The 54,511-nt window shown below is 52.8% G+C and carries 48 protein-coding genes (1 of these 48 running past the window's edge); 16 read left to right on the top strand and 32 right to left on the bottom strand.

The genetic code is table 11. The annotated features are described in order from the left end of the window. From OGW16_RS01350 to OGW16_RS01340, 3 genes are all read right to left on the bottom strand, one after another. Positions 1–431 (bottom strand): T6SS immunity protein Tli3 family protein (locus OGW16_RS01350; RefSeq protein WP_502873958.1); only part of this gene is annotated, 431 nt, incomplete at its 3' end. Positions 432–440: 9 nt separating this feature from the next. Beyond that, positions 441–2,537, bottom strand: coding sequence for a T6SS effector phospholipase Tle3 domain-containing protein (locus OGW16_RS01345; RefSeq protein ID WP_172862571.1), 2,097 nt, complete (start codon positions 2,535–2,537; stop codon positions 441–443). Continuing rightward, complete coding sequence (locus OGW16_RS01340; protein WP_286517602.1) at positions 2,530–5,070, bottom strand: type VI secretion system Vgr family protein; 2,541 nt, start codon at positions 5,068–5,070, stop codon at positions 2,530–2,532. The genes OGW16_RS01345 and OGW16_RS01340 overlap by 8 nt, the downstream gene beginning before the upstream one ends. 550 nt (positions 5,071–5,620) lie before the next feature. On the opposite strand from OGW16_RS01340, the gene OGW16_RS01335 reads away from it, so the two are divergent. Genes OGW16_RS01335 through OGW16_RS01325 form a run of 3 tightly spaced genes read left to right on the top strand, consistent with a single transcriptional unit; the run spans position 5,621 to position 8,180 of the window. After that, entirely contained in the window at positions 5,621–6,304 is a 684-nt protein-coding gene (locus OGW16_RS01335) for a D-lyxose/D-mannose isomerase (protein ID WP_043018105.1), read from the top strand. A 14-nt stretch (positions 6,305–6,318) separates the two neighbouring features. After that, a complete protein-coding gene (locus tag OGW16_RS01330; protein ID WP_075145344.1) occupies positions 6,319–7,179 on the top strand; it encodes a ketose 1,6-bisphosphate aldolase in 861 nt (286 codons plus the stop codon). Then, positions 7,176–8,180 (top strand): carbohydrate kinase family protein, encoded by a 1,005-nt coding sequence (locus OGW16_RS01325; RefSeq protein WP_087051810.1) that lies wholly within the window; start codon positions 7,176–7,178, stop codon positions 8,178–8,180. The genes OGW16_RS01330 and OGW16_RS01325 overlap by 4 nt, the downstream gene beginning before the upstream one ends. Before the next feature lie 59 nt (positions 8,181–8,239). On the opposite strand, the gene OGW16_RS01320 is transcribed toward OGW16_RS01325, so the two are convergent. After that, on the bottom strand, positions 8,240–8,971 hold the full coding sequence (locus OGW16_RS01320; RefSeq protein WP_043018102.1) for a response regulator: 732 nt from the start codon (positions 8,969–8,971) through the stop codon (positions 8,240–8,242). Positions 8,972–9,259: 288 nt separating this feature from the next. Here OGW16_RS01320 and fdhF point away from each other — a divergent pair, with 288 nt between their 5' ends. Together fdhF and yjcO are read left to right on the top strand one after the other, a co-directional pair. Next, positions 9,260–11,407, top strand: coding sequence for a formate dehydrogenase subunit alpha (gene fdhF, locus OGW16_RS01315; protein ID WP_080625853.1), 2,148 nt, complete (start codon positions 9,260–9,262; stop codon positions 11,405–11,407). Positions 11,408–11,510: 103 nt separating this feature from the next. Continuing rightward, on the top strand, positions 11,511–12,200 hold the full coding sequence (yjcO, locus tag OGW16_RS01310) for a Sel1 family TPR-like repeat protein YjcO (RefSeq protein WP_043018100.1): 690 nt from the start codon (positions 11,511–11,513) through the stop codon (positions 12,198–12,200). A 104-nt stretch (positions 12,201–12,304) separates the two neighbouring features. Here the strand turns inward: yjcO and gltP are convergent, their stop codons facing one another. From gltP to nrfA, 7 genes are all read right to left on the bottom strand, one after another. Beyond that, positions 12,305–13,615, bottom strand: coding sequence for a glutamate/aspartate:proton symporter GltP (gltP, locus tag OGW16_RS01305; protein ID WP_043018099.1), 1,311 nt, complete (start codon positions 13,613–13,615; stop codon positions 12,305–12,307). A gap of 344 nt (positions 13,616–13,959) precedes the next feature. After that, positions 13,960–14,580, bottom strand: a complete 621-nt coding sequence (nrfG, locus tag OGW16_RS01300; RefSeq protein WP_199995166.1) for a heme lyase NrfEFG subunit NrfG — start codon at positions 14,578–14,580, stop codon at positions 13,960–13,962. After that, positions 14,577–16,790, bottom strand: a complete 2,214-nt coding sequence (nrfF, locus tag OGW16_RS01295; protein WP_087051808.1) for a heme lyase NrfEFG subunit NrfF — start codon at positions 16,788–16,790, stop codon at positions 14,577–14,579. The genes nrfG and nrfF overlap by 4 nt, the downstream gene beginning before the upstream one ends. Positions 16,791–16,798: 8 nt before the next feature. Continuing rightward, complete coding sequence (nrfD, locus tag OGW16_RS01290) at positions 16,799–17,755, bottom strand: cytochrome c nitrite reductase subunit NrfD (protein WP_047406963.1); 957 nt, start codon at positions 17,753–17,755, stop codon at positions 16,799–16,801. After that, positions 17,752–18,423: a cytochrome c nitrite reductase Fe-S protein gene (nrfC, locus tag OGW16_RS01285; RefSeq protein WP_043018096.1), complete on the bottom strand. Its 672-nt coding sequence runs from the start codon at positions 18,421–18,423 to the stop codon at positions 17,752–17,754. Before nrfC ends, nrfD begins: the two co-directional genes overlap by 4 nt. Then, positions 18,420–18,986, bottom strand: a complete 567-nt coding sequence (nrfB, locus tag OGW16_RS01280; protein ID WP_043018095.1) for a cytochrome c nitrite reductase pentaheme subunit — start codon at positions 18,984–18,986, stop codon at positions 18,420–18,422. The genes nrfC and nrfB overlap by 4 nt, the downstream gene beginning before the upstream one ends. Before the next feature lie 44 nt (positions 18,987–19,030). After that, positions 19,031–20,467, bottom strand: coding sequence for an ammonia-forming nitrite reductase cytochrome c552 subunit (gene nrfA, locus OGW16_RS01275; RefSeq protein ID WP_043018094.1), 1,437 nt, complete (start codon positions 20,465–20,467; stop codon positions 19,031–19,033). Positions 20,468–20,900: 433 nt separating this feature from the next. On the opposite strand from nrfA, the gene acs reads away from it, so the two are divergent. The 3 genes from acs (at position 20,901) to actP (ending at position 25,057) form a co-directional block, all read left to right on the top strand. Beyond that, positions 20,901–22,859, top strand: a complete 1,959-nt coding sequence (acs, locus tag OGW16_RS01270; protein ID WP_043018093.1) for an acetate--CoA ligase — start codon at positions 20,901–20,903, stop codon at positions 22,857–22,859. A gap of 237 nt (positions 22,860–23,096) precedes the next feature. Then, positions 23,097–23,411, top strand: a complete 315-nt coding sequence (locus tag OGW16_RS01265; RefSeq protein WP_006688274.1) for a DUF485 domain-containing protein — start codon at positions 23,097–23,099, stop codon at positions 23,409–23,411. Then, positions 23,408–25,057 carry a cation/acetate symporter ActP gene (gene actP, locus OGW16_RS01260; RefSeq protein WP_043018092.1) on the top strand — a complete coding sequence of 550 codons (1,650 nt, stop codon included), beginning with the start codon at positions 23,408–23,410 and terminating at the stop codon, positions 25,055–25,057. Before OGW16_RS01265 ends, actP begins: the two co-directional genes overlap by 4 nt. 212 nt (positions 25,058–25,269) lie before the next feature. Here actP and OGW16_RS01255 read toward each other — a convergent pair whose 3' ends face one another. Next, positions 25,270–26,217: a DUF4431 domain-containing protein gene (locus OGW16_RS01255; protein WP_286517599.1), complete on the bottom strand. Its 948-nt coding sequence runs from the start codon at positions 26,215–26,217 to the stop codon at positions 25,270–25,272. Positions 26,218–26,459: 242 nt separating this feature from the next. Between OGW16_RS01255 and OGW16_RS01250 the strand changes: the two genes are divergently transcribed. Continuing rightward, the gene (locus tag OGW16_RS01250) at positions 26,460–27,749 is read left to right on the top strand and encodes a Gfo/Idh/MocA family protein (protein WP_286517598.1); all 1,290 of its coding nucleotides are present in this window, start codon (positions 26,460–26,462) and stop codon (positions 27,747–27,749) included. Between the two features lie 14 nt (positions 27,750–27,763). Here the strand turns inward: OGW16_RS01250 and OGW16_RS01245 are convergent, their stop codons facing one another. Together OGW16_RS01245 and OGW16_RS01240 are read right to left on the bottom strand one after the other, a co-directional pair. Then, positions 27,764–28,453 carry an LrgB family protein gene (locus tag OGW16_RS01245; protein WP_286517596.1) on the bottom strand — a complete coding sequence of 230 codons (690 nt, stop codon included), beginning with the start codon at positions 28,451–28,453 and terminating at the stop codon, positions 27,764–27,766. Then, the gene (locus OGW16_RS01240; RefSeq protein ID WP_043018090.1) at positions 28,446–28,856 is read right to left on the bottom strand and encodes a CidA/LrgA family protein; all 411 of its coding nucleotides are present in this window, start codon (positions 28,854–28,856) and stop codon (positions 28,446–28,448) included. Before OGW16_RS01240 ends, OGW16_RS01245 begins: the two co-directional genes overlap by 8 nt. Positions 28,857–28,957: 101 nt before the next feature. Here OGW16_RS01240 and OGW16_RS01235 point away from each other — a divergent pair, with 101 nt between their 5' ends. Beyond that, entirely contained in the window at positions 28,958–29,848 is an 891-nt protein-coding gene (locus OGW16_RS01235) for a LysR family transcriptional regulator (protein ID WP_043018089.1), read from the top strand. A 76-nt stretch (positions 29,849–29,924) separates the two neighbouring features. Here the strand turns inward: OGW16_RS01235 and OGW16_RS01230 are convergent, their stop codons facing one another. The 4 genes from OGW16_RS01230 to soxR all read right to left on the bottom strand — a co-directional run bounded on the left by OGW16_RS01230 (position 29,925) and on the right by soxR (position 34,849). Beyond that, positions 29,925–30,416, bottom strand: a complete 492-nt coding sequence (locus tag OGW16_RS01230; protein WP_043018088.1) for an REP-associated tyrosine transposase — start codon at positions 30,414–30,416, stop codon at positions 29,925–29,927. 222 nt (positions 30,417–30,638) lie between these two features. Further along, positions 30,639–32,285 carry a Na+/H+ antiporter gene (locus OGW16_RS01225; RefSeq protein WP_043018087.1) on the bottom strand — a complete coding sequence of 549 codons (1,647 nt, stop codon included), beginning with the start codon at positions 32,283–32,285 and terminating at the stop codon, positions 30,639–30,641. Positions 32,286–32,441: 156 nt separating this feature from the next. Further along, positions 32,442–33,791, bottom strand: coding sequence for a guanine/hypoxanthine transporter GhxP (gene ghxP, locus OGW16_RS01220; protein WP_043018086.1), 1,350 nt, complete (start codon positions 33,789–33,791; stop codon positions 32,442–32,444). Between the two features lie 599 nt (positions 33,792–34,390). Then, a complete protein-coding gene (gene soxR / locus OGW16_RS01215; protein WP_043018085.1) occupies positions 34,391–34,849 on the bottom strand; it encodes a redox-sensitive transcriptional activator SoxR in 459 nt (152 codons plus the stop codon). An 86-nt stretch (positions 34,850–34,935) separates the two neighbouring features. Between soxR and soxS the strand changes: the two genes are divergently transcribed. Next, positions 34,936–35,259 (top strand): superoxide response transcriptional regulator SoxS, encoded by a 324-nt coding sequence (gene soxS, locus OGW16_RS01210; RefSeq protein WP_016155362.1) that lies wholly within the window; start codon positions 34,936–34,938, stop codon positions 35,257–35,259. Positions 35,260–35,261: 2 nt separating this feature from the next. Here soxS and pdeC read toward each other — a convergent pair whose 3' ends face one another. Beyond that, on the bottom strand, positions 35,262–36,848 hold the full coding sequence (pdeC, locus tag OGW16_RS01205; protein ID WP_043018084.1) for a cyclic di-3',5'-guanosine monophosphate phosphodiesterase PdeC: 1,587 nt from the start codon (positions 36,846–36,848) through the stop codon (positions 35,262–35,264). Positions 36,849–37,399: 551 nt separating this feature from the next. On the opposite strand from pdeC, the gene OGW16_RS01200 reads away from it, so the two are divergent. Continuing rightward, positions 37,400–37,681: a YjcB family protein gene (locus OGW16_RS01200; RefSeq protein WP_016155360.1), complete on the top strand. Its 282-nt coding sequence runs from the start codon at positions 37,400–37,402 to the stop codon at positions 37,679–37,681. 66 nt (positions 37,682–37,747) lie between these two features. Here the strand turns inward: OGW16_RS01200 and ssb1 are convergent, their stop codons facing one another. Then, on the bottom strand, positions 37,748–38,272 hold the full coding sequence (gene ssb1 / locus OGW16_RS01195; protein WP_003826621.1) for a single-stranded DNA-binding protein SSB1: 525 nt from the start codon (positions 38,270–38,272) through the stop codon (positions 37,748–37,750). Between the two features lie 251 nt (positions 38,273–38,523). Between ssb1 and uvrA the strand changes: the two genes are divergently transcribed. Beyond that, positions 38,524–41,346 (top strand): excinuclease ABC subunit UvrA, encoded by a 2,823-nt coding sequence (gene uvrA, locus OGW16_RS01190; RefSeq protein ID WP_016155358.1) that lies wholly within the window; start codon positions 38,524–38,526, stop codon positions 41,344–41,346. 85 nt (positions 41,347–41,431) lie between these two features. Here uvrA and OGW16_RS01185 read toward each other — a convergent pair whose 3' ends face one another. The 5 genes from OGW16_RS01185 to dnaB form a co-directional block, all read right to left on the bottom strand. Further along, positions 41,432–41,788 (bottom strand): MmcQ/YjbR family DNA-binding protein, encoded by a 357-nt coding sequence (locus OGW16_RS01185; RefSeq protein ID WP_006688292.1) that lies wholly within the window; start codon positions 41,786–41,788, stop codon positions 41,432–41,434. 120 nt (positions 41,789–41,908) lie between these two features. Continuing rightward, positions 41,909–42,622, bottom strand: coding sequence for an acid phosphatase AphA (gene aphA, locus OGW16_RS01180; RefSeq protein WP_043018082.1), 714 nt, complete (start codon positions 42,620–42,622; stop codon positions 41,909–41,911). Between the two features lie 247 nt (positions 42,623–42,869). Next, positions 42,870–44,063: an aromatic amino acid transaminase gene (tyrB, locus tag OGW16_RS01175; RefSeq protein ID WP_043018081.1), complete on the bottom strand. Its 1,194-nt coding sequence runs from the start codon at positions 44,061–44,063 to the stop codon at positions 42,870–42,872. Between the two features lie 128 nt (positions 44,064–44,191). After that, a complete protein-coding gene (gene alr / locus OGW16_RS01170; protein ID WP_047407206.1) occupies positions 44,192–45,271 on the bottom strand; it encodes an alanine racemase in 1,080 nt (359 codons plus the stop codon). A gap of 145 nt (positions 45,272–45,416) precedes the next feature. After that, positions 45,417–46,832: a replicative DNA helicase gene (gene dnaB, locus OGW16_RS01165; RefSeq protein WP_003826610.1), complete on the bottom strand. Its 1,416-nt coding sequence runs from the start codon at positions 46,830–46,832 to the stop codon at positions 45,417–45,419. Between the two features lie 64 nt (positions 46,833–46,896). Here dnaB and OGW16_RS01160 point away from each other — a divergent pair, with 64 nt between their 5' ends. Beyond that, a complete protein-coding gene (locus OGW16_RS01160) occupies positions 46,897–47,880 on the top strand; it encodes a quinone oxidoreductase (protein ID WP_043018510.1) in 984 nt (327 codons plus the stop codon). 302 nt (positions 47,881–48,182) lie between these two features. On the opposite strand, the gene pspG is transcribed toward OGW16_RS01160, so the two are convergent. The 3 genes from pspG to OGW16_RS01145 all read right to left on the bottom strand — a co-directional run bounded on the left by pspG (position 48,183) and on the right by OGW16_RS01145 (position 50,152). Next, positions 48,183–48,425 (bottom strand): envelope stress response protein PspG, encoded by a 243-nt coding sequence (gene pspG / locus OGW16_RS01155; protein ID WP_003031713.1) that lies wholly within the window; start codon positions 48,423–48,425, stop codon positions 48,183–48,185. Positions 48,426–48,558: 133 nt separating this feature from the next. Then, positions 48,559–49,557: a tRNA dihydrouridine(20/20a) synthase DusA gene (gene dusA / locus OGW16_RS01150; protein ID WP_003841361.1), complete on the bottom strand. Its 999-nt coding sequence runs from the start codon at positions 49,555–49,557 to the stop codon at positions 48,559–48,561. Between the two features lie 106 nt (positions 49,558–49,663). After that, entirely contained in the window at positions 49,664–50,152 is a 489-nt protein-coding gene (locus OGW16_RS01145; RefSeq protein WP_043018078.1) for a cupin domain-containing protein, read from the bottom strand. Between the two features lie 115 nt (positions 50,153–50,267). Between OGW16_RS01145 and zur the strand changes: the two genes are divergently transcribed. Next, positions 50,268–50,786 (top strand): zinc uptake transcriptional repressor Zur, encoded by a 519-nt coding sequence (gene zur / locus OGW16_RS01140; protein ID WP_003031709.1) that lies wholly within the window; start codon positions 50,268–50,270, stop codon positions 50,784–50,786. A 47-nt stretch (positions 50,787–50,833) separates the two neighbouring features. On the opposite strand, the gene OGW16_RS01135 is transcribed toward zur, so the two are convergent. The 4 genes from OGW16_RS01135 to OGW16_RS01120 all read right to left on the bottom strand — a co-directional run bounded on the left by OGW16_RS01135 (position 50,834) and on the right by OGW16_RS01120 (position 53,718). Next, entirely contained in the window at positions 50,834–51,043 is a 210-nt protein-coding gene (locus tag OGW16_RS01135; RefSeq protein WP_003031706.1) for a CsbD family protein, read from the bottom strand. A gap of 136 nt (positions 51,044–51,179) precedes the next feature. Further along, complete coding sequence (gene dinF, locus OGW16_RS01130) at positions 51,180–52,499, bottom strand: MATE family efflux transporter DinF (RefSeq protein ID WP_047407213.1); 1,320 nt, start codon at positions 52,497–52,499, stop codon at positions 51,180–51,182. A gap of 132 nt (positions 52,500–52,631) precedes the next feature. Then, complete coding sequence (gene lexA / locus OGW16_RS01125; protein WP_003826596.1) at positions 52,632–53,240, bottom strand: transcriptional repressor LexA; 609 nt, start codon at positions 53,238–53,240, stop codon at positions 52,632–52,634. Positions 53,241–53,349: 109 nt separating this feature from the next. After that, a complete protein-coding gene (locus OGW16_RS01120; protein WP_003826594.1) occupies positions 53,350–53,718 on the bottom strand; it encodes a diacylglycerol kinase in 369 nt (122 codons plus the stop codon). A 171-nt stretch (positions 53,719–53,889) separates the two neighbouring features. Here OGW16_RS01120 and plsB point away from each other — a divergent pair, with 171 nt between their 5' ends. Further along, positions 53,890–54,511: the beginning of a glycerol-3-phosphate 1-O-acyltransferase PlsB gene (plsB, locus tag OGW16_RS01115; protein ID WP_003826592.1), read on the top strand. Its footprint extends 1,799 nt past the window's final position; only the first 622 of its 2,421 coding nucleotides appear in the window; its start codon is at positions 53,890–53,892; its stop codon lies beyond the right edge, outside the window.

The raw sequence follows: 54,511 nt of genomic DNA, 5'->3' as shown, positions 1-54,511 counted from the left end.
TTATTAACCACCACCACTCTTTTTATTTCTTTTCCTTCAGGGCTGTCACGCATAATACCATCTGAGTTTTTCTCCAGCGCTGGGAAAGAAGCCATATATATTGCGACCTGCCACGTTTGACCGTAATCTTTAGATATCTTGTAAGCATCTGGCTCCCATCGCGGTATCAGGATATACTTATCTGACGGGTGAATATATACTCCGGAAAATATCTGATACGTTGAATAAATGCCATTTACTAATTCTTTATGTATATTCCGCCTGATATCATGATACCAAAGTGCACCTTCACAATCGAAACCTTTTAGTTCCAGATACCGGCTATCATCATAGCGATAAATAACCTGTGATGGTATTTTTTTTGTACAGGCAGTGATAGCGCATAGTGAAACTGCGCCGATTATTATTCCTACCGTATTTCCCAGTTTCATAATTTATCCTTAAACGTTAAGCGGCTTAGGCATATCCCATTGCAGATTAGGAGTCTCGGTATTGTATATTTCATTACGTCTGGCCGGTTGAACCGTTGTTGAATGACAATATTCGTTAACCACGCCAAACTTCCCTTTCGGTAAAATATCATCTGGCCTGTTCATAAAATCTTTCGTACGGTATTTGCTCAGCTTTCCAGTATTATAATAATCCACAGTTATTGGCAGGCCGTTACGCTTCATACGCCAGTCTCCGCGCAGGAGTAGCTCGGTCCAGAATTCTCCGCAGCGGTGATCAAATGCCCGGCATATTCCCACCGCCAGATCGAAAGGCATCGCTTTCGCGGGGGCATCTTTCGACATAACAATAGAGGAATGCTGGCTGTAACCAACCTGCTCTGATTGCATCCATTCTTTTTGCAGCTCATCCGGCGTTTTTTCATAGGTCAGCTGCACGAGTTTATTGTATCCCCCACCCAGAACAACGCCTTTGGTATAAGGCTTGCCATATTTTTTGGCGAACATCGTAAGTTCAGTGGGCGTTAATTCCTGGCCCGGCTGTAAATAATCGAAACCTGCGCCGCTGAGATTTTTGAAATCTGTCTCAGTGCGCGCAATAACCGTGGCTTTTGCAGAAAATGAGATGTCCTGATCGGGTGAACCTGGCGCTATCGAATATTTATACTGACTTCCCGCGCCCTGTAACTGGTGTCTGAAGGTAACGGGGAGCTGCTCGCCATTCACAACAACATCCGCAAACGTATATTGTCTGGTCGCGCCCGTATCCTGATTAAAGCTATTCTTTTCTAACGCCGGCATTTCAAAAGGCACGCTCAGCGGGCTGCCGCCTATTTCCGGACCATTTTCACAGAAAACCCGCTGGTGCAGATTGTCTATTCCGCTGGCAATGTTATGGGGGACTCCCCGCCAGCCCAAACCCTGGACGTTAAGTAATGAAACCACACTGTCATTGGGGCAAAAATAGTTATATACCTTGCCAAAGTTATTACGCGTATAAAGTTTATTCTTGCGCCACTGTGAATTGGTTTTACTCAGGCACAGCGCGCCTTCTAATTCATCGATCTCGGTTTGCGTGTGATATTGCCCCTTACCGTATCTGGCGTTGGTCGCCATCAACTGGCAGAAATTTTTAAACGTCTGCTGTCGGGCGCGATCCGTTTGATGATGTCCGGGCGTCATGCTTTCAGCAGCCGTTTTTTCCAGTGCGTAGGGAGAATGGTTAAGTATCACGCAATCGGCGGGATCGGCACCTGTTGCTTTAACCAGCATATTGGCCAGCATGGTAATGATCGTTCCCTGGGAGTGCGCAATGATATTAATGGGATCGAATTTTGTTGCCGGTTCTCTTCGAATCATCAGGATTAAATCAGCCAGCCGCTGCGCGGCAAAAAACTGATAAATACGGTGCGGATTATCATAAATAGGGTGCGTAAAATCCCCGGCATTCATATACAGTGATGCAAATCCTGCCGCACCGTTCGCCAGGCCGCCGGAGCCCGGCCCTAACATATCCGGAATAGTGGTTGTCGCATTGGCAAAGGTACCCCCGCCTTTGGCGTACACATCATCGAGAACATTACCGAAATTATCATTCTGATATTTCAAGGTGGTTTGGGGAATATGCCCCAGCTTTTCCAGCTTTGCGTGGTCATCTTCCTGATAGGCGTTGTAAGGCAGTTTTGCGGCGTCTCCTGATTTAGCCCGTTCTTCGCGATAACGCCGTTGGTCTTCTGTATACGTCGCATGATCGACGGGTTTATACCCCCAATAAAATGGAATGACCGGGCTGCGTCCGGGCATTTTTACATTCTGCTGCTCGCCATCGCCCATATCCATTTTGTACTGCTGCCATTCATGCGGATACATATCCGTGCGACCCATACGTTCATTCAGGCCAGCGATAATACCCTCCTCCTGATTCTGATAGGCCTCGCCCACATCGTTGACGCCGTGCACAAGGATCACAATGCAGGGCATGGAATACTTAACGGGCACGTCGCAGACCGCCATTTTTCCGCCCGTAGACTTAGGCACGCCCTGTACACCTGTCGCCACCACCTGCGGATTAAAGGGACTGTTACTCATTTGGTAAAATCTCCATTTTCATTTCGTCCATTTCAGTCATATCCAATAACGGCGTCATTCCTTCATCGTCTGTGACGCCTTCAATGGTTTCGCCTGATGCCTTAGTCAGTCTGAATTTTGTATTTTTCAGAACATCGTCTGGGTTGCCAGAGCCATGTAATTTAATGCGGCGATGAAACTGTTCTTCCTGAAAGACAGGGGTTTTATCTTTTGCCGACTCCGGTCCGCTCCAGTCAAGAGTGGTGCCTTTCAACTGCACTTTTGCGGGAGAGAATATTTTTACTGAGCCGTCTTCATTTATTCTGATACCGCCACCACCGCACAAAAGCTGGATATTCTTCCTGGCGCTGATGGTCACGTTGCCGTTCATACTCTGAATATGAAAATGCTTATCAGAAAGCAGGCCCATTTCCCCGCGCTGCGCCTGGACGGAAATATCATCTTTTGCGGCGATGATTTTGATTCCGATAGCTCTGCTGAAAAGTGACAGGCCCTGCCCAACGGCCATTGAGAGTTTTTTAAAGACGTTAAAACTGCCGTTGCTGGCGGCGTTTAGCGACAAATCTTTGTCTGCTGATAATGCCATCGTTTGCGGTGTCAGCAGGGCCATACCGTGATCGGCATAGGCCACCAGCCCCGAGCGGGTAAGCTGTTCAAGCGCGGCGTTAAGCTGCTGCTGCGGTCCCAGTTCGACATTTAACGCCTGTGCCGTCAGCGCGCTCTGCTGAAGCGACGTTGCCAGCGTAAGCGCGGCCTGAAGCTGCTGAACCACTGCGCTCATATCGAGCTGCTTACCCTGGGCTTTTGGCTGCGCCTCAGTCGTGAGTAGTATCCCCTTTGCCGCCCTCAGGACCGCGCGGTCATCGGTGCGCAGTTCTGCGCCTTCGCCGCGAGGTTTACCGCCAGCATCTACAAGATGGCCCATGTTCAACTGCGTTTTGCCGTACTCGGTACTCAGTTTGACGTGTTCCTGCCCGCGCCGGTCCTCCATCCGCAGCTTATTAAGACCCGCAGTGCGGATGACGTTACGGGTATTGTTGCGGCTGGTAACGGGATCAGGCTTTGGAGCATGATGCAGAGCGTGCGCAATAAAAGGTCTTTCCGGATCGCCGCCTTCAAACGCAATGGCGACCTCTGTGCCCTGGATTAACGGAAAGTGATGACCATAAGTATCACCGGCATAAACCCGCGCCAGACGAACGGGCATGCTTTCATAACCTTGCCTGTGCTGGTCGAGGTCAAAATCAAACTTCACCCAATAGCGACCCTGCACATCGATATGAGCATATTGGTCATTGTCTATTGGTGATGAAACGATCGCGGGAACAGTACCTGCAATACGTGGCCGGGGTAGCGGCTGCGGTCGAAAACAAACGTTCTGGCTGTAGGGAATACCGATAAGCCGGGACTGGAGCGCTGCATCGCGCCTCCCCGTCACCTGCATTGCCGTTACCACAAATCCAGAGGCGAAGGCATGTGGAATGGCGCCGTCAATTTCCAGCACCATCCCCGGCACGATCGACGGACTGGTGGTCACACCGGTTAAAATGGATTGATTATTAAGAATAATTTCGTGATGCAGTTTGGCGTAAAACCAGCTGGACTCGCCTGGCTGCGCCTCGGCAAATTGCGATCCTGGCTGATGATGGATATCCGCATAGCGATACTCTGTGCCATATGCCGTAGCCCTTTCCGCAGACACATCGGCGTCAGCGTTTAGCATCTGCGAGTTTGCCAGCCTGTAATCAAAGTTCTTCACTTTAACGCCAGCGGAGACAACGTTGTGCTTTGATACCAGCTGATCGATCGAATACTCATTTGATGTCAGCCCGGCATGGGATGAGTGCATAATCTTTTGATCAAAGAGGTATTGGCATTGTGAATCACTGAAGATAACCACCATAATGTGCGAAACAGCATGATGATTTGCGATCCTGAACCAGATCCCAACTTCTGACAGGATGCGGCTGATAAACGCTAAATCTGACTCCTCCCACTGAACAATCATTTCCCGGTTGGGATAGATACAAACAAGATTATCAAAGTCGATTTCATAATCGGCAAAAGCATGTTCTTTGAGGATCTGCGTGACCAGTTTCGGCACATTTATGTTCAGGTAAATAGCCGAACGCTTGCGTCGTGAGAGTAATGCCAGCTTATGCTCTAACCTGATTTCGTACAGTGACTCATCCGCTGATGTGCTAATAAGCGAAAATGACGTAATGACGCCTTCAATTTGCCGTTCATATAGCCACTTCTCAGAACCTTGAATATATTTATTCCAGTTATGATTAGGTGCTCTGATTTTCAGCGAGCCTTCAATGTTAAGAAGTGAGTCAGGAGGGATGTTTTTTTGTTTTGATGTGAATCTAATTTTATAACTGTATGGTTTACTTAAATTTTCATGACCTTCAATTGTTTCAACATCCAGCAACCCTAACTTACCCTCGTCCCTAACAGAGAATAAATACTTATTTATACTCTCCTCTGAAACTATACCTTCCAGATTATAGAACCCTGATCCTTTTTTCATTATCGCATCCCTTACCAAAAGAAAGTAATACATAAGAAATAAAGTCCAGACAGCATATCAACAATAATAAAAAAATGGTTATTTTTTTACTGGAAACAAATCTGGAAAGTGAATTAATTATTATTAGTTAAACGTGTAATATAATCCTGACATATAAATAAACGATTAACTGGCGCGAATTTAGATTCAATGACATCATTTTCTAACAAAACGGTTTATATAGCCCAGCATTCGTTTTTTCATCGTAAGGCAACAATCCAATAATCACATCCAAATGGTTCCAAAAACTGAGGCGCGACTAAAAGACCAAGTATTAAGGCAATGATTTTTAATAACATTTATAAAAACAGCCTTTTTATTTATTATTTTATTGAATAAATCACATCCTTCCATAAAAAAACACAATAAAATATAACTATTCCCTATTCTGCTGTGAGGGGAGGGGTAACTGGATTATGCCCATGTATTCACCAGGAAAGATTTTGGTTTTCTCCCTCTCCCCTTGAGAGAGGGCCGCATAAAGGTCATCTTATCAGCCACAGGAGAATCAATGAAACGCTCCGCAATAAACGAGATCCTTGGCCACACGCGCCAGTTTTTCTCTCAGCACGACGTGCATCTCCCCCCTTTTGCCAGTTTCCCTCCGACCCAATGGCACAAGCTTGATGCCTCTGCCTGGGGCGAAGTGTTCGACCTAAAGCTCGGTTGGGATGTCACCGCGTTTGGCGGCAACAATTTCGCCGCGCAAGGGTTAACGCTGTTCACTCTGCGTAACGGCTCGCCGAAAGGTATGCCTTATGAAAAATGCTACGCCGAGAAAATCATGCATGTTCGCGATGCACAGGTCACGCCGATGCATTTTCACTGGCGCAAGCGCGAAGACATTATCAATCGCGGCGGCGGCAATTTAATAGTGGAACTGTGGAATGCGGGGATCCGGGAGCAAACGGAGCAGACCGACGTAAGCGTGGTGATTGACGGCTGTCGGCAAACCCATGCGGCAGGCAGTCAGTTGCGCCTGACGCCGGGTGAAAGCATCTGCCTGCCGCCGGGCCTGTATCACAGCTTCTGGGCGGAAAAAGGTTTTGGCGACGTGCTGGTCGGCGAGGTTTCGTCTGTTAATGACGACGACCACGATAACCACTTTCTGCAACCGATCGCCCGCTATAACGACATTGAAGAAGACGAACCTGCGCAGCTGGTGCTGTGTAACGAATATCGCCTGTTCCGCTAACCAAGGAGCGCATTATGCCGTTGATATCTCTCGCTGATGGCCTTGCCCATGCCCGTGAGCATCGCTATGCCTTAGGGGCGTTTAACGTTCTGGACTCCCACTTCCTGCGCGCGCTGTTTGCCGCGGCAAAGCAGGAACGTTCGCCGTTTATCATCAACATCGCCGAGGTGCACTTTAAATATATCTCGCTGGATTCACTGGTCGAAGCAGTCAAATTCGAAGCCGCGCGGCATGACATTCCGGTGGTATTGAACCTTGACCACGGCCTGCACTTTGAGTCGGTGGTTCGGGCACTACGCTTAGGGTTCAGTTCAGTGATGTTCGATGGCTCCACGCTGGAGTATGAAGAAAATGTCCGCCAGACCCGCGAAGTGGTAAAGATGTGCCATGCCGTCGGCGTGTCGGTGGAAGCCGAACTGGGCGCGGTGGGCGGTGATGAAGGCGGCGCGCTGTACGGTCATGCCGACGAGTCGTTATTTACCGACCCGATGATGGCGCGTGATTTCGTCGACAGAACCGGGATTGACGCACTGGCGGTCGCCATTGGCAATGCGCACGGAAAATATAAAGGCGAACCGGTGCTCGACTTCCCGCGTCTGGACGCTATTCGCCAGCAGGCGGCAATCCCGCTGGTACTGCACGGCGGTTCCGGCATCAGCGACGACGATTTCAAGCGCGCGATTGAACTCGGCATTCATAAAATCAACTTCTATACCGGCATGTCGCAGGCGGCGCTGTCGGCAGTAGAGACGCGGATGGCGAATCGTCAGCCGCTGTACGACGAATTCGCCGAACTGCTACTCGGTATTGAAGAAGCCATTACCGATACCGTTTCAGAACAGATGCGCATTTTTGGCAGCGCGGGACGGGTCTGATGGAACGCAAAGGCGTTATCGCTGCAGGCAACATGCTGGTCGATCATGTACATCAAATTGTGCAGTGGCCGGAACGCGGCTGGCTGGCGGAAATCACCCGTAGCGAACGCGCCACGGGCGGTGCGCCGCTCAACGTGCTGCTGACGCTGGCGAAAATGCACGCCGGACTGCCGCTACAGGCGGTGGGGTTAATCGGTCAGGACAGCGACGGCGACTACATCATGGCGATGCTGGAGCAGTATCACGTTAATCGCCAACACGTGCAGCGCACAACATTCGCCCCCACGTCGATGTCGCAGGTAATGACCGATCCCAGCGGTCAGCGCACCTTTTTCCACTCGCCTGGCGCCAACCGACTGCTGGATCTGCCCGCTTTTGAGCAACTGGATACCTCGATGAAAATCTTCCATCTGGGGTATCTGCTGCTGCTCGACAGTCTGGACATGCCGGATGAGGAGTACGGGACGCGTAGCGCCCGGCTGCTGGCACAAATGCGCGACAATGGCTTTGAAACGTCGCTGGATCTGGTCTCACGCAAGGGTGACCCGCGTTACCAGCCGCTGGTGATGCCAGCGTTACGCCATCTCGACTATCTGGTGATTAACGAACTGGAAGCCGGGGAGTTCAGCGGGCTGGAGATCCGCCAGCCCAACGGCGAACTGCATATTGCACACATCGCCACCGCTGCGCGCGAGCTGTTGAATGCAGGCGTACGCCAGCGGGTGGTTATTCACTGTCCGGAAGGTGCCTGGGGAGAAGCGCCGGACCTGCCGGGCGTCTGGATCCCGTCACACTATCTGGCGCAGGAGGAGATCGTTGGCAGCGTTGGGGCGGGAGATGCGTTTTGCGCCGGATTTTTGTATGGCTGCCATGAGCGCTGGTCGCTGACGGACAGCGTCAGGCTGGCGCACGCCTGCGCGCGGGCCAGTTTGCTGTGCGCCAACGCGATAGACGGCGCGAAAACGCTGGCAGAGTTAGAAGCCGGGATGGCTGATGCCTGATGCGCTGCGCTTATCAGGCCTACGGGGTCGTTATCACTTTTGTAGGCCGGATAAGGCGTTTACGCCGCCTTATCGTGATGCTGCACGTCGGCGGCAAACACATAACCCAGCCCGCGCAGGGTTTTGATCAACATTGGCTGGTGCGGGTTGATCTCTATTTTTCGCCGCAGCCGCATGATTAACACATCAATGGTGCGGTCAAACACCTCGACGCTGTCGCTGCGCGTCAGTTCCAGCAGTTGTTCCCGACTCAGCACCCGGCGGGCGTTTTGGGCCAGCGCCAGCAGCAGGCTGTATTCCCCCTGCGTCAACTCCACCTTCAATTGCTGGGGATTATGTAGCTGGCAACCGGCAGTATCGAGATGCCAGCCGTTAAAAGAAAGCCCCGAAGTTTGCGGGCCGCCGCTCTCTGCCATTAACACGCCGACGCGTCTGAGCACCGCCTTTACCCGTGCCACCAGCACCCGCGCATTGAACGGTTTACCGATGTAGTCGTCAGCGCCCATCTCCAGCCCGACAACCACATCCGACTCGCTGCCAAGCCCCGTCAGCATCACCACCGGTAATCCGGGTCTCATCTTTTGCACCTGCTGCAGCACCATCAGACCGTTAATATCAGGCAACATCATGTCCAGCAATACCAGAGCGATTTCCGGCTGAGTCTCAATGCAGCGCAGCGCCTCCTGCCCGGTGTGACAAGCGGTCACCGCAAAGACGTGTTCGCTTAGCACATCCTGTAAAAGTGTGCAGACAGCGATGTCATCATCCACAACCAGTATGGCTGGCTTCATTGTTTTTCCCCATTTCTGGCCAACTTAAATGAGTGTGATTGATTCTGCACAGAGTGACAGCGATAAGGCACAAGGATGTGTGGGAAACATAACCTCGGTCACACTGCCGGGCCGTCACGTATTGGAGATTCGTCACGTCAAATATGACGACAGCCTGTTTTTCGTCAGGGTTTTGCGCAAAATTCGCCCGTAATATCAACTAATGCCCCTGATAAAAACATGGCATAAAAGATGCATAACTAAAGCGACAAGCGCGTATGCGCGATTTGATTAACTGGAGCGAGACCGATGAAAAAAGTCGTCACGGTTTGCCCATATTGCGCATCAGGTTGCAAAATCAACCTGGTGGTCGATAACGGCAAAATCGTCCGGGCTGAAGCGGCGCAGGGGAAAACCAACCAGGGTACCCTGTGTCTGAAGGGCTACTATGGCTGGGATTTTATCAACGATACCCAGATCCTGACCCCTCGTCTGAAAACCCCAATGATCCGTCGCCAGCGTGGCGGCAAACTGGAATCTGTTTCCTGGGATGAAGCGCTTGATTACGTCGCCACTCGTCTGAGCGCCATCAAAGCGAAGTATGGCCCGGACGCTATTCAGACGACCGGTTCATCTCGCGGTACGGGTAACGAAACCAACTATGTAATGCAAAAATTCGCGCGCGCCGTTATTGGTACCAATAACGTTGACTGCTGCGCTCGCGTCTGACACGGCCCATCGGTTGCAGGTCTGCACCAATCGGTCGGTAACGGCGCAATGAGTAATGCTATCAATGAAATTGATAACACAGATTTAGTGTTCATCTTCGGGTATAACCCGGCGGATTCCCACCCGATCGTGGCGAATCACGTGATTAATGCTAAACGTAACGGGGCGAAAATCATCGTCTGCGATCCGCGCAAAATTGAAACCGCGCGCATTGCCGACATGCACATCGCGTTGAAAAACGGCTCGAACATCGCGCTGCTTAACGCCATGGGTCATGTCATCATCGAAGAAAAACTGTACGACCAGGCGTTCGTCGCCTCCCGTACAGAAGGATTCGAAGAGTACAGCAAGATTGTCGAAGGCTACACGCCGGAGTCCGTCGAAGATATCACTGGCGTTAGCGCGCAGGATATTCGTCAGGCTGCACGTATGTATGCCACGGCAAAAAGCGCGGCCATCCTGTGGGGCATGGGTGTTACCCAGTTCTATCAGGGCGTGGAAACCGTGCGTTCACTGACCAGCCTCGCAATGCTGACCGGTAACCTCGGTAAGCCAAGCGTGGGCGTTAACCCGGTTCGTGGCCAGAACAACGTTCAGGGCGCATGCGACATGGGCGCGCTGCCGGATACCTATCCGGGCTATCAGTACGTTAAGTTCCCGGAAAACCGCGAGAAATTCGCTAAAGCCTGGGGCGTGGAAAGTCTGCCTGCGCATACCGGTTATCGCATCAGCGAACTGCCGCACCGTGCGGCGCATGGCGAAGTACGCGCGGCGTACATTATGGGTGAAGATCCATTACAGACCGATGCTGAACTCTCCGCAGTGCGCAAAGGCTTTGAGGATCTGGAACTGGTCATCGTGCAGGATATCTTCATGACCAAAACTGCCGCTGCCGCAGACGTTATTTTACCGTCTACGTCATGGGGCGAGCATGAAGGTGTCTTCTCTGCGGCTGACCGTGGCTTCCAGCGCTTCTTTAAAGCCGTTGAGCCGAAGTGGGATCTGAAAACGGACTGGCAGATTATCAGTGAAATCGCCACCCGTATGGGCTACCCGATGCACTACAACAACACCCAGGAAATCTGGGATGAGTTGCGTCATCTGTGCCCGGATTTCTACGGTGCAACTTACGAGAAAATGGGCGAACTGGGTTATATCCAGTGGCCTTGTCGCGATACCTCAGAAGCCGATCAGGGTACGTCTTACCTCTTCAAAGAGAAGTTCGACACCCCGAATGGACTGGCGCAGTTCTTCACCTGCGACTGGGTAGCGCCAATCGACAAACTCACTGAGGAGTACCCGATGGTGCTGTCTACAGTGCGTGAAGTCGGCCACTACTCTTGCCGTTCGATGACCGGTAACTGTGCGGCGCTGGCCGCGCTGGCGGATGAACCGGGCTATGCCCAGATCAACACCGCCGACGCAGAACGCCTGGGCATCCAGGATGAAGAACTGGTATGGGTTAATTCGCGTAAAGGCCGGGTCATTACCCGTGCGGCAGTCAGCGATCGTCCAAACAAAGGCGCGATTTACATGACCTACCAGTGGTGGATTGGCGCATGTAATGAGCTGGTAACCGAGAACTTAAGCCCGATTACCAAAACGCCGGAGTATAAGTACTGTGCCGTTAACGTTGAACGCATTGCCGATCAGCGCGCTGCCGAGCAGTATGTCATTGATGAGTACACTAAGCTGAAAGCCAGCCTGCGCGAAAGCGCGATGGGTTAGTCCGTTTACGTACCTGTTCTGCAACAGCCTCCGCCCGGAGGCTGTTTTTTTATCCATACGATCTCTTTATACTGTTCATTCCGTACCCTAAATAAAACTCAAAATGAAACAACTCATTGCATTGATGTTCTTTATGACATTCTTTGCCCATGCCAGTGATACTGAGCCAGGAAGCCAGTACTTACAGGCCGCTGAGGCAGGGGACCGTCGCGCACAGTACTTTCTTGCCGATAGCTGGTTCAGTTCAGGCGATTTGAGCAAAGCCGAGTATTGGGCGCAAAAAGCCGCCGACAACGGCGATGCCGACGCCTGCGCGCTACTGGCGCAAATCAAAATTACGAATCCGGTCAGTCTGGATTACCCCCAGGCCAAAACGCTGGCGGAAAAGGCAGCCAAAGCGGGCAGTAAAGCGGGAGAACTGACCCTGGCGCGGATTCTGGTCAACACCCAGGCAGGACACACAGATTATCCTAAAGCTATTACCTTGCTGCAAAACGCCTCCGAAGACCTGGAAAATGATTCCGCCGTCGACGCACAAATGCTGCTCGGACTGATTTACGCCAACGGCGTGGGTATTCCCGCAGATGATGAGAAAGCGACGTGGTATTTCAAGCGTAGCTCAGCCATTTCCCGCACCGGTTATTCCGAGTACTGGGCCGGAATGATGTTCTTAAACGGTGAACAGGGTTTTATCGTGAAGAATAAACAGAAGGCGTTGCACTGGCTGAATCTGAGCTGTATAGAAGGGTTCGATACCGGCTGCGAAGAGTTTGATAAGTTAACAAACGGGTAATGGTTTGCATTGCCGGATGAACGTAGTCGCTGTAGGCCTGATAAGCGTAGCGCCATCAGGCAACCCGGGGCAGGTTGCCGGATGGCGGCGTTGCCTTATCCGGCCTACAAGGCAGTCTTATCAAATTTACCCAGCATCTCGCGCTCGTAGGCCAGCGCTTTTTTGCGGTCAAATTTGTGTTCCCACTTGGCGATAACCAGCACCGCCAGCGCGTTACCCACTACGTTCAGCGCGGTACGCGCCATATCGAGGATACGGTCAACACCAGCGATAAACGCCAGTCCTTCCAGCGGGATCCCCACGCTGCCAAGCGTAGCCAGCAGCACCACGAATGATACGCCCGGCACGCCCGCAATCCCTTTTGAGGTCACCATCAGCGTCAGCACCAGCACGATTTCCTGCCACAGCGACAGGTCGATACCGTACAACTGCGCGATAAAGATAGCAGCGATGCTCTGGTACAACGTTGAACCATCAAGGTTGAATGAGTAGCCGGTCGGCACCACAAAGCTGGTGATTGAAGCCGGTGCGCCATAGGCTTCCATCTTCTCGATAATACGCGGCAGTACGCTCTCGGAGCTGGCGGTAGAGTAAGCCAGAATCAGCTCATCTTTCAGAATGCGGATCAGGATCCAGATGCTCAAACCGCAGATACGCGCGACAATCCCCAGCACCACCAGCGCGAAGAACAGGATGGCGAAATGCACCAACAGCACCAGCTTCGCCAGCGGCCACAGGGAGGCAAAACCGAAGTTCGCGACGGTAACGGCAATCAGCGCGAAAACGCCGACTGGCGCGTAGCGCATCACCATGTGAGTCACTTTAAACATGGTTTCGGAAATAGAGCGGAACACGGTAACCAGCGGCTCGCGGTGAGTTGCCGGCAGGGACGACAGACCTAAACCGAACAGCACTGAGAAGAAGATAATCGGCAGCATATCGCCTTTTGCCATCGATGCGACGATATTGGTCGGCACCAGTGACAAAATTGTCCCCATCAGACCATGCGCGTGGCTCTGTACTTCTGCGGTCGTGCTTTGATATTTCGAAATATCCACGGTCGCCAGTTGCGACATATCAATCCCGGAACCCGGCTGGAACACATTGGCCAGCGTGATCCCAAGGATAATCGCCACGGTGGTGATCACTTCGAAATAGAGAATTGTTTTGGCGCCAATGCGGCCCAGCTGTTTGGCATCACCGACCCCGGCAATACCGACAATCAGCGTAGAGATGACAATGGGCACAACGATCATTTTGATCAGATGGATAAAGATATCGCCCGCCGGTGACAGCAGGTTTACAACCAGCCATTCACGGCTGTCGCTATGGTAATGCAGGTAACTCCCTAGCAGAATGCCCAGCACCATGGCGATTAGAATCTGCCATGCCAGGCTGACTTTCAAATTTTTCATAACAACGGACTTCCTCGATGGAGCGCTATTCCACATGCGGTGTGTGGGAATAGTACATACTGAAAGGGTATGAATTGTGTTGCGTTCGTTTATGGAGTTTTTTAACGCTTATTATCATTATCATCTGCATGGCATTCCGCGCAACCCTCTAAGAACAGGGCCTTTGGCTGAATTTATGCATAAAAATGCGATTTTATCGCGGTAACAATGAATAACTTTTTGTTATAAAAGAATTTTAATATGTTCAAAAATGAAGAAGTCATGGCATGATTTTTTTTTGCTCAATTGTTCGTTTGCCTATTTTTTAAACAGACAAAATGATACAAATCACAAAAAAAACAAATTTATTTTTGCCGATTCTGCAACAACTTCGCCATATTAATAGAGTCAATGAGCTGCGCCCGGTTCACCCTCGGCGAGTTTAAATCCATAACTTTTTGCCACACTGATATAGCCTGGGCGTATTCTGCCTGCATAAACGCATCTGAAGCTAACAGCATCAAGGCGGTGACCTCTGCCGGGTCCAACGCCAGGGCCTTATCAATCATCTCGCGAGTGGGCGGCGTCATATGTTGTCCGGCCTGGTAGTACAATACCGTTGCCATCGCTGAATAGATCTCAGCATTTTCACCACCTACACGCAGCGCCTGCTCATAGGCCAGCAGTGCATTATGGTACGCGTTTTGCCAAAGATAGTACTCTCCAAGTTGCGCCCATTTCACACCGTCCTGTGGATTGGCGCGAATTTGCGATTGCAGCAAAAGCAGCTGTTTTTCCTGAAGGTTCTCATCGGAGAACGCATGTAAAGGGTCCGCCAGCCGCGCCTGCTCCTGACGAACCGCCTGCCATTTTGGCGTCGACAGGTAACCTCCTATGCAGACCGCAACCATCAGCACCGCTACAGCAGTCAGCCGCTTCACAGGCATTGGGCGTAACGGCGCAGTGGAGTGTTCGCTCTGGTTCATTGCTCACCCTCCTCTACGCGCTGACGACTTCTCACCCGCCAGACCACCACGCCCACCAGTAATAACAACAGGCACGGCAGCGCCCACAGCAGCAGCGTTTGCTCATTCAACGGCGGGTTGTAGCGCACGAAATCACCGTAACGGTCGGTCATCCACGTCGTTATCTCGGCTTCACTTTTCCCTTCCGCCACCATGCTATAAACCTGATGGCGCATACTGACCGCTACCGGCGCATTGGATTCCAGCAAGTTTTGGTTTTGACACTGTGGACAGCGCAGTTGGCTGGCAATAGACAGCGCTTTTTCCTGCTGTTGCGGGTTGGCAAACGTCCATGTGTCCACAACCTGGGCATGGGTGGCAAAAGGCAGAAAAATCAGTAAAGCCATAAGTAACATCGTTTTGCCGGATGGCGGCGTGAACGCCTTATCCGGCCTACCCTGCTTTTCACTCGTAGGCCTGATAAGCGCAGCGCCATCAGGCAATAACTCAGGATGCTTCCTCCCTCGCCATGCGCTCAGCAACGCGCCAAACACCATCAACAATCCCCCTCCCCAGATCCAGCGCACGCCGGTCTGCACGTACAAGCGCATGGCATAACGGTCCGCTCCGGTTTTTTCGCCTATTACCGCGTACCAGTCATGCATCAGGTTCCAGTTGATCCCCGGCTCCATCATCTGTTGACGGCGCGCGGCATAGAAGCGTCTTTCTGGCTGCAGGGTGCCAATGCGTTTCTCATCCTGCCACAGCGTGATCTGCGCTTTTTCACTGGTGTAGTTACCTTTTGCTTCCAGGTCGAGACGCTCAAAACGAAAAGTGTATCCCGCCAGTTCCACCTGCTGCCCCGGGCTCAGATTCAGGCTTATCTCCTGACGACTGCCGCTGGAGAAAACGATCCCCGCAGCAAACACCAGCACCCCGGCATGCGCCAGCAGCGCCGGAAGTTGACAACGCACAGACACTTTGCGGCTTCTGATCGTTGCCAGCACGATAACCAGCAGCATCAGCAGGCCAAAAGGCAGCGTGGCGCGGTTAAAGTACGGCGCGCCCACGGAGAGCCGCCCCCAGCCAAACAACCCGTAAATCATCGGATAGAGGGTACCAATCAGCACAATCAGCAGCACCGCGCAAAAAAGTAATAACGCGACCAGAATCAGCATCTCGCGCGACCAGCCGCCAAAACGCCCACTCTGGCGGACTTGCTGGCCTCGCCAGGCGTACAGCCCAAGCGACGCCAGGCTCAATACGGTAAACAGCGCAAACAGCGGCGCGGCGCGAACGTTATCCAGCGCGAAAGCATGCACCGAAACGAGAATGCCGGAGCGCACAATCAGCGTCCCGAGCAGCGATAAAATCAGCGTGACGATCGCCAGCAACAGCGACCAATGGCGGAAGATCCCCCGCTGGCGCGTGATGTAAAGGCTATGCAGCAGCGCGCTGGCGGAAAGCCAGGGTAATAAGGAGGCATTTTCTACCGGGTCCCAGAACCACCAGCCGCCCCAGCCCAGCTCGCAGTAGGCCCACCAGGAGCCGAGGATAATCCCCAGCGTTAGCGCGCACCAGCCGGGCAGCGCCCAGCGCCAGCACACCCAGGCGCTCTGCGCATTAAAGTCACCACGTAGCAGCGAGGCTAGCGCCACGCCTGCCGCCACCATTAAACCACCGTAACCCAGGTACAGCAGCGGCGGATGGAGGATTAACCCGAGATGTTGCAGCATCGGATTAAGGTCGCGCCCTTCAATGGCCGGCGGGAAGATGCGCACAAACGGATCGGACCATACCACCACAAACAGCAGCAGCAAGGCCGTAATCATTGAGAGGACGCTGAGCGTCAGCGGAAACAGCGCGTCGGAATCACGCCGATAGCGAAAAGCAAACAGCGCGCTCCAGCCGGAAAGAAACAGCACCCACAGCAGCAACGATCCTTCATGACCGCCCCACACCGCCGCCAGTTTTAATCCCCACGGCAGCAGGCTGTAGCTGTGCTGAGCAACGTAGACCACCGAAAAGTCGCTGGTCAAAAAGCAGAATACCAGAATGGCAAAAGCCAGCAGCAGCAGCGCAAATTGCGCCCATACTCCCACGCTTGCCAGACGCATCACCCCTTGCCAGCGCTGGCGGACACCCACCAACACGGCAAGCGGGGTCAACACATTGACCCCGAGGCTTAATAACAACGCCAGAAAACCGGCTTCAGGAAGGAGAACGTCCAGATATCACCTTACGCAACGGTTAGCTGACCCGCATAGAGTATAAAAAAGCGCAGCAGCAGTACGCCGGTCAGGCTGGCACCGCACACTGCCAGCACGCCATGAAACGTCGAACTGCGGTTGGCCCAGGGTTTTAGCAGCATCGGCAGTATCAGCCCAAGCCCAGCTACGCCAAGCCAGAACCACCAGGTCCAGAATCCGCCGCCCAATGCCGCCGCCAGCGCGCGCATTTTACCGTCATCGCCCAGCGCCAGACCAACAAAGAACGCCGCCAGCAGGAAGATCTCCAGCCATACCACCGGAACCTCCATGCGATGCACAAAGTGCGCTTCAGTGCTGTGGGGATTGCTACGATGGCGTAACGCCATAGCGATCAGCGCCACCGCCGCGCCGGAGGAGATCCCGGAGAACAGGAACAGCACCGGCAGGATCGGGTTATTCAGGAACGGGTAGGATTTCAGTGCCGACAGCAGGAACCCGGTATACGCCCCGAGCAGGACCGCCAGCACCAGCATTAACGTCTCCAGCGCGCGATGAAATGGCGTTATCAACGTCAACACTTTCTGCACGATTCCTAACCGCGGCAGCCAGCGCTGTTGCAGGGCAATCACCTCTTTTTCAAAGATTTTTGCCAACCACAACACTAATACCACCATGTACAACTGGAACAGCATAACCCCCATCGACATCACCGAGGTGAAGCTGTAATGGAACATCAGTTTCCAGAAGGTCCATGGACGCGTCAGGTGGAACACCAGGATTAACAGACCGAAGATTATCGCCCCCGGCCCTAACACCAGCGTAGTGCGCAGCAGCGTGCTGTCCGAACCGCCCGCCTCCGGATGGAAACGACGTAGCAGAATCGCCAGCGTGACCAGTCCGGCAGAGATGCCAATCAGGAACAGATAGATGGCAATGGGCCAGTCCCACACCAGTGATTCAAAATGAAATGCAGAAGCGGATGTCATTGGCTCACCTCCCCAAATTTAAAGGGAACGCGGTAGACCTTCGGTTTTGTACCCAACGCCAGCTTGTAACGGTAGGTGGTTTTCTGCTGCAACAAACGGGAGATATCGCTGTTGGGATCGTCCAGATTACCAAACGTCAGCGCTTTCGTCGGACATGACTCAACGCAGGCGGGCTGTTTGCCCGCTTTCAGGTTGGTTTTCCGGCAGAAATCGCATTTATCCGCCGTTTTGCTCACCGGATGGATAAAGCGCACGCGATAAGGACACGCGGCGATGCAGTACTGACAGCCAACACAAAGGTCCGGGTTCACATCCACAATACCGTTGGCGGCATCGCGATACGATGCCCCCGTCGGGCAGACGTCAACGCAGGGAGCGTGGTCGCAATGCTGGCATGAGTGGCGAAAGAAGCGATACTTCACATCAGGAAACGTTCCCTGCGGCTCACTGCGAATAATCGTCAGACGCGATACGCCTTCCGGCACGTTGTTGACTTCCCGACAGGCATCCATGCAGGCCGTACAACCGATGCATAATGACTCATCATGTACCATACCGTAACGCACGCCGTTGATGTTCAGCGTCTGCGCCACAACGCGTCCCGCCGTCCCGCTCACTGCCACCAGCGCGCCGACGCCGGTGATAAACTGGCGACGAGAGCAACTCATGGATGCTCCTTAAGCAACGGAACCGACGCCGGGTTAAAGTTCGGATTGTTACGCTGATCGCTGTGGCAATCGACGCAAATTTTGATCCGTCCTTTATCACTTAGCGTCTGCATCGTGTCTTGCTTCGGATGCAGTGAGTGACAGCTGGCGCACGCCACTTTGGTTACGTGGACATCGTGCGGCCAGAACGCTTTTTGCAACTGCTCAGGCAGGTGACAAGACATACAGACGCTGTTCTGCTGTTCCACGTTGTACATCGGCTCATTGAAGCGCATCACATCCTTCACCCCCTCACGGTGGTTCGGTGACGGCTGGCCGTGACAGTTGGTGCAGGTGACCGGCAGTTTGTTATTCGGGTTGATGACTTCCGCATGCTTACCATGCATGCCCTCGGTATCCGGCTTGTGACAGTCCAGACAAGCGGCATCCGGATTACGCTGTTGGGTAACCGTCCAGCGTTGATCCGACTCCTGCGGCGTTGGCGTGGCAGTGATTCCACTCAGGCTCCATAACAAGCCTGACGCCAGCACCCCAGCAGTTAATAACGAACGTAATACGCTCATATTCACTCCGTTGAGTTATCCGCCCCTTGCGGGGCGAAATGGGGTTATTGGCTTAACAGACCGTTTTTACGCGCCTGATCTTCCCACTGCGGAATCACCGTCTTGATGAACTCCTGCTTCTCAGCATTGATTTGCTGCATGTTCAGACCAATCGCTGCCTGAGCTTTCTCTTTAGTAGAGATATCCGGTAACGGGATTTCATGCGTGATGCCTTTGGTCGCCAGCAGACGGACCAGTTTGGTACGCGCATCGGCGGCTTTATCCATTGCGCTACCCAGCATCCGCAGACCTTCTTCCGGGGCGTGCATGTGAATACCATGTGAGGCGATAGACAGGTCCCAGCGCCATTGCGCGTGGCGGATATCTTCCAGAATCGGTTTCATTTCCGCTTCGGTTGCGCCCGCATCCCATGCGGCTTTCGCTTCGAAGTGCGCATGTACCAGTTGATCTTCAACCTTGATTTTCAGGTCATGAATGGCCTGTTTACGCTCGGCGACCACTTTTTGCAGGGACGCTTTGTCCTGGGTATGGCAGTTCGCGCAGGTCTGAGGGAAGTTATCGAACGGGTTACCAATCTTATGGTCGGTGTAGATCTTGCCTTCCGCGTTTTGCACTTTTGGCATGTGGCAGTCGATACAGGTCACGTTGTTCTTGCCGTGAATACCTGCGCTCCAGGTTTCATACTCCGGGTGCTGCGCTTTCAGCATTGGTGTTTTAGACAGGGAGTTGGTCCAGTCAGAGAAAGCAATGTTGTCGTAGTATTTCTCCATGTTCTCGACTTTCATGCCGTCGTCCCACGGAAACTTAACGGCTTTGTTTTTACCGTCGAAGTAGTATTCCACGTGACACTGGCCGCAGACCATGGATTGCTGGTCAAAGCGACCGGCTTTCTCGAACGGTTTGCCGATCGCTTCCATCGCGCGTTCTGCATAAGGACGCGACAGGGTCAGCTCTGGCTTGCCTTTGGCGAAGTCGGGTGACGCGGTGTTATGGCAATCTGCACAACCGAGGTTGTTAACAATTTCCGGACCGCCGCGCGCCCATTTACCGTGGAAGTAGCCATCTTCACCGTCTTTCTGGATAAGACGCGCTACGTCCGGGCTTTTACAGCTCCAGCAAGCCATCGGCAGCGGGCCGTCTTCTGCCGTTTTTGGTGCGCCGGTACGTAAGGTTTCACGGACATCGGTCACGGCATACGCATGTCCACGCGGTTTGTTGTAATCGCGCGAGAATGGATATCCCGCCCACAGGATCACCAGACGCGGATCTTCTGCCAGCGCATCTTCACGGGCTGATTGCTCAGACGTGGCTTTCCAGGAGAGATATTGATCGGGATGCTGAGGAGCGAAGGTTTCATTTTTCGCTTCAACGGTGACGGTTTTTGCGGGTACAGAAGTTTGTTCAGCGTGAACAGCAGAAATAAATAATAAAGGTAATAACAGGCTGAAGAAACGGCGTACGCGTGATTTTATCCTTGCCATAGGGGTCTCATCCAGATGACGCCATTATCTGCAATGGCGGTTCTTTTATTGTTTTCCACAACAGCAACCACACGATACTGTCATGACATTGCTCCACCCTATTTGTAACAAGAAACCACACTGAAAATGTTGTCTTTAATCAATTGTAAGTGTATGTAAAATACCACTTTAGAGTTATAGCACCCCTCAAACCTCTCACTCTTTGGTCTAATTCAGAGACAGATCACCTTTTCAATAATCCTTTAGATAACTACATGTTATCGCGAGATTTAATCAATTTTTGCTAGTTCCCTTCAAAATTCAGTTTGTCGCTAATTTGCACAATTCGTTTATTGCGTGATCTGCCGCGCAAATACTAAACAAAACTCTCAATGCCCCTACATTTAACGTTTATGAGACATATTATTAACATCCTACAAGGAGAACAAAAGCCATGAGCCAAATACATAAACACGCTATTCCCGCAAACATTGCGGATCGTTGCCTGATAAATCCGGAGCAGTACGAAGCGAAGTACCAGCAATCTGTTAACGAACCCGACACATTTTGGGGCGAGCAGGGAAAGATTCTTGATTGGATCAAACCGTACAGCCAGGTGAAGAACACCTCGTTTGCGCCAGGCAACGTGTCTATTAAATGGTACGAAGACGGCACGCTAAACCTGGCAGCGAACTGCCTCGACCGTCATCTGCAGGCAAATGGCGATCGTACCGCCATCATCTGGGAAGGCGACGACGCCACCCAAAGCAAACATATTACCTACCGCGAGCTGCATCGCGATGTCTGTCGTTTTGCCAATACATTACTGGATTTAGGCATTAAAAAAGGTGATGTGGTGGCAATTTATATGCCGATGGTGCCGGAAGCTGCGGTCGCCATGCTGGCCTGCGCCCGCATTGGCGCGGTGCATTCGGTCATCTTCGGTGGTTTCTCACCGGAAGCCGTCGCCGGACGTATTATCGACTCTAATTCACGCCTGGTGATCACAGCCGACGAAGGCGTGCGCGCCGGACGCGCTATCCCGTTGAAAAAGAACGTCGATGATGCGCTGAAAAACCCGAACGTGAAAACCGTTGAACATGTAGTCGTCCTCAAACGTACTGGCGGTAAAACGGAATGGCAGGAAGGCCGTGACCTGTGGTGGTCCGATCTTATCGAGAAAGCCAGCCCGGAACATCAGCCAGAAGAAATGAACGCGGAAGATCCGCTGTTTATCCTGTATACCTCCGGTTCAACTGGCAAACCGAAAGGCGTGCTGCACACCACCGGCGGGTATCTGGTCTACGCCGCAACCACCTTTAAGTACGTGTTTGACTACCATCAGGGCGATATTTATTGGTGTACCGCTGACGTAGGTTGGGTAACCGGACACAGCTACCTGCTGTACGGTCCGCTGGCCTGCGGCGCAACCACGCTGATGTTCGAAGGCGTGCCAAACTGGCCTACTCCGGCACGAATGTCGCAGGTTGTGGACAAGCACCAGGTCAATATTCTGTATACCGCACCGACCGCCATCCGCGCCCTGATGGCAGAAGGCGATAAAGCGATTGAAGGTACTGACCGTTCGTCGCTGCGTATCCTGGGTTCCGTTGGCGAGCCGATCAACCCGGAAGCATGGGAGTGGTACTGGAAGAAGATCGGCAACGAAAAATGTCCGGTCGTCGATACCTGGTGGCAGACTGAAACCGGGGGATTCATGATCACCCCGCTGCCGGGCGCCACCGAGCTGAAAGCCGGTTCCGCAACCCGTCCGTTCTTTGGCGTACAGCCTGCGATTGTCGATAACGAAGGTAATCCACTGGAAGGCGCGACCGAAGGCAACCTGGTAATTACCGACTCGTGGCCGGGCCAGGCGAGAACGCTGTTTGGCGATCACGAACGCTTTGAGCAAACCTATTTCTCCACCTTCAAGAATATGTACTTCAGCGGCGACGGCGCACGCCGTGATGAAGATGGTTATTACTGGATCACCGGCCGTGTGGACGATGTGCTGAACGTCTCTGGTCACCGTCTGGGAACGGCAGAAATCGAATCGGCGTTGGTGTCGCATCCGAAGATTGCCGAAGCCGCGGTAGTCGGTATTCCGCATAATATTAAAGGCCAGGCGATCTACGCCTACGTCACGCTGAATCACGGCGAAGAGCCGTCACCTGAGTTGTACGCCGAGGTTCGCAACTGGGTGCGTAAAGAAATTGGTCCGTTGGCAACGCCAGACGTGCTGCACTGGACCGACTCACTGCCGAAAACCCGCTCCGGCAAAATCATGCGCCGTATCCTGCGTAAAATCGCGGCGGGCGATACCAGCAATCTGGGCGATACCTCGACCCTCGCCGATCCGGGCGTGGTAGAGAAACTGCTCGAAGAGAAGCAGGCCATCGCGATGCCATCATAACCATAACCGTGAAATGCCCGATGGCGCGCTGCTTATCGGGCCTACAAATCCTATCCCTACCCCTCCCCTGAGCGGGAGGGAAATATAAAAACCCTCCCCCAAAGGATTTCGTGTTACAGGAAGGCGGCAAGCGAGCACATCCCCAGGAGCATAGTTCACTATGTGACTGGGGTGGGCGAGTGCGGCCAACGAACCTGTAGCACGAAAGACGCAGGGGGACCTCTGGAGAGCTCTGTGATGAATGACAATATTTATCAGCGGATAGAAGACAGTGCGCGTTTCAGGGAGTTAGTTGAAAAACGGCAACGGTTTGCCACCATTCTGTCCATCATCATGCTGGCAGTTTATATCAGCTTTATATTATTGATTGCCTTTGCGCCGGGCTGGCTGGGTACTCCGCTACACGCGGGAACCAGCGTCACCCGCGGTATTCCGATTGGGGTCGGTGTGATCCTCATCTCTTTCATCCTGACCGGGATCTACATCTGGCGGGCAAATGGTGAATTCGATCGCCTGAACAATGCGGTTCTGCACGAGGTTAAAGCATCATGAAGAGAGTCCTGACGGCGCTTGCCGCCACGCTGCCCTTCGCCGCAAACGCGGCGGATGCTATTAGTGGTGCAGTCCAACGCCAGCCAACCAACTGGCAGGCGATTGTTATGTTCCTGATTTTCGTCATCTTTACGCTCGGCATTACCTACTGGGCGTCTAAGCGCGTACGTTCGCGGAATGACTACTACACCGCTGGCGGTAACATCACTGGTTTCCAGAACGGGCTGGCGATTGCGGGCGACTATATGTCGGCGGCATCGTTCCTCGGGATTTCCGCGCTGGTGTTTACCTCGGGTTATGACGGGCTGATCTATTCCCTCGGCTTCCTGGTTGGCTGGCCAATTATCCTGTTCCTGATTGCTGAGCGTTTGCGTAACCTGGGTCGTTACACCTTTGCAGACGTTGCTTCCTACCGTCTGAAACAAGGCCCAATCCGTATTCTGTCGGCCTGTGGTTCCCTTGTGGTGGTCGCGCTGTACCTGATCGCCCAGATGGTCGGCGCAGGTAAGCTGATTGAGCTGCTATTTGGTCTGAACTATCACATCGCCGTCGTGCTGGTTGGCGTATTGATGATGATGTACGTTCTGTTTGGCGGCATGCTGGCGACCACCTGGGTACAGATCATCAAAGCCGTTCTGTTGCTGTTCGGCGCCAGCTTTATGGCCTTTATGGTGATGAAGCACGTCGGCTTTAGCTTCAACAACCTGTTCACCGAAGCGATGGCGGTACACCCGAAAGGTTCAGCCATTATGAGCCCGGGAGGACTGGTTAAAGATCCGATCTCCGCGCTGTCGTTAGGTCTCGGCCTGATGTTTGGTACGGCAGGCTTGCCGCACATCCTGATGCGTTTCTTCACGGTAAGCGATGCCCGCGAAGCGCGTAAGAGCGTGTTCTACGCCACCGGTTTTATGGGTTATTTCTACATCCTGACCTTTATCATCGGCTTTGGCGCAATCATGCTGGTAGGGGCTAATCCGGCGTACAAAGACGCTGCAGGTGCGTTGATTGGCGGTAACAACATGGCAGCGGTTCACCTGGCGAACGCGGTGGGCGGTAACCTGTTCCTCGGCTTCATCTCAGCCGTGGCATTTGCCACCATCCTGGCGGTGGTTGCCGGCCTGACGCTGGCGGGTGCATCGGCAGTCTCTCATGACCTGTACGCCAACGTGTTCCGCAAAGGCGCAACCGAACGTGAAGAGCTGAGAGTCTCGAAAATCACCGTACTGGTGTTGGGCGTGATTGCTATTCTGCTCGGCGTGCTGTTTGAGAACCAGAACATCGCCTTCATGGTAGGCCTGGCGTTTGCTATCGCGGCCAGCTGCAACTTCCCCATCATTCTGCTCTCCATGTACTGGTCAAGACTGACCACGCGTGGCGCGATGCTGGGCGGCTGGTTAGGTCTGCTGACGGCGGTGGTGCTGATGATTCTTGGCCCGACGATTTGGGTCCAGATCCTCGGTCACGAAAAAGCCATTTTCCCGTATGAGTATCCGGCGCTGTTCTCCATTAGCGTAGCATTCCTCGGGATTTGGTTCTTCTCTGCTACCGACAACTCAGAAGAAGGCAATCGCGAACGCGAGCAGTTCCGTGCTCAGTTCATCCGTTCCCAGACCGGGTACGGCGTAGAACAAGGTCGCGCACACTAACTCCTCCTCTTCCCCGGTCATTTTGGCCGGGGAAGACATTCAGCAAATCATCCAGGATTCTCATCCGTTATAAAGCGACGAGCAGGTACAGCGATAAGCAACAGGAAAACAATCGCACACACAAGATTTAGCCACTGCCAGCCCATAAATAAATCATTAAGCATTTTTAACATCCTTTTATATTTTTATTCCATTCCATCTGTAATACGTCATTAGTCTGCAGTAAAACTCCCCGTCAGTCGCAGTTTGCCATCAACCAGCTTGAACATATATGACGTCGCGCCGTCACAATTTTCTGAAAGACCGGGGAGTTGCTCATTTGCACTTGTCCCCTGCGAAGTAAAAAGAATACCGTCTGTAAGTTCCCCTTGAGCGATGGTATCGCATGTTCCTGTAACGGTATGACGTTTACCGTTTTCTTCATAATAAAACATGCCGTCTTCATCCGCTGGAAAATAGCGACGTTGCTGCTCACGTTCCGAAAGTGTGTTAATTCTGTACTCGTTTATCATCAGTGATTCAGCATCAACGCCGATATTGGTCAGCATCTGCAGATGCGCCATAATCTGCTGCGAATTTTGGTCAAATACAGCCTCGGTAAGTACTTCTTCCTGACGATTTTCGTCATAAGCAATAAAGTCAAATAGCGTCCCCTGCAAAGGAAAGACAAAATATGTTTTCAACGCGACAACATTTTTCTCCCGCAACGCCTGTTGGAACTGTTGAAACTGAATTAGCACGCTTTTCTTTTGTTCTGGCGTGGTGATGGGAGTAACGTTTTTGGCGCTATCAAGAATAAGCAGCACAGAAGTAAAGTGACGACCCGTCTGGGCATACATCGTTTTTCCGGTCAGGATGACATCTTTTCCCAGAGAAGGAGCAAGATCGGCGTAACCAGGCTTATTTTTGCCCATCAAAATAAGCTGTACTAGCGGAACACTTTCACGCTCACCAGTAACATCGCACTCAAACGGTTGATCCAATTTAAGATAATCATAAGTTACCGCCTCATCGCCATCTTTAATGCTTTCGTAATTTGGCGAACCGGGTAACGTCTGTTGTATTAATGTTCCCTGCAATGTCACCCGTTGGTCTTCATCAGGACACCAGGCCAAAACGGCATGACTGAACAAGAGAGCAGATAACCACAAATATTTCACGCTGCGCGTCCTTACAATGGCGAGTAACATTTATCACTATTCTAAGGCGTGAACATAAATTTAAACATAGCCTCTAAGAAAATAAGAATCTCGCCCCCTCCGCCGATCATTTTGGTCGGGATCACATTTTTCCCTCTACGTTGTATCCATCTTCCGCATTAGCGCTATTGTACAAAAATCAAATTGAAACATTGTTTTTATTGCATCGATACTGCAATTCATTTTTGAAGAATGAGGATGTTATGAAGAAATATGCCCTGGTAGGAACCGGCGGGCGCGCGGGACTTTACATCAGCGCGATTGGCAGGCAATGGAAGGAAAATGCTCGTTTGGTTGCCTTTTGCGACACCAATCAAACGCGTATGAATTACGCAAACCAGCTTCTGAAGAACGAAGGCGCAGCCCCTGTCTCCACCTGGAAAGCGCAGCAGTTTGAAGAGATGATCCGAGAAACTCGCCCGGATATCATCATTGTAACCACCATGGACCGGACTCACGACGACTACATCGTGCGTGCGCTACGCGCGGGCTGCGATGTAATCACCGAAAAACCGATGACCATCGATGAGCAACGCGCCCTGCGGATTCTGGACGCCATTGAAGAGACCGGACGTCAGGTACGCGTCGCCTTTAACTATCGCTATGCGCCGCACCACAGCAAAGTTCGCGAACTGCTAATGAACGGTACGATTGGCGAAGTTTATTCGGTTCACTTTGAATGGTTGCTCAATACCGAGCACGGTGCCGATTATTTCCGCCGCTGGCATCGCGAAAAACGGAATAGCGGCGGCTTATTAGTACATAAATCCACTCACCATTTTGATCTGATGAACTTCTGGCTGGGCAGTTATCCGGAGCGGGTGTATGCCGAAGGTAGCCTGCGTTTCTACGGAAAAGAGAACGCCGAACGCCGGGGCGTGACGCAATTTTACCCGCGCACTCACGGCTATGCGCAGGCCAAAGACGATCCGTTTGCGCTGCATATGGCCGAGAATCCTCAGCTTAAAGCGCTCTATCTGGATGCCGAACACGAAGATAACTATTTCCGCGACCAGAGCGTGTTCAGCGACGGTATCACCATTGAAGACACCATGTCGGTGCTGGTGAAATATCAGAATCAGGTGCAGCTTACCTATTCACTGAACACCTGGCTGCCATGGGAAGGCTTGAACGTGGTGTTTAACGGTAGCGAAGGCCGCCTGGAGATGAAAATCGTTGAGAAATCCTACGTCAACGCCGGAGGGGAGCGGGACAACGAAGGCAGCCTTGAAGCCTGTGACATCACTGTTTTCCCGATGTTTGCCGCGCCGTGGCAGGCTGATTTTACCCTCGGCGAAGGCGGTCACGGTGGCGGTGATAACGCCATGCTGGCGGATCTGTTTGGCGAGCCGCGGCACGATCCGTTGCAGCGTGCCGCCGACCATCGTGCCGGCGCCATGTCGATTTTGACCGGTATCGCCGGGAATATTTCCATGCAGCAACAGCGGCCGGTGAATTTTAAAGAATTCTCGCTGATTTCACGCTTGAAATAGCACACCGCCGCTGGTCAGAACATCAGCCTTGCGACCAGCGGCGCTACCAGCACCATCACCACGCCAGAAAGCATCATCACCAGGCTGGCAACCACGCCCTCCTGCTGGCCGAGCTCATATGAGCGTGCCGTGCCTGCACCATGCGATGCGGCGCCAAATCCTGCGCCTTTCGCCATCCCTTCACGAATGGAAAGTCGTAAAAACAGCACATCGCCGACCGCCATACCGAATACACCGGTCACCACCACGAACAATGCCACCAGGTCCGGCTGCCCGCCCAACGGCTCTGCCGCCGCCAGCGCAAACGGCGTAGTGACGGAGCGCACCGCCAGACTGCGCTGGATTTCATCAGGCAGCGTAAACAGACGCGCCAACCAAACGGAACTGGTGACAGCCACCAGCGTAGCCGTCACTACGCCCGCCGTCAGCGACATCCAATGGCGCTTAATCACCGCAAGGTTGTCATAAACCGGCACGGCAAAGGCGATGGTTGCAGGTCCCAGCAGCCACAGCAGCCAGTGCGATTCACCAATATAGTTTTGCCAGGAGATGTGCCCAAAGACCAGCATCAGCACCAGCAGCGCCGGAGTGAGCACCAATGGCATCAGCGGTAATTTACGAAAACGGCGATACAGGCGCTTGTTGGCAAAATAGATGCCCAGCGTAATCACCAGACACAGCACGCTTAGCTGGAAATTACTCACGGTTTAGCCTGCTCATTTCATAGCGATACACTTTATCCACCACCCACGCCGTTGCGCCAAGCACCATCACCGTACTTAGCGCAATGACGGAAAATATGCGCCAGCCATCGACCAACAACAGCTGCGTGTAGTTGACGACGGCCACCACCGCCGGTACAAAAAATAGCAGCATTTCAGCCAGTAACCAGCGAGCCCCAGCGCGGATCCAGTTCAGCGGGATAACCCGACAGACAATCAACGCCAACATCAGCACCATCCCCACCAGGTTGGCAGGAAGCGGCAAATGCAGCCAGGAGACAAGATATTGAGCAAATACAAATAGACCTGCGTACAACAGAACCTGAACGGGTATCTGAAGTCGATGAATAACGGCAGGCGTCACGCGGCTTATCGCCACAGCCATGAGGGTATGTCCTTAAAAAATAGAGAGCGCCAGTATAGAGACCCACCATCCAGGACTGAAATGAATTAAACTCATTGCAGGCATAGTCTTAAGGAATAATCATGGATATCAGAACGCTGCGCTATTTTGTTGAGGTGGTTCGTCAGCAGAGCTTTACCCGCGCAGCGGAGAAGCTTTTTGTCACCCAACCCACCATCAGCAAGATGTTGAAGAACCTTGAAGACGAGCTTAACTGCACGCTGTTAATCCGCGACGGTCGGCGGCTGCTGTTAACCGACACCGGGCAGGTCGTTTTCGAACGTGGCCTGGCGATCCTTGCCGAGTTTCGCCAGCTCGAAGCCGAACTTAGCGACATTAATCATCTCAACAAGGGCGTGCTGCGCCTCGGTATCCCGCCCATGGTGGGTATGTTGATGGCCGGGCCGATCGGCCTGTTTCGCCAGCGCTATCCCGGCGTTGAGCTGAAGATATCTGAATTTGGCGGCTTAACCGTTCAGCAGGCGGTGATAAACGGCGATCTGGATGTCGCGATGACTGCGTTGCCAGTTGAGGAAGAGAGCGGTCTGGCGACCTTACCGCTTTTTAGTCATCCGCTCTGCGTGCTGGTCCCCCGCTCCGGTCAGTGGACAACGTGCGAATCTATTTCCCCCGAGGCATTAGCGGAGCATCCGCTGCTTATCTATAACGAAGATTTCGCATTGAGCCGCCAATTGCTTAAGCTGTTTAGCCAACACAACGTCAAGCCCCGCATCGCGGTTCGCAGCGGGCAGTGGGATTTTCTGGCGGCGATGGTGCAAGCCGGTGTCGGGATTGCTATTTTACCGGAGCCGATTTGCCAGCGCCTGGATAAGCAGACGCTGCGCTGGATCCCCCTGGAGAGCGATTTACGCTGGCAGTTGGGTATGATTTGGCGCGACGGTGTATATCTGTCGCACAGCGCCAAGGCGTGGCTCAAATGCTGTGAAGGGTTTTGGCTAACCCAAGAGGTGTAAAATGCCGGATGCGGCTTAACGCCTTATCCGGCCTACATCGGTATGCCGGTGTTGTAGGCCTGATAAGCGTAGCGCATCAGGCACGTTCACCCGCATTAAAATCCATGATTTCACCTGCCCAATCTTGCGGGTACAAACCATGCATCACATCACGATGAAATGTTGAAAAAGGCCAGTCCTGTACCTGTTTTACCCAGCCGTGCTTCACCGGGTTAATGTAAATATAATCAACATGCTGGCGATAATCATGTTCATCACGGATGGTGTGCTCCCAAAAGCGAGATTGCCAGATATGTCGGGAAGACAATGAGTGGGTGAAATGCTTCTTAATTTCCCGCCAGCGAGAGGAATAATCCGCATCATTGTCAGGTAACGTCCATATGCAATGCATATGCTCGGGTAAAACGACCCACGCATTAATGCGAAAAGGCCTAACCTTTTTGACCGCAGCGATTGCACACCGAAGCGCGTGAATGTTGGCAGTCAGAAGATGGCTTCGACGGTCCTGCAGATTTACCGTAAAAAACCAGGTTCCCCCATTAATGTAATTTCGTCGATAGTTGGACATGTTTCCCCCTTTCCTCAACCGTATGGAGAAAAGAGGGAATCGACAAGAGGGATGGATTCGTTCAGGAAAGCCGCTCGCAAATTACACGATGAATAATTTCTTGCAGCCAGTTGCGCGCCATTTGGCACACCCTTCGCCGGAAGCGGCTAGCGCCTTATCCGGCCTACATCGCTGTTGCCGGTTTTGTAGGCCTGATAAGCGTAGCGCATCAGGCACGCTCGTTTACTGGTTCTCGATCAACAGCGCTTCCAGCAAATCCAGATCGTGCAGCAGTTTTTGCAGCGTTTCATTGCTGATTTCCCGCGTGGCGCGCAGATGATAAAGTTCCGCGCGCTCTGAGCGCAGCGCTGCCAGGCGGAAACGCCGTTCGAGATTTTCTTCCTGCATCGAGCTTTCCACGTCATTGCGTCCGTCGGCACGTCGACGCAGGTTACCGATGACGCGTGAACTCACCTCGGTGAGCAACTGGTTGTCGATGTTCTCTTCGCTGTCCGCAGCCAGACGCTCCTCCATTTTCTGGATGGCGACAATCGCCACTTCCGCCGTAGCTGCGCGGGCAATACGTTCCTCTTTCTGCTGCTGCGAGTGGTCTGCCACTTCCAGATGCTGTAGCAGAATCGGCAGCATCACCACGCCAACAAACAGCGAGAACAGAATCACGCCCGCAGCCAGGAAGATCAGCTCATAGCGCGCCGGGAAGCCGCTACCATCCGGTAGCAGCAGCGGAATGGAGAGCACACCGGCAAGGGTAATAGCCCCACGCACCCCCGCAAAGGAGGCTATCAGGATTTCACGCGTCGTCCAGGATCCAAACTCCATCGGTTTTTTCTTCAGGAAGCGCAGGCTGAACTTCTTCATGGTCCACAGCCAGCCAAAACGTACCAGCATCAGCGCCACGTAAATCAGCACGATATCGGTAAACAGCATCCAGATTTCAACGTTCGGGTCGACTTCTGCCGCCGCCAAAGATGACTCCAGAATTCCCGGCAACTGCAGTCCTAACAGCAAGAACACCATGCCGTTAAACACAAATTCCAGCATCGCCCAGGTGCTGTTAGCGCGCAAACGCATCGCCAGCGGCGCACGGCGCATTACTCCAGAACGGGTAATCGTCATCCCGGCAGCGACCGCCGCGAGGATGCCTGAAACACCAATGTGTTCCGCAATCAGATAAGACGCAAACGGCAGCAGAAACAGCAGAACGATTTGCGTTGCGGGCTCATCACCGCCCCAGCGGCTAAGAAAACGCAGGGAGCGCCCGTACAGCCAACTGACGACAAAACCGGCCAGGATGCCGCCAATCGCCACTTTGAAGAACTCAACCGTCGCGCCGCCGACGGTAAATACCATCGTGCCCATCGCCACGGCTACGGCAAATTTCAGCGAGACCAGGCCGGACGCATCGTTCATCAACGCTTCGCCCTGCAGGATGCCCATGATTTTCTTCGGTATGCGTCCCTCCCCCACAATGCCGGAGAGCGCCACGGCATCGGTTGGCGACAGAACGGCGGCCAGCGCAAAGGCCGGGATGAGAGGGATCCCCGGCACCAGCCAGTAAATCATAAAGCCAATCCCGACCACCGTAACCAGAACCAGCGCCAGCGCAAGGCCGAAGATCTCTCGCCCGTGCTCGAGAAACTCACGCGTTGGCGTCTTCCAGCCATCAGCAAAGAGCAACGGCGGGATGAACAGAACCAAAAACAGCTCAGGATCGAATTCCACATGCAAACCAAACGTCGGCCACGCCAGCAAGGCGCCGATGGCGATCTGCATAAGGGGTAAAGGGAGTTGGAAGGGCAATACGCGAGTAAATACCCCCGACAGCGAGACCACAAGGGTCATGATGAGTATGGTGAAAAAGATTTCCATGCGTTCCCTGTTTGCGATGTTTCTTATGATTGGTGATAAAGGCGTCGTGCCTTAATTCTATCTACTTGAGAGTAACGCAAAAGACAACGAGTGTGTTCTGAAATTAAAAACGGGCGGCCAAAGCCACCCGTTTTAAGGATCTTCAACGGATGAGGATCAGATAGCCCAACCACCTGCGTAGAAGGCCACCAGCGCGATGGCGATGACCACAGTGCCGATGTTCAGTTTGCGCCATTCGCCAGAGACGATACGGCCAATCACCAGGGTAGCAAAGCCAATCATAATGCCGGTAACGATGTTACAGGTCAGCACGATAAATACGGCTGTTACCAGTCCAGCCATAGCGTCAACAAAGTCAGCAAAGTCGATTTTCGCGACGTTGCTCAGCATCAACAGACCCACATACATCAGCGCAGGCGCCGTTGCGTACACAGGTACAAGATAAGAGAGCGGAGAAAGGAACAGGATCAGCAGGAACAGTACGCCAACGGTGATCGCCGTCAGGCCGGTTTTACCGCCTGCCGCCGTACCCGCTGCGGATTCAATATAAACCGCAGCCGGTGCAGCGCCCACCAGACCAGAGAACACGCTGCTCAGTGAGTCGGTGGTCAGCGCTTTGCCGCCATCAATAATCTGTCCGTCTTTATCCAGCAGGTTCGCCTGTCCAGCCACCGCGCGGATGGTTCCGGTCGCATCGAAGACAGCGGTCATGACCAGCGCCAGCACGCTCGGCAGTACGATCGGGTTCAGTGCGCCCATAATATCCAGGCTGCCAATCAGCGAGTTGCCGTTCTCGTCGCTCAGCGACGGCATGGCAAAAATACCGGAGAAATGCACGGCTGGGTCAAAAATCAGGCCGACGATGGAAATACCGATAATGGTCAGCAGAATGCCGCCCGGCACTTTCAATTTTTCGAGACCAATAATCACCGCCAGACCAATCAGCGACATAATCACCGGGAAGGTATCGAAGTCGCCCAGCGCAACCGGCAGGCCGTCCAGCGGGTTCTTAATCACCAGACCAACACCGTTTGCCGCAATCAGCAGCAGGAACAGGCCGATACCAATCCCCGTACCGTGCGCAACACCTTGCGGCAGATTGCGCAGGATCCAGCTACGAATACCGGTCGCGGAAATAATGGTAAACAGGACACCCATCAGGAACACTGCGCCCAGCGCAACGGGCACGCTGATATGCTGCCCCAGAACCAGGCTGAATGCGGTAAACGCCGTCAGAGAAATGGCGCAGCCAATTGCCAGCGGCAGGTTTGCCCACAGGCCCATCACAATAGAACCGACGCCCGCGACCAGACAGGTCGCCACAAATACGGCGGCAGGCGGGAATCCGGCTTTACCCAGCATCCCCGGAACCACGATAACGGAGTAAACCATGGCCAGGAACGTCGTTAATCCGGCAACGACTTCCTGACGAACGGTACTGCCGCGAAGCGAAATTTTAAACCAGGCGTCGAGTGAACCGCCGGTACGCGCTGAAGGCGTAGACATAGAAAACATCCCCTGAGAGTTTATTTTTTCGTCATTATGCGTGCTGGACAATCCACTGCCTGCTAAACGTTTTCTCCATGTGCCAGGTTTGCGTCAATAGGGGTGTCGCAAAAAAGCAAACGTTTAGCTCCGCGCATAAAAAACGGGTGGTAAAAAAAAGCAAACGATTATCCAGCGATCATACGCTGGTTTTCAACTGAACTTTGCCGCTTTTTACTCATTTCTTCTTATAACGCGCAATAAATAATCAGTCGATGCGCAAACGTTATCGTCAATGCGCAATCTGGCAACAAATTTCGCGGAGTTATTACAACATCGGAGTTCCTTTTTCGCGCAAACTTGCGCAAGAAAATCGGTGAAGATGCGGAAAATTTTTTGGCTAAAAAAACAGCATTTCACTGGCAAATGGAGAGAGGTGGCTTACACTTACATTATCAACACAGGCCGGAACCTCCCCTAATGTGCTCGACCGAGGGGTGTTGATGTCGGGGGAAACCCTCCCGTGAACCAGCGGGATAGAGTGAAAGACAAAGACCGGAACCAAACTAAAGCGCCCTCTGTGGCGCTTTAGTTTTATACCCGGCACATTTTTGAACCAATCAATCATCTTCCAGCAGGCGCGCCCCGGTCCCCTGCTCGCCAAGCTGATCGCCTGGGTTACGCAACGGGCAATCACTGCGTGACAAACAACCGCAACCAATACACCCATCCAGCTCATCGCGTAGCGCCACCAAAGTATGAATACGTCGGTCCAACTCTTCACGCCATTGCGAAGAGAGTTGCTTCCACTCTTTAGCACTGAGTGAATGTCCTTCAGGTAATACGCCGAGCGCGTCACCGATCGTGGCCAGAGGGATCCCGATGCGTTGAGCAATCTTGATAATCGCCACATAACGCAACACATCACGTTTATATCGGCGCTGATTGCCGCTGTTGCGCATACTGCTGATTAACCCTTTGCTTTCATAGAAATGCAGGGTTGATACCGCCACGCCGCTACGCCTGGCGACTTCACCTGGCGTGAGGAGCGCTTTTATCCGGGGTAATTTCTTTTCCATAAATCGCTTTACCTCAAGTTAACTTGAGGAATTATACTCGCCCGCAGACAAAACGACGAATCGAATACTGAGAAAGAGGCAGCCCTATGTCCCATCAGCAGATTATTCAGACCCTTATTGAATGGATTGACGACCATATCGATCAGCCGCTGAACATTGAGGCGGTGGCGAAAAAATCAGGTTACTCGAAGTGGTATTTACAGAGAATGTTCCGCACGGTGATGCGCCAGACGTTGGGTGACTACATCCGTCAGCGTCGACTTTTACTGGCCGCTGTTGAACTGCGAACGACTGAGCGACCTATTTTCGATATCGCGATGGATCTTGGTTATGTATCGCAACAAACCTTCTCGCGCGTGTTTCGCCGCGAGTTTGATCGTACCCCCAGCGATTACCGCCATCGCCTGTAAGATTATTGCCCGCTCTGCGTCAGTATAGCGGGCGACCGTTGTATCCACTGCATGAACGCCTGCGACGGCAGTGCTTTCGCGAAATACCAGCCCTGACAATACTGTACGCCGTGTTCGCGCAGCCACTCGATTTGCTCACTCGTCTCTACCCCTTCCGCAATCATCTTCAGATGTAAGCTTTGCGCCATTTCGATGATATGTTCGGCAATCAGGTGACTGGTGCTGTTAGTGGACAGTGTGCTAATAAACGATTTGTCGATCTTCAGGATATCGATATTCAACGCGGATAAATTATGTAGATTGGAATATCCCGTGCCAAAATCATCAAACGCCACTTCATAACCGGCCTGGCGAAACGCCTGGATTACCGGGGTCATTTTATCTATATCAATAAATCCGCGCTCCGTTACCTCGACTTTAATTTGCCGGGGCGCCACAGAGTACTCACGGTTTTTGTCGGTAATCAGGGCAATGAGTCGGGATGAATGAAAGTCAGAAGCCGAGAGATTTATCGAGATATAAAGTTGAGGATGCGCGGCAAGAAAGTATCCTAAATCGTTGAACACCTCTTCAACTACATAATCCGTGATCCGCTCAATCATTCCCTCTTGTTCAGCCAGCGGAATAAACTCGGTCGGGCTCATCACTTCACCATTACCGCCAGGCCAGCGCAGCAGAGCCTCAGCCCCAACGCACTGACCGTTTTTGATATCAATGATCGGCTGGTAGTGCAGACGCAGTTGACGTTTTTTGATTGCGCGTTTTAACAAGCGGCGAGGAGATAAGTATTCCTGGCGCGTGCGCCACCATATTAACAGCATCAGGATGCTGCAGATGACCCCGAAAGGAATCGTTACTGCAGCCTCGTGATAGAAAATCGAATTTATGCGTTTATCTGAGGTCGAGGCAATAATCGCAATCGGACGTTTTTCTGAATGCACGATGGTATAGAAGCGATCGTCCAGTTGGAAGGTAGAGGCTTCACCGCGCACCAACGGCAGTAATTGCGCAATATGCGCCCCTTCGCTGGTAGAGAAAAAGGTATCCGTTACCGTGTCGTACACGCCCCAGGACAGATCCGGATCCTCTGACATGACTTCGCTGTATGATAATGGGTTGATGACGACAACGTAGTTTCCGCGTTGCATATACGTCATTCGGTAGCCAGCGAAAAAGGGGGTATCGCGATAGTAATAGATGGAGACGTCCGGCGTACGTTTATAGTCGGCGGTCGGCATAATATAGGTGACAGGCGGCACCATCGACGTAGAGCACAAAAAATGATCGCCCTGCGCATAAATTAGCTCGCTGATATATAAACGGCCACGAATAATATTTAGCATATTTTTCTGATGTGCCGGGGTACACATCTTACCCTGATACAACTGGGCCATATCACGCGCTAAATCGGCTTGTTGGATCACCAGTTCAGTTTTATTTAACACCAGTTGAGCAAAAGAACGAAGTTGATTACGGGTTTCGGACATTGCCCTGATTTGAGCAAACCATAACGCCAGTACCACGGGGAGCAATACCACCATGAATGTTCCCAGGAACTTCAGCATCTTGCGACGCGCACTGTGATTCATGTCAGCCCAATTTCCCTGTTTCGTATATGCCAGAACCCATTAAGGCAAGATGCTATAAACACCGACTGATTAAGTTGCATGAATCTATCAGTATTAGCAACAGACTTCTCTATGTAAAAGTCTGATAATAGTTGATGATGATATTATTTTTCCGTAAGGCAAACTTAAAGTTATGCTTATTTCATAACGTTATTATCCCCAAGGAGTAATTTTTTATGAGCATTATCCTGGTAAGATTTAAGAAATTCATTAAATTTTTTTAACGATTAATTTAGGATAAATTAAACAGGTAATGTAAATGCAACTTTAAGATTAGTTATTTAGTATCATTACCTGGTTGAATATAACCACACAGTAAGAATGGTTTTCATCTTGCAAAAATCACGTCCAGTACTGGTGAACAAACGAGCATATGTGATATAGTTCACAAAAATTATGTAACAGAAACAATGTTTCATTCATGTTATTGCCCGTCGATAGCCAGAGTACTACACCCTCGGTGAACACCCCCGCGCTGTCCTGGGCATCCAGACTTTCTGAGGACGTTTTTCATGGCAACGATAACAACTGGTGTGGTTCTACTGCGGTGGCAATTACTCAGCGCGGTGCTGATGTTTTTAGCCAGTACGCTCAATATCCGTTTTCGTAAATCAGATTATATTGGCCTGGCCGTCATTAGCAGCGGTTTAGGGCTGGTTTTTGCCTGCTGGTTTGCAACCGGATTACTCGGCATAACCCTGGTGGATATGTCCGCAATCTGGAAGAACATTGAAACCGTGATGGTTGAAGTGATGAGCCATACACCGCCAGACTGGCCGATGGTGTTGAACTAATAACGGAATTGCATATGGCTACCCCAATCCTGAGGTAGCCATAATTGTCAGCGAAATGCAGAGGGATTAGAACGGAATATCGTCGTCGAAATCCATCGGTGGCTCGTTAGAAGGCGCCGCCGGAGCTGACTGCTGCGGACGAGACTGCGCGCCGCCGCTGAACTGATTGCCGCCCTGAGGCTGCTGAGGCTGACCCCAACCACCCTGCTGCTGGCCGCCACCTGCCGGAGCACCACCACCCTGACGACCGCCCAGCATTTGCATGGTGCCGCCAACGTTCACCACAACTTCAGTGGTGTACTTTTCTACGCCGGATTGGTCGGTCCATTTGCGGGTACGCAGCTGACCTTCGATATAGACCTGGGAACCTTTACGCAGATATTCGCTGGCCACTTCAGCCAGTTTGCCAAACAGCACAACACGGTGCCATTCAGTCTGCTCTTTCATTTCGCCGGTCGCTTTATCACGCCAGGATTCGGAAGTAGCCAGCGTAATGTTGGCGACTGCGCCACCATTCGGCATATAGCGTACTTCCGGGTCCTGGCCCAGATTACCGACGAGAATCACCTTGTTTACGCCTCTGCTGGCCATGATCGTGTCTCCTGAAAAACGTTACTGAATAAGTGTAAGCGCGGGATTGTAGCATTTCCAATAGCGCTTTTACTACGTTGCGAGATCGATTCCAGTAAACAACCCCGGACGGACATTGTTGCACAGGCATCTGCGTTTTGCATTCCAATACTGTATATCCATTCAGGTCAGGTTGTGTCATAATTAACCGTTTGTGATCGCCGGTAGCACCATGCAGCCAGGCAAAAAAGCGTTTAATCCGGGAAAGATGAATGGATAAGATCGAAGTTCGGGGCGCCCGCACCCATAATCTCAAAAACATCAACCTCGTCATCCCGCGCGACAAGCTGATTGTCGTCACCGGGCTTTCGGGCTCAGGCAAATCTTCGCTCGCTTTCGACACCTTGTATGCCGAAGGGCAGCGTCGTTACGTTGAATCCCTTTCCGCGTACGCGCGTCAGTTTCTGTCGCTGATGGAAAAGCCGGATGTCGACCACATTGAGGGGCTGTCTCCCGCCATCTCAATTGAACAAAAATCGACGTCCCACAACCCGCGATCCACGGTAGGTACCATTACCGAAATTCACGACTATCTGCGCCTGCTGTTTGCCCGCGTTGGCGAGCCGCGCTGCCCGGATCACGACGTCCCCCTGGCGGCGCAAACCGTTAGCCAGATGGTGGACAACGTCCTGTCGCAGCCGGAAGGCAAGCGTCTGATGCTACTGGCGCCGGTAATTAAAGAGCGTAAAGGGGAGCACACCAAAACGCTGGAAAACCTGGCAGGCCAGGGCTATATCCGCGCCCGTATCGATGGTGAAGTGTGCGACCTTTCCGATCCGCCCAAGCTTGAGTTGCAAAAGAAACACACGATTGAAGTGGTGATTGACCGCTTTAAAGTACGCGACGATCTCACCCAGCGCCTGGCGGAATCCTTTGAAACCGCGCTGGAACTGTCCGGAGGTACGGCGGTGGTCGCCGATATGGACGATCCAAAAGCGGAAGAACTGCTGTTCTCCGCCAACTTCGCCTGCCCGATCTGCGGCTACAGCATGCGCGAACTGGAACCTCGTCTGTTCTCGTTTAATAACCCGGCTGGCGCATGCCCGACCTGTGACGGTCTCGGCGTGCAGCAGTATTTCGATCCTGACCGGGTGATCCAAAATCCGGAACTGTCGCTGGCCGGCGGTGCTATCCGCGGCTGGGATCGTCGTAACTTCTATTACTTCCAGATGCTTAAGTCACTGGCGGAACACTATAAGTTCGACGTCGAAGCCCCATGGGCCAGCCTCAACCCTGCCGTGCATAAAGTGGTGCTGTACGGTTCCGGTAAAGAAAATATCGAATTTAAATATATGAACGATCGCGGCGATACATCCGTACGTCGCCATCCGTTTGAAGGCGTATTGCACAACATGGAGCGTCGTTATAAAGAGACGGAGTCCAGCGCGGTACGTGAAGAACTCGCCAAATTCATCAGCAACCGACCATGCGCCAGCTGTGAAGGGACGCGTTTACGCCGGGAAGCCCGCCACGTATTTGTTGAAAATACGCCGCTGCCCGCGATTTCCGACATGAGCATCGGTCATGCGATGGATTTCTTCAACAATCTGAAGCTTGCGGGTCAGCGGGCGAAAATTGCAGAAAAAATTCTTAAAGAGATTGGCGATCGTCTGAAATTCCTGGTCAACGTCGGCCTCAACTACCTGACGCTGTCGCGTTCAGCGGAAACGCTCTCCGGCGGCGAAGCCCAGCGAATTCGTCTGGCAAGCCAGATCGGCGCAGGTCTGGTCGGCGTAATGTACGTACTGGATGAGCCGTCTATTGGTCTGCATCAGCGCGATAACGAACGTCTGCTGGGTACGCTTATCCATCTGCGTAATCTGGGTAATACCGTTATTGTGGTCGAGCACGATGAAGACGCGATTCGCGCCGCTGACCACGTTATCGATATCGGCCCCGGTGCTGGCGTTCACGGCGGCCAGGTGGTTGCCGAAGGTACGCTGAAAGATATCATGGCGGTGCCTGAGTCGCTGACCGGCCAGTACATGAGCGGTAAGCGCAAAATTGAAGTGCCGAAACAGCGCGTGGCAGCCGATCCGGAAAAAGTGCTGAAGCTCACCGGCGCGCGCGGCAACAACCTGAAAGATGTCACCCTGACGCTGCCGGTTGGTTTATTTACCTGCATTACCGGGGTTTCCGGTTCGGGTAAATCGACGCTGATTAACGACACGCTGTTCCCGATTGCGCAGACAGCGCTGAACGGCGCTACGCTGGCTGAACCTGCGCCATATCGCGACGTTCAGGGTCTGGAACATTTCGACAAAGTGATCGACATTGACCAAAGCCCGATTGGCCGTACGCCGCGCTCTAACCCGGCAACCTACACCGGTGTGTTTACGCCAGTGCGCGAACTGTTTGCCGGTGTCCCGGAGTCGCGTGCGCGCGGTTATACGCCGGGTCGTTTCAGCTTTAACGTTCGCGGCGGACGCTGTGAAGCCTGTCAGGGCGACGGGGTGATCAAAGTCGAAATGCACTTTCTGCCGGATATCTATGTGCCGTGCGATCAGTGCAAAGGCAAGCGCTATAACCGCGAAACGCTGGAGATTAAGTACAAGGGCAAGACCATCCACGAAGTGCTGGATATGACGATTGAAGAAGCGCGTGAGTTCTTCGATGCCGTTCCGGCGCTGGCGCGTAAGCTGCAAACGCTGATGGACGTTGGCCTGACGTACATTCGACTGGGTCAGTCCGCTACCACGCTCTCAGGCGGTGAGGCGCAGCGCGTGAAGCTGGCGCGCGAGCTCTCCAAACGCGGTACCGGGCAAACGCTGTATATTCTCGACGAACCGACCACCGGTCTGCATTTTGCGGATATTCAGCAACTGCTGGACGTGCTGCACCAGCTCCGGGATCAGGGCAACACCATCGTGGTGATTGAGCACAATCTGGACGTGATTAAGACCGCAGACTGGATTGTCGATCTTGGTCCGGAAGGCGGCAGCGGCGGCGGCGAAATTCTCGTCTCCGGTACGCCAGAAACGGTCGCGGAATGTGAAGCCTCACACACGGCACGCTTCCTCAAACCGTTGTTGTAATTGCGCAACACTTGTCTGGCCTACAGAATATGCATAATTGCTTGTAGGCCGGATAAGGCGCTTGCGCCGCATCCGGCGAAACGGATCAGGGCTGCGCCAGTATCCGGCGTTTATCTTCCGGCAGCGTGTTGACGGCCTGCTGATAGGAGGCGTCTACCAGATAGTAGATTTGCGAATCCGGCAGCGAGCCATCCAGATACACCGTACTCCAGTGCGCTTTATTGAGATGTCGGCTTGGTCGTACATCGCTATGCTGCTGACGTAACAACTCTGCCAGCTCAGGGCTGGTTTTCAGAGACACCGCAGGGCGTTCTTCCACCTCTTTTACCATGGCAAAGAGCACATCTTCGACTTTGATCTGGGTGGCCTTCCAGTCACTGTGAACGCTCTGCTCTGCGCCCGTTTTTGCCATGCAGTATTGCAGCAACTCCGAATTCGTCATCTTTATTCCCCTTACCAGCATATTGCCTAATGAGAACATCTTTTATTCAGTGTGCAGCAAGTCCGCAAAAGGTAAAAGCCGTGAACGTAAATTTGTTTAAAAAACCAGCAACCGATGGTCTCAGTACTCCGAGTTGACGATCACCTCTTCACCAAACGCACCGGCCTGCGGCAGCGGTTTATACGTGGAATTAGAGGCGCGCAAAATACGAATACCGCGAATACCTACGTCGCGAGCAGCGGTGATGTCATTATCAGAGTCACCGTAGAACATGCGGACATTTTTATCCTGTAGCCACTGCGTTTTGGTGTTCTGACCCGGCTTATCACCGGCGAAAATGACTGGATTCATATTACCAGCCGGGATGTGAAAGTTATCGGACAGCGTTTTCGACACGGTTTCCGTTTTCGTCTGGCTACGCCCGGTTACGAAAAAAATGCTGTCGCCGCGACGCACGTGCATATCAATCAGCTGACGAGCGACCTCTTTTGGAATGCTGAATTCGTCCCAGCCATTGTTCATTTTTTCCCAGAAAGCCGGATTCTTCAGGTAATCCTCACTATCCGGGGAATACGTTTTTTTACCGCGCCAGAAGCCAGGGCTGGAAAAGAGGACGGTGTCATCAATATCAAACCCGACGGCCATCGGCGGGCGTCCGGTCAGACTGTTTTCAATTTGTGCCACGGAGACCCAGTGAATGGGTGCCTGCTCAGCGAGTTTTGCAACGTTGGTGCCAGGATTAAGCTGAGAGGGAGAGGAAACTAACGCCTGGGCTGGCTGATTTAGCGTGAACAATAAACAAACGGCACTCAGTGCCAACGTAAACTTGCGCATATTTTTCCCTAAGTAGTCAGTTAGTTATCATTTTTTTATTAACAACTGGTCAAAAAACTATCTGACCTTACCCCTTAGGGGAAGGGAAAGGAAGGATTTTCTCTGGTTTTGTCCTGGAAAAGGAGCACGATCACACAGGAAAGTGCGCCTGATGGCACTACACTTATCGGCCTACAAACGAAAATCCATATCCATTTGTAGGCCGGATAAGGCGTTCACGCCGCCATCCGGCAACACACAAAGCCAATTACATGACGGCGGCAAATGCCTTCGCCACGCGCTGCACGTTACCGTGATTCAGCCCGGCCACGCACATACGACCGCTGGCTATCAGGTACACACCGAACTCATCGCGCAGGCGATCGACCTGAGCGGCGCTAAGCCCGGTATAGCTGAACATTCCGCGTTGTTGCAGCAGGTAATCAAAGTTGCGACCAGGGATCTCCGCATTTAATACCTTAACCAGCTCCTGGCGCATCGCCAGAATGCGGGTACGCATCTCTTCGACTTCCGCCAGCCAGTTAGCTTTCAGCGCGTCATCCCCCAATACCGCGGCAACCACCTGCGCACCAAAGTTTGGCGGGCTGGAGTAGTTACGGCGCACCGTCGCTTTTAGCTGCCCTAAAACGCGGCTGGCGACATCAGCGTCTTCACATACTACTGACAGTCCGCCGACACGCTCGCCGTACAAAGAGAAAATCTTCGAGAATGAATTGCTGACCAGGGCAGGCAATCCGGCACTGGCAATGGCGCGGATCGCATAGGCATCGTCTTCCATTCCACCGCCGAAACCCTGGTAAGCAATATCCAGGAATGGGATCAGATCGCGTGCTTTCAGGATCTCAATGACGCCATCCCACTGCGCGGGAGTTAAATCCGCCCCCGTCGGGTTATGGCAGCACGGATGCAGCAGTACGATGCTGCGCGCCGGTAAGGTATTCAGCGTGGTCAGCAGGTCGTTGAAACGCACGCCGTTGGTCGTGTCGTCATACCAGGGGTAAGTACCTACTTCGAACCCTGCGCCTTCAAAAATCGCGATGTGGTTTTCCCAGGTCGGGTCGCTGACCCACACGCCAGAATCAGGGAAATAGCGTTTCAGGAAGTCTGCGCCAACTTTTAGCGCGCCGGAGCCACCCAGCGTCTGAATCGTTGCGACGCGCTGCTGCTGGAGAACCGGATGATCTGCGCCAAACAGCAGCGGCGCAATAGTATGGCGATACGTGTTCAGACCTTCCATCGGCAGATACAGCGAAGCGCCATGCGGTTTGGCATTAAGTCGGGCTTCGGCTTCCGCCACCGCTTTAAGCTGAGGAATAATGCCGTCTTCGTTGTAATACAGGCCGATACTGAGGTTCACTTTGTCGCTACGTGAATCTTCTTTGAAACGCTCCATGAGCGATAAAATCGGGTCGCCGGCGTAGGCGTCAACTTTTTGAAACACGTGTGGTTCTCCAGGTTTACAGGCAGGGGTTAAGAACACAATAAACCGGAAGCGGGAGAAGATCGAGAGGATGTTGAGAGGAATATTGCCGGAAGGCGGCGTCACCGCCTGTCCGGCACTTCATGCTGTTAATCGATATACTTCATCGCCACCCTTGAGGTCAGGCGCGTAATAAGTTCGTAAGCACTTACTTTCGTCATTTCAGCAATGCGTTCAACGGGCAGGCCCTCGCCCCACAGAATCACCGAATCACCCGCTTTGTCCTGCGCCTCGGGGCCTAAATCGACGCAGATCATATCCATCGCGACGCGACCGACGATCGGTACTTCACGGCCATTAACCAGGACTGGCGTCCCGGACGGCGCTGCGCGCGGATAACCATCGCCATAGCCCATCGCCACCACGCCCAGACGCGTGTCGCGCTCGCTCAGCCAGGTTCCACCGTATCCAACCGGTTCGCCCGCTTTGTGCTCACGCACCGCAATCAGGCTGGAGGTCAGCGACATCACCGGCTGGCAGCCAAAATCGGCGCCGATAGAGTGGTTTTCCAACGGCGATACGCCATACAAAATCAGCCCCGGACGCGCCCAGTCGAAGTGAGACTGCGGCCACAGCAAAATCCCCCCCGACGCGGCAATCGAACGCTGCCCCGGTTTGCCTGCGCAAAAACTATTGAAGATATCGAGCTGTTTTTCGGTCGCGCCACATTCAGGCTCGTCCGCACGTGCAAAGTGGCTGACGATATTGACCGGCTGACGCACATTTTCACATTGCGTTAAGCGCTGATAAAACGCCTCGGCCTGCTCAGGACGCACGCCCAGGCGGTGCATTCCCGTGTCGAGCTTCATCCAGACGGTGACAGGTTCAGCCAGTTCAGCGGCTTCCAGAGCGTCAAGCTGCTCCTGGTTATGTACAGCAGTATGCAGACGCTGCGCGGAAATAGTCGGCAGATCGGAGGCATCAAAAAATCCCTCCAGCAGCAGGATGGGCTGCGTGATCCCTCCCGCTCGCAAGCGCAGGGCTTCTTCAAGACGAGCGACACCAAAAGCGTCCGCATCGGGGAGCGTTCGCGCGGTCTCTAACAGACCATGGCCGTAGGCGTTCGCTTTCACGACCGCAACCAGTTTGCTGGCGGGAGCCAGTTCACGCAGACGTTGCAGGTTGTGTCGCAGAGCGCGGCGGTTAATGACTACAGTTGCCGCTTGCATTTGTATTCCTTTATAAAAGAATCTTCTAAATCATTCGTGTTGCTGGAGGGCGACAAGCCTGAGAATCCCCGGAAGCTCAGTAAACTAAGTGACCGGGATGAACGGGCGTAGTCAACGCATCTGCAGCATGAAGGATGACGGAGATTTATTCGTCGTCGTATTGTGGGCCCGCATAGTTATCGAAGCGCGACCACTGACCGTTAAACGTCAGGCGCACCGTACCGATCGGGCCGTTACGTTGCTTACCAATAATGATTTCCGCGATCCCTTTCAGGTCGCTGTTTTCGTGATAAACCTCATCACGATAAATAAACATGATTAAGTCGGCATCCTGCTCGATGGAGCCGGACTCACGCAGATCCGAGTTAACCGGGCGCTTGTCGGCGCGCTGTTCCAGAGAGCGGTTAAGCTGCGACAGCGCCACCACCGGCACATGCAGTTCTTTCGCTAACGCTTTCAGCGAGCGGGAGATTTCTGCAATTTCCAGCGTACGGTTGTCGGAGAGCGACGGCACACGCATCAGCTGCAGGTAGTCGATCATGATAAGTCCGATGCCGCCGTGTTCACGGGCGATACGACGAGCACGCGAGCGCACTTCCGTTGGCGTCAGGCCGGAGGAGTCATCAATATAGATGTTTCGTTTCTCCAGCAAAATACCCATTGTTCCGGAAATTCGCGCCCAGTCCTCATCATCCAGTTGACCAGTACGAATTTTGGTTTGGTCTACGCGTGAGAGCGAGGCCAGGGAACGCATCATGATCTGTTCTGAGGGCATTTCAAGACTGAAGATAAGAACCGGCTTATCCTGCAACATCGCCGCATTTTCGACGAGGTTCATTGCAAATGTCGTTTTACCCATCGACGGACGCGCGGCGACAATAATTAAGTCTGACGGCTGCAAACCAGCCGTCTTTTTATTAAGGTCGTCATAACCGGTGTTTACCCCGGTGACGCCGTCGTGCGGCTGCTGGAATAACTGCTCGATACGCGCGACGGTTGCGTCGAGCACATCGGTGATATTTTTCGGCCCTTCGTCTTTGTTGGCGCGGCTTTCTGCAATTTTAAAGACGCGGGATTCCGCAAGGTCCAGCAGATCTTCACTGGAACGGCCTTGTGGATCAAACCCAGCTTCCGCGATTTCATTCGCGACCGAAATCATGTCACGAACAACTGCACGTTCTCGGACAATATCAGCATAAGCGCTAATATTCGCCGCACTTGGCGTATTTTTAGATAACTCAGCCAGATAAGCAAAACCGCCGACGCTGTCCAGTTGCCCCTGAACCTCCAGCGATTCAGCGAGCGTGATCAGATCGATGGGTTTTCCCATCTCCTGCAGGCGATGCATTTCCGTGAAGATATGCCGGTGCGGTCGGGTATAAAAATCCTCCGCCACCACACGCTCGGCGACATCGTCCCAGCGTTCGTTATCCAGCATTAAACCGCCCAACACCGACTGTTCCGCTTCAATCGAGTGCGGCGGTACTTTCAGCCCCGCGACCTGGGGATCGCGCTCACGAGCATCAGTCTGTTGTTTGTTGAAGGGTTTATTTCCTGCCATAGTGAATGGAGTTACCGAGATAATGATTGGGTCGAAAGATTACCACATTTCTTTTGGAGGAAGCATGGCAACACGTATTGAATTTCACAAGCATGGTGGCCCTGATGTACTCAAGGCTGTGGAGTTTACGCCCGTAGACCCGGCGGAAAACGAAATCCAGGTCGAGAACAAAGCGATTGGGATCAACTATATCGATACCTACATCCGCAGTGGTCTTTATCCACCGCCTTCTCTGCCCAGCGGTCTGGGAACCGAAGCCGCAGGCGTGGTCAGCAAAGTCGGTAGCAACGTGACGCACATTAAAGCCGGCGATCGCGTGGTTTACGCTCAGTCCCCCCTGGGCGCCTACAGCTCAGTGCATAACGTTCCGGCTGATAAAGCCGCCATCCTGCCTAACGCTATCTCGTTTGAACAAGCCGCCGCCTCATTTCTTAAAGGGCTTACCGTATTTTATCTGTTACGTAAAACCTATGAAATTCAGCCTGATGAACCGTTTTTGTTCCATGCTGCTGCGGGCGGCGTCGGTATGATTGCCTGCCAGTGGGCAAAAGCATTAGGTGCGAAGCTGATTGGAACCGTCGGCAGTGCGCAAAAAGCGCAAATTGCGCTGCAGGCCGGCGCATGGCAGGTCATTAACTATCGTGAAGAGAGCATTGCTGAGCGAGTAAAAGAGATAACTGGCGGAAAAAAAGTGCGGGTGGTGTATGACTCGGTGGGGAAAGATACCTGGGAAGCCTCGTTGGATTGTCTGCAGCGCCGCGGACTGATGGTCAGTTTTGGCAACGCGTCCGGACCAGTGACCGGTGTAAATTTAGGGATTCTGAATCAGAAAGGTTCGCTGTACGTGACCCGTCCCTCTCTGCAGGGTTACATCACCAACCACAACGAATTAACCGAAGCCAGTAATGAGCTTTTCTCATTGATTGCCAGTGGGGTAATAAAAGTGGATGTCGCACCTGGTCAGACATTTGCGCTGCACGACGCACAGCGTGCCCATGAAGTGCTGGAAAGTCGCGCCACGCAGGGATCGAGTTTACTCATTCCGTAACGCCATCGCTTTCCCCTAAATAATTCAAGCTACAGTAAGGCGGCAATAGAATGAATCCCGAGGAGCTTACTGGAGTAAGTGACTGGGGTGAATGAAAGCAGCCAACACACCTGGAGTTTGAATTATGACGGGGAAAGAAAGAATTAGGGCTTCCCGCAGGAAGCCCTTTCTTTTTTTAGTTCGGCTGTATGTAGGGTACAGCTCGATGAATTCGTTAACCTGGCAATAGTGACAGATTTGATAATCAATTCCTATTTGGTTCTAAAGGCAATGTTGCAGGTTGTGACGCACCGCTCAATACCTTAGTAAAATCGGCGGTTATTGCGCTGATACTGTGGGACTTTTGGCGCTTTTATCGCCTTGATAACCCACACCACGGCAACGGCCAGCAGCAGCCAGGGAAGCAGTTTAATCATCAAGGCAAATAGTCCGCCTAAAAACATCACTGCCGTAGCTACCACCAATGCGGCCAACACACCCAGCAAAGATACGCCGGTGACCATCAGCATGATAAAAAATCCAATCACAAAAAGTAGTTCCAGCATGGCTCTCTCCCGAAATGAAGTACTCTCCATAGCTTTACAAGAAACATGCCAAAATTAATATATTGATTTATAAAGAAAACGCCCCGCGACAAAGTGCAGGGCGTGGTGAAATTAACTAACTTTTGGCGAAAACTTAACGCTTGTCAGCGACCAGCTTCAGCGCATGTTCCAGAACGTTAATATCTGCCCCAGCTTTATGCGCATTTTCGCTCAGATAGCGACGCCACTGACGGGCCCCTGGAATCCCCTGAAACAGCCCCAGCATATGGCGCGTCACATGCCCCAGATAGGTTCCCTTACTCAGTTCACGCTCAATATACGGGTACATGGCGCGCACCACGGCAACCGGATCGGCATCTTCGGTGGCAGCAGCAAAAATCTCACGGTCAACGGACGCCAGAATACCTGGGTTTTGGTAAGCTTCACGCCCCACCATCACGCCATCCATATGTTGCAGATGAATTTTTGCTTCTTCCAGCGATTTAATGCCGCCGTTAATCGACATCGTCAGATGCGGGAAATCACGCTTTAGCTGATAAACGCGGTCGTAATCCAGCGGTGGGATCTCGCGGTTTTCTTTCGGGCTTAACCCGGATAGCCAGGCCTTGCGGGCGTGAATAATAAACATCTCACATTCGCCGTTGCCAGATACCGTGTTGATGAAATCGCACAGGAATTCGTAGCTGTCCTGATCATCAATACCAATACGCGTTTTCACCGTAACCGGTATCGACACCACGTCGCGCATTGCTTTGACGCAATCGGCGACCAGTTGTGCATTCCCCATCAGACAGGCGCCAAACATGCCATTCTGTACGCGGTCGGAAGGACAACCCACGTTGAGGTTAATTTCGTCATAGCCCCGCTGTTCAGCGAGCTTCGCACACTGCGCCAGTGCTGCCGGATCGCTCCCACCCAATTGTAATGCTACTGGGTGCTCTTCTTCGCTATACGCCAGATAATCGCCTTTACCATGAATGATCGCGCCGGTAGTTACCATCTCCGTATAGAGCAGCGTCTGGCTGGACAGTAAGCGCAAAAAGTAGCGACAGTGTCTGTCCGTCCAGTCGAGCATCGGCGCGATAGAAAAACGATGAGCGGGAAAAGCGGTAGACTGAGATTCAGGCAGCATGGCGAATATTCAAGCATCCGGTTAAAAAAGGGGCGCTACTATAGCATAGACCGTTACGATAGTGAGCCACATCCTCGCGGTTATCCCTCCGTAGCCCCCACGCGCGCTATTTACGCCCGGGTTTTCCGTCATGAGAGCCAAAAAACTGCGGCGGATGGTCGACCCAGCGATCCTCGCGCGTAGCCGCATAGACAGGGTTAAGCGGGTAATATATGCGGTTATGTTTTTTATTCGCTTCACCTACGACCAGCAGACGCACCTCTTCACTGGTGTTATTGATAAAGGTGTGACACACGCCGGTGCCCGCCGGGAAACCAACGCTGTCGCCCGGTTCCAGCTTCCATAAATAACCGTTAATCCAGGCCTCAGGATATCCTTCCAGCACATAGATAAACTCTTCCTCATCGCTTTCAGCGTGCGGGTACGACGTGCGCCGCCCCGGCGGCAGGCGTTCATGATGAATACCGAGCCGCCCTAACCCGAGCTTGCGGGCAAGCGGCGCGCCAATCGAAAACAACTCATTGCTGTCGGGATAAGTGGCGTCATCAGCCCCCTCAACTTCTCGCCAGTGGCGAATACAATCGGGTCTTTTCATGTTTATTTTCCAGTATTGCGATGCGTCAGGTATAGCACACCACGGTGGATCTCGGCGTTTTAAGCAGAACATGTTAAAGTAAGGGATTAACCTTCCACGCAAATCGAGGCGCCAAATGGACAAAACCACTACGCAGGAGTTATTGGCTCAAGCTGAAAAACTCTGTGCGCAACGCAACGTGCGACTTACGCCACAACGCCTCGAAGTGCTGCGCCTGATGAGCCTGCAGGAAGGCGCAATTAGCGCCTATGACCTGCTTGACCTGCTGCGGGAAACCGAGCCACAGGCGAAACCGCCGACCGTGTATCGTGCGCTCGACTTTCTGCTGGAACAAGGGTTTGTGCATAAGGTGGAATCCACCAACAGCTATGTGCTTTGCCACCTGTTCGATCAGCCAACCCACAGTTCCGCAATGTTCATTTGCGATCGCTGTGGCGTGGTAAAAGAAGAGTGTGCGGAAGGCGTGGAAGACATCATGCATACGCTGGCGGCAAAAATGGGCTTTGCCCTGCGGCATAACGTTATTGAAGCCCACGGGCTGTGCCCGGCCTGTGTGGAGGTTGAGTCATGCCGTCATCCTGGCGAATGCCAGCATGACCATACGATTCAGGTGAAGAAGAAAGTTGGGCGCTAGATAAGGGGAGAGCGTACATCCTTGTACTCTCAGGAGGGAGGGGTTAATTACCAGCGGTAATCATTACGTTTTTCCCAATCATTAACTTCTTTTTCCGCCTGATCTTTCGCGTAACCGTAACGCTCCTGGACTTTACCGACCAGTTGGTCACGTTTACCTTCAATGACCGTCATATCATCATCGGTCAGTTTGCCCCATTGCTCTTTCACTTTACCTTTAAACTGCTTCCAGTTGCCGCCGACTTCGTCTTTATTCATCATCAAGTCCTCATCGTTAGGTTGTGAATAGCGAGAGTGCCATGTCCAGACACATGCTGTTTTTGCTGGACGTGAGAATAAGTGTAGTCAGGGATTCTGGGTTTTATTTACTATTCGGAATTTTTAACCATCCTGCTCAGGCGAACCAGGTTCCATTACGCCAGTGGCGTCGCCAGATAATGGCCAGTGAAAGCCCACGCAACGTGAGGAAAACGCTTAATGCCAGCCACAAACCATGATTTCCAAGCCACGGTAAAGCGAGCAGCGTTAATGCGAATCCCGCTGCGGCAACGGCCATACTGTTACGCATTTCTGCAGCCCGCGTCGCGCCAATAAACATCCCGTCGAGCAGATAACACCACACCCCCACCAGCGGCAAAACCACCTGCCAGAAGAGATAGCGATCGGCCAGCAGTTGGATCTGCGGCAGCGATGTCAGCAGCGCCACAATCTGCTCGCCAAACAGGGCATAAACCAGCGAAAACAAAATAGCCACAATACCGGACTGTCGACAGGCCGCCCGCCAGACATCCAGCAACTGGCTACCATCTCGCGCCCCATAGGCCTGACCCGAATGCGCTTCCACGGCATAGGCAAATCCGTCCAGCGCGTAGGCGGTAAAAGTCAGCAAGGTCATCAGAACGGCATTAACCGCAATGATATCGCCTCCCAGACGCGCACCCAGCACCGTGATAGCGCCAAAACAGAGTTGTAGCAGCAGCGAGCGCAGCATGATGTCGCGGTTGAGCGCCAACAAACGACGGAAGTTGCCACGCCACGCCTGCTTCAGCATTGCCAGTGAAATGCCACGTATATGCAGGACTTTACGTACCATCATCAGGCCAATCAGCAGGGTGGCATATTCGGCAATCACCGTCGCCAGCGCCGCTCCCTGCACGTTCATATGCAGGCCCATCACCAGCCATAAATCGAGTACGATGTTGAGAATATTACCGACAATCAACAGGATAACCGGCGCACGCGCATACTGAACGCCAAGCAGCCAGCCGAGCAGCACCAGATTCGCCAGAGACGCGGGTGCGCTTAACCAGCGAATTTCCAGGAAACGTCGGGCCTGCTCCAGTACCGCTTCACTTCCCCCGACAATATGCAGAGCCAGATCGATAATCGGTGTACGAAACAGTGCGATAAGCAGCCCCGCTCCCAGCGCCAGCATTAGCGGCTGCACCAGCGCGCGCGCCAGCGCCTGCGGATTTTTCGCGCCAAATGCCTGCGCGGTAAGACCTGTGGTACTCATGCGCAGGAAAAGCAGCAACATAAAGAGAAAACTGGTCGCCGTGGCGCCAACCGCAACGCCGCCAAGATAGACTGGGCTATCCAGATGACCAATCACAGCGGTATCCACCAGTCCCAGCAGGGGAACGGTGATATTGGAAAAGATCATCGGTAAGGCGAGGTGCCAGAGTGCTTTATCAGAAGAGGTAAAGAAAGGCATACAGGAGAGCCTGGAAGAAGTTAGAGGTACTGAAAAAAATGTTGTCCATGCCCAACAAGCGCAGCGCCATCGGGCACGTTGCCGGATGGCGACATAAACGTCTTATCCGGCCTACAGGGCATTAACAGAAAATTACAGCCATTCACCGTTACGAATAACGCCTACCGCCAGTCCTTCGATAGTGAAATTTTGCTCACGCAGGTCGACAACGATGGGTTTAAATTCGCTGTTTTCTGGCAAGAGTTCAACCTTGTTGCCCTGTTTTTTCAGGCGCTTAACGGTGACTTCGTCATCGATACGGGCAACAACGACCTGACCGTTACGCACGTCCTGTGTTTTATGCACAGCGAGTAAATCACCGTCCATAATACCGATATCTTTCATCGACATACCACTAACGCGCAGCAGAAAATCGGCGTTCGGTTTGAACAGTGAAGGATCGACCTGGTAGTGGCCTTCGATGTGCTGCTGCGCCAGCAGTGGCTCACCTGCAGCCACACGCCCAACAAGCGGTAACCCTTCTTCTTCTTCCTGCAGCAGTCGAATACCGCGCGATGCACCGGATACAATTTCCAGCACCCCTTTACGCGCCAGCGCTTTCAGATGTTCTTCAGCAGCGTTTGGGGAACGGAACCCCAAACGCTGCGCGATCTCCGCACGCGTCGGTGGCATACCTGTCTGGCTGATGTGATCCCTAATGAGATCAAACACCTCTTGCTGCCTGGCCGTTAACGCTTTCATTCCGCCCCCTGGGTGTATATACAGTTATGCTGTGAGTATATACAGCTAAAGGTGATTTTGGAACCGCAAACTGCACAAAAAACAGGAGATTTATGCAGTTGTGGAATCTTTATCGCAAATGCGACCACAACAGGATGCCCCAGGTGATCAGAGCGACAAAAATAGACAGCAATACCGCCGCCGACCCCATATCTTTTGCCCGACCGGAAAGTTCGTGATACTCAGAGCCAATACGGTCAACCACCGCCTCAATCGCACTGTTGAGGATTTCAACGATCATCACCAGCATCACGGAACCAATCAACAGCACGCGGGTAATGGCATCGACGTCCAGCCAGCAGGCGATGGCTACGCCCAACAGGACGGCAACGCTTTCCTGACGGAATGCCGCCTCATTGATCCATGCGGCGCGAAAACCTTTCCAGGAATAGCCTGCAGCTTTGATAATTCGGGTGAATCCAGTGGTATTATTGGCCATCAAAAAGAACCTTTTTACATTATTAGCGTCAATGTCATTGTAACGTTACCCCGTTTGTTTCAGGGTGTGGCAAAGCAGCGCGAAGTATGACGGGATACCACAGAAATTAACTAAACTTTCTGATATCCTTGCAGCGCATTTGCATTATTAACCAGAGGCTTTACATCGTTTATGTCCGGCTGGCCACGAATTTACTACAAATTACTGAATTTACCATTAAGCGTCCTGGTAAAAAGCAAGTCTATTCCGGCAGAACCTGCCCCGGAATTGGGACTCGATACTTCTCGTCCCATTATGTACGTCTTACCGTACAATTCAAAAGCAGACTTGCTGACGCTGCGTGCCCAATGTCTGGTGCACGATCTCCCCGATCCCCTGGAACCGCTGGAGATAGACGGAACTCTGCTGCCGCGCTACGTGTTTATTCACGGCGGCCCGCGTGTGTTCACCTATTACACGCCGAAAGAAGAGTCCATCAAGCTGTTCCATAACTATCTCGACCTGCATCGCAGCAATCCAGACCTGGATGTGCAGATGGTGCCGGTTTCGGTGATGTTTGGCCGTGCGCCAGGGCGTGAAAAAGGCGAAGTCAATCCACCGCTGCGCATGCTGAACGGTGTACAGAAATTCTTTGCTGTGTCCTGGCTGGGACGCGACAGTTTTGTCCGCTTCTCCCCGTCAGTCTCCTTGCGTCGCATGGCGGATGAACACGGTACGGATAAGATCATTGCTCAGAAGCTGGCTCGCGTGGCGCGCATGCACTTTGCTCGTCAGCGTCTGGCCGCAGTTGGCC

The sequence above is a fragment of the Citrobacter sp. Ce104 genome (genome assembly GCF_030334595.1).
GTDB lineage: Bacteria > Pseudomonadota > Gammaproteobacteria > Enterobacterales > Enterobacteriaceae > Citrobacter > Citrobacter europaeus.
The sequence above is the reverse complement of the archived record's forward strand: the minus strand, read 5'-3'. Positions and strand labels throughout refer to the sequence as shown.

Excerpts from the sequence above, each read along its gene's own strand:
- OGW16_RS01345 (WP_172862571.1), bottom strand. The coding sequence starts at position 2,537 with ATGAGTAACAGTCCCTTTAATCCGCAGGTGGTGGCGACAGGTGTACAG.
- OGW16_RS01340 (WP_286517602.1), bottom strand. The coding sequence starts at position 5,070 with ATGAAAAAAGGATCAGGGTTCTATAATCTGGAAGGTATAGTTTCAGAG.
- OGW16_RS01335 (WP_043018105.1), top strand. The coding sequence starts at position 5,621 with ATGAAACGCTCCGCAATAAACGAGATCCTTGGCCACACGCGCCAGTTT.
- OGW16_RS01330 (WP_075145344.1), top strand. The coding sequence starts at position 6,319 with ATGCCGTTGATATCTCTCGCTGATGGCCTTGCCCATGCCCGTGAGCAT.
- OGW16_RS01320 (WP_043018102.1), bottom strand. The coding sequence starts at position 8,971 with ATGAAGCCAGCCATACTGGTTGTGGATGATGACATCGCTGTCTGCACA.
- yjcO (WP_043018100.1), top strand. The coding sequence starts at position 11,511 with ATGAAACAACTCATTGCATTGATGTTCTTTATGACATTCTTTGCCCAT.
- gltP (WP_043018099.1), bottom strand. The coding sequence starts at position 13,615 with ATGAAAAATTTGAAAGTCAGCCTGGCATGGCAGATTCTAATCGCCATG.
- nrfG (WP_199995166.1), bottom strand. The coding sequence starts at position 14,580 with ATGAACCAGAGCGAACACTCCACTGCGCCGTTACGCCCAATGCCTGTG.
- nrfD (WP_047406963.1), bottom strand. The coding sequence starts at position 17,755 with ATGACATCCGCTTCTGCATTTCATTTTGAATCACTGGTGTGGGACTGG.
- nrfC (WP_043018096.1), bottom strand. The coding sequence starts at position 18,423 with ATGAGTTGCTCTCGTCGCCAGTTTATCACCGGCGTCGGCGCGCTGGTG.
- nrfB (WP_043018095.1), bottom strand. The coding sequence starts at position 18,986 with ATGAGCGTATTACGTTCGTTATTAACTGCTGGGGTGCTGGCGTCAGGC.
- nrfA (WP_043018094.1), bottom strand. The coding sequence starts at position 20,467 with ATGGCAAGGATAAAATCACGCGTACGCCGTTTCTTCAGCCTGTTATTA.
- acs (WP_043018093.1), top strand. The coding sequence starts at position 20,901 with ATGAGCCAAATACATAAACACGCTATTCCCGCAAACATTGCGGATCGT.
- OGW16_RS01265 (WP_006688274.1), top strand. The coding sequence starts at position 23,097 with ATGAATGACAATATTTATCAGCGGATAGAAGACAGTGCGCGTTTCAGG.
- actP (WP_043018092.1), top strand. The coding sequence starts at position 23,408 with ATGAAGAGAGTCCTGACGGCGCTTGCCGCCACGCTGCCCTTCGCCGCA.
- OGW16_RS01250 (WP_286517598.1), top strand. The coding sequence starts at position 26,460 with ATGAAGAAATATGCCCTGGTAGGAACCGGCGGGCGCGCGGGACTTTAC.
- OGW16_RS01240 (WP_043018090.1), bottom strand. The coding sequence starts at position 28,856 with ATGGCTGTGGCGATAAGCCGCGTGACGCCTGCCGTTATTCATCGACTT.
- OGW16_RS01235 (WP_043018089.1), top strand. The coding sequence starts at position 28,958 with ATGGATATCAGAACGCTGCGCTATTTTGTTGAGGTGGTTCGTCAGCAG.
- OGW16_RS01230 (WP_043018088.1), bottom strand. The coding sequence starts at position 30,416 with ATGTCCAACTATCGACGAAATTACATTAATGGGGGAACCTGGTTTTTT.
- OGW16_RS01225 (WP_043018087.1), bottom strand. The coding sequence starts at position 32,285 with ATGGAAATCTTTTTCACCATACTCATCATGACCCTTGTGGTCTCGCTG.
- ghxP (WP_043018086.1), bottom strand. The coding sequence starts at position 33,791 with ATGTCTACGCCTTCAGCGCGTACCGGCGGTTCACTCGACGCCTGGTTT.
- soxR (WP_043018085.1), bottom strand. The coding sequence starts at position 34,849 with ATGGAAAAGAAATTACCCCGGATAAAAGCGCTCCTCACGCCAGGTGAA.
- soxS (WP_016155362.1), top strand. The coding sequence starts at position 34,936 with ATGTCCCATCAGCAGATTATTCAGACCCTTATTGAATGGATTGACGAC.
- pdeC (WP_043018084.1), bottom strand. The coding sequence starts at position 36,848 with ATGAATCACAGTGCGCGTCGCAAGATGCTGAAGTTCCTGGGAACATTC.
- OGW16_RS01200 (WP_016155360.1), top strand. The coding sequence starts at position 37,400 with ATGGCAACGATAACAACTGGTGTGGTTCTACTGCGGTGGCAATTACTC.
- ssb1 (WP_003826621.1), bottom strand. The coding sequence starts at position 38,272 with ATGGCCAGCAGAGGCGTAAACAAGGTGATTCTCGTCGGTAATCTGGGC.
- uvrA (WP_016155358.1), top strand. The coding sequence starts at position 38,524 with ATGGATAAGATCGAAGTTCGGGGCGCCCGCACCCATAATCTCAAAAAC.
- OGW16_RS01185 (WP_006688292.1), bottom strand. The coding sequence starts at position 41,788 with ATGACGAATTCGGAGTTGCTGCAATACTGCATGGCAAAAACGGGCGCA.
- aphA (WP_043018082.1), bottom strand. The coding sequence starts at position 42,622 with ATGCGCAAGTTTACGTTGGCACTGAGTGCCGTTTGTTTATTGTTCACG.
- alr (WP_047407206.1), bottom strand. The coding sequence starts at position 45,271 with ATGCAAGCGGCAACTGTAGTCATTAACCGCCGCGCTCTGCGACACAAC.
- dnaB (WP_003826610.1), bottom strand. The coding sequence starts at position 46,832 with ATGGCAGGAAATAAACCCTTCAACAAACAACAGACTGATGCTCGTGAG.
- OGW16_RS01160 (WP_043018510.1), top strand. The coding sequence starts at position 46,897 with ATGGCAACACGTATTGAATTTCACAAGCATGGTGGCCCTGATGTACTC.
- pspG (WP_003031713.1), bottom strand. The coding sequence starts at position 48,425 with ATGCTGGAACTACTTTTTGTGATTGGATTTTTTATCATGCTGATGGTC.
- dusA (WP_003841361.1), bottom strand. The coding sequence starts at position 49,557 with ATGCTGCCTGAATCTCAGTCTACCGCTTTTCCCGCTCATCGTTTTTCT.
- OGW16_RS01145 (WP_043018078.1), bottom strand. The coding sequence starts at position 50,152 with ATGAAAAGACCCGATTGTATTCGCCACTGGCGAGAAGTTGAGGGGGCT.
- zur (WP_003031709.1), top strand. The coding sequence starts at position 50,268 with ATGGACAAAACCACTACGCAGGAGTTATTGGCTCAAGCTGAAAAACTC.
- OGW16_RS01135 (WP_003031706.1), bottom strand. The coding sequence starts at position 51,043 with ATGAATAAAGACGAAGTCGGCGGCAACTGGAAGCAGTTTAAAGGTAAA.
- dinF (WP_047407213.1), bottom strand. The coding sequence starts at position 52,499 with ATGCCTTTCTTTACCTCTTCTGATAAAGCACTCTGGCACCTCGCCTTA.
- lexA (WP_003826596.1), bottom strand. The coding sequence starts at position 53,240 with ATGAAAGCGTTAACGGCCAGGCAGCAAGAGGTGTTTGATCTCATTAGG.
- OGW16_RS01120 (WP_003826594.1), bottom strand. The coding sequence starts at position 53,718 with ATGGCCAATAATACCACTGGATTCACCCGAATTATCAAAGCTGCAGGC.